This window comes from [Clostridium] symbiosum ATCC 14940, from assembly GCF_000466485.1.
Taxonomy (GTDB): Bacteria; Bacillota; Clostridia; order Lachnospirales; family Lachnospiraceae; genus Otoolea; species Otoolea symbiosa.
In genome coordinates this window covers 49,704-105,003 of the sequence record NZ_KE992859.1, presented here as the reverse complement: position 1 = coordinate 105,003, position 55,300 = coordinate 49,704, and the positions used below count along the sequence as shown (strand labels likewise).

62 protein-coding genes and 3 pseudogenes are annotated in these 55,300 nt (G+C 43.8%); 60 read left to right on the top strand and 5 right to left on the bottom strand.

Annotated elements, in window-relative coordinates:
• Window positions 1–82 precede the first annotated feature (82 nt).
• The 24 genes from CLOSYM_RS07140 to CLOSYM_RS22740 all read left to right on the top strand — a co-directional run bounded on the left by CLOSYM_RS07140 (window position 83) and on the right by CLOSYM_RS22740 (window position 17,930).
• On the top strand, window positions 83–376 hold the full coding sequence (locus tag CLOSYM_RS07140; protein ID WP_002570113.1) for a hypothetical protein: 294 nt from the start codon (window positions 83–85) through the stop codon (window positions 374–376).
• Window positions 373–972, top strand: a complete 600-nt coding sequence (locus CLOSYM_RS07135) for a single-stranded DNA-binding protein (protein ID WP_002570112.1) — start codon at window positions 373–375, stop codon at window positions 970–972. Before CLOSYM_RS07140 ends, CLOSYM_RS07135 begins: the two co-directional genes overlap by 4 nt.
• 78 nt (window positions 973–1,050) lie before the next feature.
• Complete coding sequence (locus CLOSYM_RS22020; RefSeq protein ID WP_049943652.1) at window positions 1,051–1,653, top strand: hypothetical protein; 603 nt, start codon at window positions 1,051–1,053, stop codon at window positions 1,651–1,653.
• Window positions 1,654–1,671: 18 nt separating this feature from the next.
• On the top strand, window positions 1,672–3,924 hold the full coding sequence (gene recD2, locus CLOSYM_RS07125; protein ID WP_049943651.1) for an SF1B family DNA helicase RecD2: 2,253 nt from the start codon (window positions 1,672–1,674) through the stop codon (window positions 3,922–3,924).
• Between the two features lie 24 nt (window positions 3,925–3,948).
• Window positions 3,949–4,092: a hypothetical protein gene (locus CLOSYM_RS22760; RefSeq protein WP_002570109.1), complete on the top strand. Its 144-nt coding sequence runs from the start codon at window positions 3,949–3,951 to the stop codon at window positions 4,090–4,092.
• Window positions 4,083–4,304 (top strand): DUF3560 domain-containing protein, encoded by a 222-nt coding sequence (locus CLOSYM_RS22345; protein WP_080637031.1) that lies wholly within the window; start codon window positions 4,083–4,085, stop codon window positions 4,302–4,304. Before CLOSYM_RS22760 ends, CLOSYM_RS22345 begins: the two co-directional genes overlap by 10 nt.
• Before the next feature lie 83 nt (window positions 4,305–4,387).
• Entirely contained in the window at window positions 4,388–4,741 is a 354-nt protein-coding gene (locus CLOSYM_RS07115; RefSeq protein WP_002570108.1) for a hypothetical protein, read from the top strand.
• Window positions 4,738–6,615, top strand: a complete 1,878-nt coding sequence (locus CLOSYM_RS07110; protein WP_021641574.1) for a P-loop NTPase family protein — start codon at window positions 4,738–4,740, stop codon at window positions 6,613–6,615. The genes CLOSYM_RS07115 and CLOSYM_RS07110 overlap by 4 nt, the downstream gene beginning before the upstream one ends.
• 15 nt (window positions 6,616–6,630) lie before the next feature.
• Entirely contained in the window at window positions 6,631–9,123 is a 2,493-nt protein-coding gene (locus CLOSYM_RS22015) for a vWA domain-containing protein (protein WP_002570106.1), read from the top strand.
• 10 nt (window positions 9,124–9,133) lie between these two features.
• The gene (locus tag CLOSYM_RS07100; protein WP_002570105.1) at window positions 9,134–9,877 is read left to right on the top strand and encodes a hypothetical protein; all 744 of its coding nucleotides are present in this window, start codon (window positions 9,134–9,136) and stop codon (window positions 9,875–9,877) included.
• 84 nt (window positions 9,878–9,961) lie between these two features.
• A complete protein-coding gene (locus tag CLOSYM_RS22755; protein ID WP_002570104.1) occupies window positions 9,962–10,132 on the top strand; it encodes a hypothetical protein in 171 nt (56 codons plus the stop codon).
• A 29-nt stretch (window positions 10,133–10,161) separates the two neighbouring features.
• Window positions 10,162–11,004, top strand: a complete 843-nt coding sequence (locus CLOSYM_RS07095; RefSeq protein WP_002570103.1) for a site-specific integrase — start codon at window positions 10,162–10,164, stop codon at window positions 11,002–11,004.
• Window positions 11,005–11,309: 305 nt separating this feature from the next.
• On the top strand, window positions 11,310–11,441 hold the full coding sequence (locus tag CLOSYM_RS23625; protein ID WP_268744743.1) for a hypothetical protein: 132 nt from the start codon (window positions 11,310–11,312) through the stop codon (window positions 11,439–11,441).
• Window positions 11,434–11,874 (top strand): RNase A-like domain-containing protein, encoded by a 441-nt coding sequence (locus CLOSYM_RS07090; protein ID WP_044902219.1) that lies wholly within the window; start codon window positions 11,434–11,436, stop codon window positions 11,872–11,874. Before CLOSYM_RS23625 ends, CLOSYM_RS07090 begins: the two co-directional genes overlap by 8 nt.
• Window positions 11,875–11,887: 13 nt before the next feature.
• Window positions 11,888–12,295: a hypothetical protein gene (locus CLOSYM_RS22750; protein WP_147296736.1), complete on the top strand. Its 408-nt coding sequence runs from the start codon at window positions 11,888–11,890 to the stop codon at window positions 12,293–12,295.
• Window positions 12,177–13,235 (top strand): class I SAM-dependent methyltransferase, encoded by a 1,059-nt coding sequence (locus tag CLOSYM_RS07085; RefSeq protein ID WP_002570101.1) that lies wholly within the window; start codon window positions 12,177–12,179, stop codon window positions 13,233–13,235. Before CLOSYM_RS22750 ends, CLOSYM_RS07085 begins: the two co-directional genes overlap by 119 nt.
• 11 nt (window positions 13,236–13,246) lie before the next feature.
• Window positions 13,247–13,633, top strand: a complete 387-nt coding sequence (locus CLOSYM_RS07080) for a helix-turn-helix domain-containing protein (protein ID WP_002570100.1) — start codon at window positions 13,247–13,249, stop codon at window positions 13,631–13,633.
• Entirely contained in the window at window positions 13,584–14,147 is a 564-nt protein-coding gene (locus tag CLOSYM_RS22010; RefSeq protein ID WP_002570099.1) for a sigma factor-like helix-turn-helix DNA-binding protein, read from the top strand. Before CLOSYM_RS07080 ends, CLOSYM_RS22010 begins: the two co-directional genes overlap by 50 nt.
• Complete coding sequence (locus CLOSYM_RS07070) at window positions 14,134–14,502, top strand: hypothetical protein (protein WP_002570098.1); 369 nt, start codon at window positions 14,134–14,136, stop codon at window positions 14,500–14,502. Before CLOSYM_RS22010 ends, CLOSYM_RS07070 begins: the two co-directional genes overlap by 14 nt.
• 166 nt (window positions 14,503–14,668) lie before the next feature.
• Window positions 14,669–15,559 carry a phosphoadenosine phosphosulfate reductase family protein gene (locus CLOSYM_RS07065; protein WP_002570097.1) on the top strand — a complete coding sequence of 297 codons (891 nt, stop codon included), beginning with the start codon at window positions 14,669–14,671 and terminating at the stop codon, window positions 15,557–15,559.
• A gap of 43 nt (window positions 15,560–15,602) precedes the next feature.
• Window positions 15,603–15,923 carry a hypothetical protein gene (locus CLOSYM_RS07060; protein ID WP_002570096.1) on the top strand — a complete coding sequence of 107 codons (321 nt, stop codon included), beginning with the start codon at window positions 15,603–15,605 and terminating at the stop codon, window positions 15,921–15,923.
• Window positions 15,924–15,936: 13 nt separating this feature from the next.
• On the top strand, window positions 15,937–16,740 hold the full coding sequence (locus tag CLOSYM_RS07055) for a hypothetical protein (RefSeq protein WP_021641566.1): 804 nt from the start codon (window positions 15,937–15,939) through the stop codon (window positions 16,738–16,740).
• Between the two features lie 22 nt (window positions 16,741–16,762).
• On the top strand, window positions 16,763–16,930 hold the full coding sequence (locus tag CLOSYM_RS22745; RefSeq protein ID WP_002570094.1) for a hypothetical protein: 168 nt from the start codon (window positions 16,763–16,765) through the stop codon (window positions 16,928–16,930).
• Window positions 16,931–17,777: 847 nt separating this feature from the next.
• Window positions 17,778–17,930, top strand: a complete 153-nt coding sequence (locus tag CLOSYM_RS22740; RefSeq protein WP_154662219.1) for a hypothetical protein — start codon at window positions 17,778–17,780, stop codon at window positions 17,928–17,930.
• Between the two features lie 223 nt (window positions 17,931–18,153).
• On the opposite strand, the pseudogene CLOSYM_RS22340 reads toward CLOSYM_RS22740, so the two are convergent.
• Window positions 18,154–18,559, bottom strand: a pseudogene (locus CLOSYM_RS22340) (hypothetical protein); the annotation flags it as partial.
• Window positions 18,560–18,855: 296 nt separating this feature from the next.
• Between CLOSYM_RS22340 and CLOSYM_RS22335 the strand changes: the two are divergent.
• Window positions 18,856–19,311 carry a helix-turn-helix domain-containing protein gene (locus CLOSYM_RS22335; protein WP_002570092.1) on the top strand — a complete coding sequence of 152 codons (456 nt, stop codon included), beginning with the start codon at window positions 18,856–18,858 and terminating at the stop codon, window positions 19,309–19,311.
• 996 nt (window positions 19,312–20,307) lie between these two features.
• On the opposite strand, the pseudogene CLOSYM_RS07040 reads toward CLOSYM_RS22335, so the two are convergent.
• Window positions 20,308–21,549, bottom strand: a pseudogene (locus tag CLOSYM_RS07040) (transposase); the annotation flags it as partial.
• 170 nt (window positions 21,550–21,719) lie between these two features.
• On the opposite strand from CLOSYM_RS07040, the gene CLOSYM_RS07035 reads away from it, so the two are divergent.
• The 34 genes from CLOSYM_RS07035 to CLOSYM_RS06865 all read left to right on the top strand — a co-directional run bounded on the left by CLOSYM_RS07035 (window position 21,720) and on the right by CLOSYM_RS06865 (window position 52,060).
• Entirely contained in the window at window positions 21,720–22,559 is an 840-nt protein-coding gene (locus CLOSYM_RS07035; protein ID WP_002570089.1) for a tyrosine-type recombinase/integrase, read from the top strand.
• A 1,268-nt stretch (window positions 22,560–23,827) separates the two neighbouring features.
• The gene (locus CLOSYM_RS07025) at window positions 23,828–25,531 is read left to right on the top strand and encodes a methyl-accepting chemotaxis protein (protein WP_021641554.1); all 1,704 of its coding nucleotides are present in this window, start codon (window positions 23,828–23,830) and stop codon (window positions 25,529–25,531) included.
• A 175-nt stretch (window positions 25,532–25,706) separates the two neighbouring features.
• Window positions 25,707–26,261, top strand: a complete 555-nt coding sequence (locus CLOSYM_RS07020) for a V4R domain-containing protein (protein WP_002570087.1) — start codon at window positions 25,707–25,709, stop codon at window positions 26,259–26,261.
• Entirely contained in the window at window positions 26,254–27,474 is a 1,221-nt protein-coding gene (locus CLOSYM_RS22000) for a sensor domain-containing diguanylate cyclase (RefSeq protein WP_021641553.1), read from the top strand. Before CLOSYM_RS07020 ends, CLOSYM_RS22000 begins: the two co-directional genes overlap by 8 nt.
• A gap of 88 nt (window positions 27,475–27,562) precedes the next feature.
• The gene (flgB, locus tag CLOSYM_RS07010; protein ID WP_002570085.1) at window positions 27,563–27,955 is read left to right on the top strand and encodes a flagellar basal body rod protein FlgB; all 393 of its coding nucleotides are present in this window, start codon (window positions 27,563–27,565) and stop codon (window positions 27,953–27,955) included.
• A 20-nt stretch (window positions 27,956–27,975) separates the two neighbouring features.
• Window positions 27,976–28,293 carry a flagellar hook-basal body complex protein FliE gene (locus tag CLOSYM_RS07005; RefSeq protein ID WP_002570084.1) on the top strand — a complete coding sequence of 106 codons (318 nt, stop codon included), beginning with the start codon at window positions 27,976–27,978 and terminating at the stop codon, window positions 28,291–28,293.
• A gap of 36 nt (window positions 28,294–28,329) precedes the next feature.
• Entirely contained in the window at window positions 28,330–29,907 is a 1,578-nt protein-coding gene (fliF, locus tag CLOSYM_RS07000) for a flagellar basal-body MS-ring/collar protein FliF (protein ID WP_021641552.1), read from the top strand.
• Window positions 29,907–30,917, top strand: a complete 1,011-nt coding sequence (fliG, locus tag CLOSYM_RS06995) for a flagellar motor switch protein FliG (RefSeq protein WP_002570082.1) — start codon at window positions 29,907–29,909, stop codon at window positions 30,915–30,917. Before fliF ends, fliG begins: the two co-directional genes overlap by 1 nt.
• Window positions 30,910–31,641, top strand: a complete 732-nt coding sequence (locus CLOSYM_RS06990; protein WP_002570081.1) for a FliH/SctL family protein — start codon at window positions 30,910–30,912, stop codon at window positions 31,639–31,641. The genes fliG and CLOSYM_RS06990 overlap by 8 nt, the downstream gene beginning before the upstream one ends.
• 13 nt (window positions 31,642–31,654) lie before the next feature.
• The gene (locus CLOSYM_RS06985; protein WP_002570080.1) at window positions 31,655–32,959 is read left to right on the top strand and encodes a FliI/YscN family ATPase; all 1,305 of its coding nucleotides are present in this window, start codon (window positions 31,655–31,657) and stop codon (window positions 32,957–32,959) included.
• 16 nt (window positions 32,960–32,975) lie between these two features.
• Window positions 32,976–33,425: a flagellar export protein FliJ gene (gene fliJ / locus CLOSYM_RS06980; protein WP_002570079.1), complete on the top strand. Its 450-nt coding sequence runs from the start codon at window positions 32,976–32,978 to the stop codon at window positions 33,423–33,425.
• 20 nt (window positions 33,426–33,445) lie between these two features.
• Complete coding sequence (locus CLOSYM_RS06975) at window positions 33,446–34,570, top strand: flagellar hook-length control protein FliK (protein ID WP_002570078.1); 1,125 nt, start codon at window positions 33,446–33,448, stop codon at window positions 34,568–34,570.
• Window positions 34,571–34,589: 19 nt separating this feature from the next.
• On the top strand, window positions 34,590–35,132 hold the full coding sequence (locus CLOSYM_RS06970) for a flagellar hook assembly protein FlgD (protein ID WP_002570077.1): 543 nt from the start codon (window positions 34,590–34,592) through the stop codon (window positions 35,130–35,132).
• A complete protein-coding gene (locus tag CLOSYM_RS06965) occupies window positions 35,126–36,064 on the top strand; it encodes a flagellar hook-basal body protein (RefSeq protein WP_002570076.1) in 939 nt (312 codons plus the stop codon). Before CLOSYM_RS06970 ends, CLOSYM_RS06965 begins: the two co-directional genes overlap by 7 nt.
• A gap of 58 nt (window positions 36,065–36,122) precedes the next feature.
• Window positions 36,123–36,356, top strand: coding sequence for a flagellar FlbD family protein (locus CLOSYM_RS06960; RefSeq protein ID WP_002570075.1), 234 nt, complete (start codon window positions 36,123–36,125; stop codon window positions 36,354–36,356).
• 1 nt (window position 36,357) lies between these two features.
• A complete protein-coding gene (locus tag CLOSYM_RS06955; protein ID WP_002570074.1) occupies window positions 36,358–37,188 on the top strand; it encodes a motility protein A in 831 nt (276 codons plus the stop codon).
• Between the two features lie 3 nt (window positions 37,189–37,191).
• On the top strand, window positions 37,192–37,953 hold the full coding sequence (locus CLOSYM_RS06950) for an OmpA/MotB family protein (protein WP_002570073.1): 762 nt from the start codon (window positions 37,192–37,194) through the stop codon (window positions 37,951–37,953).
• Window positions 37,954–37,956: 3 nt separating this feature from the next.
• Window positions 37,957–39,078, top strand: coding sequence for a flagellar motor switch protein FliM (locus CLOSYM_RS06945; RefSeq protein WP_002570072.1), 1,122 nt, complete (start codon window positions 37,957–37,959; stop codon window positions 39,076–39,078).
• Window positions 39,053–39,412 (top strand): response regulator, encoded by a 360-nt coding sequence (locus CLOSYM_RS06940; RefSeq protein ID WP_002570071.1) that lies wholly within the window; start codon window positions 39,053–39,055, stop codon window positions 39,410–39,412. The genes CLOSYM_RS06945 and CLOSYM_RS06940 overlap by 26 nt, the downstream gene beginning before the upstream one ends.
• Before the next feature lie 16 nt (window positions 39,413–39,428).
• Window positions 39,429–39,863 (top strand): flagellar basal body rod protein FlgC, encoded by a 435-nt coding sequence (gene flgC, locus CLOSYM_RS06935; protein WP_002570070.1) that lies wholly within the window; start codon window positions 39,429–39,431, stop codon window positions 39,861–39,863.
• A 41-nt stretch (window positions 39,864–39,904) separates the two neighbouring features.
• Window positions 39,905–41,146 carry a flagellar motor switch phosphatase FliY gene (fliY, locus tag CLOSYM_RS06930; protein ID WP_002570069.1) on the top strand — a complete coding sequence of 414 codons (1,242 nt, stop codon included), beginning with the start codon at window positions 39,905–39,907 and terminating at the stop codon, window positions 41,144–41,146.
• A 3-nt stretch (window positions 41,147–41,149) separates the two neighbouring features.
• Window positions 41,150–41,500: a flagellar biosynthetic protein FliO gene (locus tag CLOSYM_RS21995; RefSeq protein WP_002570068.1), complete on the top strand. Its 351-nt coding sequence runs from the start codon at window positions 41,150–41,152 to the stop codon at window positions 41,498–41,500.
• A 28-nt stretch (window positions 41,501–41,528) separates the two neighbouring features.
• The gene (gene fliP, locus CLOSYM_RS06920) at window positions 41,529–42,173 is read left to right on the top strand and encodes a flagellar type III secretion system pore protein FliP (RefSeq protein ID WP_330362879.1); all 645 of its coding nucleotides are present in this window, start codon (window positions 41,529–41,531) and stop codon (window positions 42,171–42,173) included.
• An 18-nt stretch (window positions 42,174–42,191) separates the two neighbouring features.
• Window positions 42,192–42,446, top strand: coding sequence for a flagellar biosynthetic protein FliQ (locus tag CLOSYM_RS06915; protein ID WP_021641547.1), 255 nt, complete (start codon window positions 42,192–42,194; stop codon window positions 42,444–42,446).
• Between the two features lie 17 nt (window positions 42,447–42,463).
• Window positions 42,464–43,240: a flagellar biosynthetic protein FliR gene (locus tag CLOSYM_RS06910; RefSeq protein WP_002570065.1), complete on the top strand. Its 777-nt coding sequence runs from the start codon at window positions 42,464–42,466 to the stop codon at window positions 43,238–43,240.
• Between the two features lie 15 nt (window positions 43,241–43,255).
• Window positions 43,256–44,314 carry a flagellar biosynthesis protein FlhB gene (gene flhB, locus CLOSYM_RS06905; protein WP_002570064.1) on the top strand — a complete coding sequence of 353 codons (1,059 nt, stop codon included), beginning with the start codon at window positions 43,256–43,258 and terminating at the stop codon, window positions 44,312–44,314.
• 6 nt (window positions 44,315–44,320) lie between these two features.
• On the top strand, window positions 44,321–46,393 hold the full coding sequence (gene flhA, locus CLOSYM_RS06900; protein ID WP_002570063.1) for a flagellar biosynthesis protein FlhA: 2,073 nt from the start codon (window positions 44,321–44,323) through the stop codon (window positions 46,391–46,393).
• A gap of 13 nt (window positions 46,394–46,406) precedes the next feature.
• Window positions 46,407–47,180, top strand: a complete 774-nt coding sequence (locus tag CLOSYM_RS06895) for a sigma-70 family RNA polymerase sigma factor (RefSeq protein WP_002570062.1) — start codon at window positions 46,407–46,409, stop codon at window positions 47,178–47,180.
• Between the two features lie 17 nt (window positions 47,181–47,197).
• The gene (locus tag CLOSYM_RS06890) at window positions 47,198–47,950 is read left to right on the top strand and encodes a flagellar hook-basal body protein (protein ID WP_044902218.1); all 753 of its coding nucleotides are present in this window, start codon (window positions 47,198–47,200) and stop codon (window positions 47,948–47,950) included.
• Window positions 47,947–48,702: a flagellar hook-basal body protein gene (locus CLOSYM_RS06885; protein ID WP_002570060.1), complete on the top strand. Its 756-nt coding sequence runs from the start codon at window positions 47,947–47,949 to the stop codon at window positions 48,700–48,702. The genes CLOSYM_RS06890 and CLOSYM_RS06885 overlap by 4 nt, the downstream gene beginning before the upstream one ends.
• A gap of 36 nt (window positions 48,703–48,738) precedes the next feature.
• Complete coding sequence (locus CLOSYM_RS06880; protein WP_002570059.1) at window positions 48,739–49,362, top strand: chemotaxis protein CheC; 624 nt, start codon at window positions 48,739–48,741, stop codon at window positions 49,360–49,362.
• A 28-nt stretch (window positions 49,363–49,390) separates the two neighbouring features.
• Window positions 49,391–49,840 (top strand): chemotaxis protein CheD, encoded by a 450-nt coding sequence (locus CLOSYM_RS06875; RefSeq protein ID WP_002570058.1) that lies wholly within the window; start codon window positions 49,391–49,393, stop codon window positions 49,838–49,840.
• A gap of 25 nt (window positions 49,841–49,865) precedes the next feature.
• Window positions 49,866–50,780, top strand: a complete 915-nt coding sequence (locus CLOSYM_RS06870; protein ID WP_002570057.1) for a chemotaxis protein CheV — start codon at window positions 49,866–49,868, stop codon at window positions 50,778–50,780.
• 2 nt (window positions 50,781–50,782) lie between these two features.
• Complete coding sequence (locus tag CLOSYM_RS06865) at window positions 50,783–52,060, top strand: EAL and HDOD domain-containing protein (protein WP_002570056.1); 1,278 nt, start codon at window positions 50,783–50,785, stop codon at window positions 52,058–52,060.
• 633 nt (window positions 52,061–52,693) lie between these two features.
• On the opposite strand, the pseudogene CLOSYM_RS06860 reads toward CLOSYM_RS06865, so the two are convergent.
• From CLOSYM_RS06860 to CLOSYM_RS06850, 3 genes and pseudogenes are all read right to left on the bottom strand, one after another.
• Window positions 52,694–52,921: pseudogene (locus tag CLOSYM_RS06860) on the bottom strand (helix-turn-helix domain-containing protein); the annotation flags it as partial.
• A gap of 50 nt (window positions 52,922–52,971) precedes the next feature.
• Window positions 52,972–53,328 carry a hypothetical protein gene (locus CLOSYM_RS21990; protein ID WP_235623325.1) on the bottom strand — a complete coding sequence of 119 codons (357 nt, stop codon included), beginning with the start codon at window positions 53,326–53,328 and terminating at the stop codon, window positions 52,972–52,974.
• A 415-nt stretch (window positions 53,329–53,743) separates the two neighbouring features.
• Window positions 53,744–54,769 carry a hypothetical protein gene (locus CLOSYM_RS06850; protein WP_002570054.1) on the bottom strand — a complete coding sequence of 342 codons (1,026 nt, stop codon included), beginning with the start codon at window positions 54,767–54,769 and terminating at the stop codon, window positions 53,744–53,746.
• A 314-nt stretch (window positions 54,770–55,083) separates the two neighbouring features.
• On the opposite strand from CLOSYM_RS06850, the gene CLOSYM_RS06845 reads away from it, so the two are divergent.
• Window positions 55,084–55,300, top strand: a 217-nt coding sequence (locus CLOSYM_RS06845) for a cysteine-rich VLP domain-containing protein (protein ID WP_044902225.1), incomplete at its 3' end; no start/stop codon positions are given.

Here is a 55,300-nt window from a genome sequence, read left to right as displayed (position 1 = left end):
ACTGAAACCCTACACTTATATATTAGGAGGAGGTTAGGACGTTTATTAATCTAAGTTGAAAGGAAGGGGGATAGGAACATTAATGGAAGAATTATCACTGACTGTAGCCGAGGCATATGACTGTCTTCTGGTAAGCGAGGAAGGAATGGTTCACAGCTTTGTAAAAGGTTTACCAGGACACTTTTATGGGGCAGATCTTACCAATGAAGGGGTAAGAGAACTTTTAAGCGAGGCGAATGACAAGAACCGCCTGTTTCTGGTTGAGGAAGGTATCCTGGATCATAACATCAAAGTCTGGGATGAAAAGACCGAAGAGTGGATTTATTTAATGTGCAGAGAAGGGAAATCAATAATTGCTAAAGGAGAGAGTGTATGAACAAGTGCATTTTTTTAGGCAGAATGACCAATGACCCGGAAATTACTTATACACAGGGAGAAAGTGCAATGGCGATTGCACGGTTTGACTTTGCGGTAGACCGGAGAGGATCGCGGGAAGGAGAGCCTAACGCGGATTTCTTCCGATGCACGGCATTCGACCGCAAGGCAGAGCTGCTGGAGCGTTTTGGAAGAAAAGGACTGAAGCTGTTGTTAACTGGGAAAATGCAGAACAATAACTATACCAACAAAGAAGGGGTAAAAGTTTATTCGATGCAGTACCTTGTTGATGATGTGGAATTTGCAGAAAGCAAGAAAAATAGCAGTGAGGATGGCGGAAATCAGGGGACGCCGCCGGTAAATCAGCAAAGCCAGCCAGCGCAGAGAACCCAACCGGCGCAGAGCAGTCAGCCGGCACAGAGGAGCCTGCCGTCGCAATCGAACCAGGCACCGTCAAGGCAGCCAGCCAGGCAGCCGGCGAGACAGGCAGCAAGATCAACAGCCAGGAACTCCCAGCGGAATGCACCTGCCGCTAACAAGGGTGACTTTATGAATATTGATGACGGCATGGAAGATGGGAGTCTGCCATTTAACTAAATGAACGAAAACCAGAGGGAATAAGAGTCTTTTGATTCAGGATTTCAGTTCCCTCTTTTTATGAAGGAGGTAAAAAATTTGGAACAGAAAAATATCAGAAAGATCATGCAGCTTGTGCTCTTAGGAATCGGGTGCAGTATTTTACTTCCGTTTCTGCTCCCGTTTGCGCTAGGAATTGCAGTCAATGTCATTTCACTTGGAATCCCATTTTTTGTTGTTCTGTGTGCTTTGAAAAATCCATGGGCGCTGGGTGTATTAAAAAACATGAGGAAACATCTGGTGACCATGCTAGGCGGAACCATTCCAGAGGCGTTCCAGGAAGAGGATACAAAGGCTGCAAAAACAGAGTCTGCACCGTTAGACACAGAGGCAGTCTCAGAAGCGATGGAGGACAGCGTAGAAGATGCAGACACCCAAACGATAATCGCCTGGTATGGAAGGATTGGCAAAGAGCGCTTAAACCAGATTGTTACCAATCTTAATGCAAAAGGCATATATGAATGCTGGCTGCGGAGGGATGGAATCTGTAATATCAGGACCCCAAAGGGGTATCGGCGTGTTGGCTGCCTGCCGGAATATCCGGGTGAAAAGGCAGAGGATATTTGCCGCTTTTTAACCCGGGAGGGGGGATTACAGGCTTCTGTGAAGGGAAGGTATGTTTATTTATCGTGGAATGGCTAATAAGTGGAGGTATCAAGTTTGATTCAGTGTATACCGCATCGCAAGATATATTATAACGATGAAAATGGATATACCATAGCCGCTTATAAGACCTATCAGACAATTCCGGAATCGGCCGTAAACCAGTCTTTCAAAAGCGGAGAGAGTGTTTTTACGGCCATTGGAACTGCAATCCCCTTTATAGAAGGGATTGATACGGGACTGGAAGGTAAGTGGATTAAAACAAGCTATGGATTACAGTTGTCAGTGACGGAAAGTCAGATATTTATGCCGACAACCAAAGAGGGGATTACATGTTATCTGGCATCGGGACTGATTAAAGGAATCGGGCCGGTAACTGCCGGCCGGATTGTAAAACGGTTTGGAGAAGATACCCTGAAGATTTTTGATACACAGCCAGAGAAGCTGCTGGAAGTAAAAGGAATTACGAAAAGCAAGCTGGAGACAATCCTTGGCTCATACTCGGAAAGCCGTTCTTTGCGGGAGCTGATGCAATACCTGGCTCCCTTAAAGGTAGGGCCGAAACGGGTGTCCGAAATCTGTGATTACTTTGGCTCAAAGGCTTTACAAATTGTGAAGGAAAAACCATTCAGGCTTTGTGAATTAAGTGGTTTCGGGTTTGAGAGTGCGGATATCATCGCAAGAAGAAACAAAAATTTCCGGCCAGATGACACACTGCGGATTAAAGCAGCGATTCTTCAGGTCTTAAAAAATTCAGAGGGCGATGGTCATCTGTATTTAGAAGGCAGGGATATTGTTAGACAGGCGGCGGAACTTCTAAATTATGGGATATACCGACAGGCTGTAAATACACGTTTAATTAAGGATATTGGAAATGAAATGGTCTTTTCAGATGAGCTTTTAGCGGCGGAGGGACATTACCTTTATTCCATGAAGAATTATATGGCGGAGAAGATGGCAGCGGTGCATATCCTTCGGGTCATGAACAACAAGCAGCCGGTCTACGACATTGAGCGGGAGCTGGACGAGGTTCAGGGGACTACACACATGGTTCTGGCTAAGCAGCAGAAAGAAGCGGTAAGGCGTGTATTTGCGAATAGTTTATCTATCATAACAGGGGGACCTGGAACCGGAAAAACTACAGTCGAGAGGATTATCTTAAAAGTGTTTGAGAAGAAGGAGCGGAAGAAAACCGCCCTTTTGTGCGCTCCGACCGGACGTGCCAGCCGCAATATGGTAATCAGCACAGGATACCCGGCCATGACCATCCATAAGGCGCTCTACATCACCGGGGAAGAAGAGGAAGTTAATTTGGACCTTACGGAAGAACTGGAGGAAGACCTGATTATTGTTGATGAGATGTCCATGGTGGATATGTGGCTTTTCTTCGTGTTGATTTCTAAAGTGAAGAATGGCGCCAGAGTTGTTTTTATCGGTGATCCGGATCAGATACCATCAGTGGGGCCGGGAAATGTATTTAAAGAAATGATTGATTCAGGAGTTATTCCGGTTACGGTTCTTGACGTACAGTTCCGCCAGGCAGAAGGCTCCCGGATTATTATCAATGCTTTAAAAATGAACAACGGAGATACAGACCTGTTATTTGGAGACGATTTTCAGTTTATATCAGTTGACAGCGACGAGGTGGCGGCTGAAGTGATTGCCGACCTGTACCAGAAAAAGCTGGAAGCAAATCATGGTGATACCGATATGGTGCAGGTACTAACACCCTTCCGGCAGGATACAGCGGTGGGAGCTAACGCCCTCAACAAAAAACTAAGGGAGTTGGTAAACCCGCAGGTTCAGGGTTGTTTAGAAATGAAGCTTGGCAGCTCTGTATTCCGCCTACAGGATAAGGTTATGCAGTTAAAGAACAAGGAAGAGGTATCCAATGGTGATATGGGGATAGTCACTGACATTTATCAAAATGAGGACGGAACTCCTACATTAGTGGTCCGGTTTGAGGACGGAAGAATTGGTGAATATGCTTCAGAAGACTATGGGTTACTGATGCTTGCCTATGCGGCTACCATACATAAAAGTCAAGGGAGCGCGTATCCCTCTGTCATCATTCCGGTACTCCCCTGCTTCAAAAGAATGCTGAAACGAAACATCTATTATACAGCGGTGACGCGGGCAAGATGTGAAGTGACTTTAGTGGGAGACTGGGCTGCTTTTTGTGAGGCTGTGATGACGGATGATAGAGAGAAGAGAAATACAAAACTGGCGTATCGGATTCAGCAGGAGGCTTTGAGGATTGAGAAAATAAAATCCCAGGAGACCGGTGCAGATAAGCGAATAGCAAGCTAGTTACGAAATTTAAGGAGGAATACCATGAATCGTTATGAAGAGAAAAAACAGGCTAGGATTAACCGGTATCGGGAACATGCGGAACATGCAGAGCGCGAGTCGGTTGCCCGTTATCAGCGGTCAAATGAGATTGCAAAAGCAATTGAGGGTGGCAGCCAATCCTCGTAGGTCATCACAGTGAGGCACGGGCCCGCCGGGATCAGAAGAAAATCTGGGATAGCATGGAAAAGTCGGTCGAAGCCGGAAAAAAGGCTGAGTATTATGAAGCAAAGGCAGAAGCCGCGGAACATAATCAGGCTATCTCTTCCGATGATCCGGAGGCAATTCAAAAGCTGATGGATAAGCTGGAACGGTTAATCGAGGAACAGAGCTATAAGTAACGTGTGAACGCCTATTACAGAAAGCATAAGACATGTAAAGGCTGTGACGGTGTTACCGATGAGCGTGCAGAGATGCTGGCAGTATGGTAAGAAATGGGAGTTCTTATGAGAAAATCCCGTTCCGATGGTTTGAGCTTACTAATCTGAATGCAAACATTAACCGGATTAGGAAAAGGATTGAGGTGCTGAAGGCAAGAAGGGAGACTCCGCCGGAAGGCTGGGATTTCGAAGGAGGGCGTGTTTACATGAATCTGGAAGAAAAACGTGTCCAGATTTATTTTGATGACATTCCATCGGAAGAGTTCCGGCAGTTTTTGCACAGGAACTTAAGTTTTCGCTGGTCAACATACCATGGGGCATGGCAGCGTCAGATTTCAGATACCGCCATATGGGCAGCCCATAGGGCCACAAACCGTTTTTTAGCGGAGGGAGCATGATGTCAATAGCAATGGAAACGTTAAAAAAGACGAATAGAAAGAGGGATAACATGGCATCTTCAAAGTTATTTGAAAGCTGGACATTCAGCTTACCCGTACCGGAGCCGTTTTTACAGACGCTCATCGACAAGGGGTTAAACAAAGCATCATCACAAGAGGAGCATATCTCGATCTACAATCTGATGCAGCAGGGAAAGCAGTCTACACTTCATGGCCCTGTTTTGCGGGCGATTTTTACACTGGTGGAGTTAATGGAGACAGATACGGAGGGAGCGTTAGGTGTTCAAAAGAATGAGACAGGTGAGACTCAATTCTACTGCGGCGAATTTAAGAAAAGAGACGAGGAAGAAAGAATTGTTGCCGTATATAATTTCAAAAATGGGAAGTTCAAAGTTTGTGAGAGTGGAATCGGTCTGCATCGGCATATGCCGGCTCTGCGGTCAGGACAGAGTGATGGAAAGTATTTATTGTGTATGCTTGAATACGCCAGCTTAAATATGGACGGTCCGCTTTTTAATCAGGAATTTTATGACAACTTTACGATTTTAAGAGAGCAGTATAAGTACAACTGGACCGATATGGATCTGGCGCTCAAAGCCGCATTTGTCTGCTGCGATAATATCTACCGACGGGTGGAGAAAGCCAATGAGTTGGGAACGGATGGTCTGCCGGTAGACAGGAACTCTCTTGCCTCCGGAAACGCTCCGATTTTAACGCCCCAGGCCATCTCCGGCGGAGAATATGCGCCGACGGAAGTTACGTCTGGACGATTTGAAATTATGAGCGTTAACCGGATTACGGCAAATTCCAGGCCAATCGGGACTCTGGGCAGTAAATACTGTATGAATGTAGAACTGACAGAGGAGGAGAAAGCCCGTGTACCGCGGATTTCCCCCAATTATCATGTGTCAGAGGAGGTACAGGATATCCTTGAGATGATTCAGAATTCTCCTATGCGCACGTTTATGATGCGAGGAGATTCCGGTACCGGAAAGACCATTGATGTTGCCATTCTTGCCAAGGCGTTGGGGCTTCCCTATTATTTTTTGACCTGCTCTGAGGGTACGGATGAGATGGATCTGGTTTCAACTATGATTCCAAATACAAACGATAAGGTAAAGACAGAACCGCCGGTAATGCCCGATTATGAGGATTTCATGATGGATCCGTCCACGGTTCTGAGTGAGTATACAGGGATCTATGAGGAGGATGTGGATATCAGCCAGGCATTCGAGAAGCTGATGGGTCAGATCTATAAAATCGGTTATCAAAACTGCAAAGACCAGAAAGATTTTGTATTGGTGGAATCGGACTTAATCAAAGCATGCCGTCGGCCATCCGTTTTTGAGCTGCAGGAGCCAGCGGTGGTTGGAAAGCCGGGGACCCTGGTAAAGCTGAATGGCCTGTTAGATGATTGTGCATCCATTACCCTGGCGGATGGCGAAATTGTCCGCAGGAACCCGGATACCATAATTGTCTTGACCACCAACACAGATTATAAGGGCTGTAAAGATATGAACGAATCAATCCTGTCCCGTATGTGTATGGTTTTTGATAAAAAGGAGCTGATGCCTGAGCAGATGAAGAAACGGGTCATGGTAAAGACTGGCTGTAAAGATGAGGTCATACTTTTAAAAATGGCGGAAACCGTGGAAAAAATCAGGCAGTATTGCAGGAATGAACGGATACGCGGCGGTGTGTGCGGGTATCGGGAGTATGAGTCCTGGGTTTGGGCATACATGGTGACCGGTGATGTGCTAAAAGCGGCAAAATCAACGATTTTAAGTAAAGCAGCCTCTGACAGAGAATATCGGGAGGAGATTTATGAAAACTGCATTAAGGTAAGCTATTCCGAATTTTCGGCAGCGGCATAAGTGGAAGGAGGTTTTATGAGGGAAAAAGGTTATGACCGTTTAAGAATCCGGGAAATCAAAAATAAGATTAGTAATAAGCAGGTTTTTACGTCCAAGCCGTTTATCTATAACATGGAGAAGCTTGCAAATTCATTAGTCCGAAAGCAGGGAAAAAGACTAAAGGTTTCCATAGGATGGAATACCAGCCCATCGGCAACGGTTGCCGTAACAGGAAGAAATAATGTGTATATCAATGCTGCGAATCCTATTACAAGGAGCTTTCCGACAAAGGAATTAAAGACAGACAGCCTGGTGGGATTTCTGGGGCATGAATGCGGCCATCAGAAATATACTGCTTTATATTTACGAAAAGTATATGGAAAGGGGTTTGAAGAAGGGAAAATATATCCCCGGCCACCAGTACCGGGGAATGAAAAAGAGAGTGAGGCACTGGAGGAAATAAAACAGTTCCTCCAGGCCGGAGATAAGGCGGCGGTATCTGTGATTGCAGAAACCGCTTTGCGTATCAATAACATTCTGGAGGACATTTACATCGAAATGCGTATGTGTGATGAATATCCAGGCAGTATCCGGAGAGGCATTTTAATGAATGCGAACCGGCATATAGAGAAGCTGCCGACTGTCACCCAGGAGATACAGCAGCAGGATCATGGGCTGGCAATCATCTTAAATCTGATTTTGGGATATGCCAGAGCCGGAGAAATCAACAACTGGGAAGGCTATACCGGTGAGTATCTGGACTGTTTGTACGACTGTGCGGAGATTATTGATGACGCGGTGGTGAACGTGGATAAAATGGAGCGTTTCCGTGCTGCCAATCAGGTGATACTAAAAATCTGGGACTATATGAAGGATTTGATTGAGCTGCTTCATGAACAGGAGACTAAAAAAAAATCTTCCAATGAAGCGCAGAACGGTGAAACATCTGACTGCGAAGCGGAATCTGGCAGTAAAGAAAGCTCAGATAGTGATGAAGATACTGGCGGGGAGAATGGTTCTTTCAGCCAGGAGGACGATTGCAAGGATAATTCCTCCGGTCAGGAAAACTCCGATTGTGATGCTGATTCTGAATGCGACAGTGACCCTGGCAGTGAATCAGAGACAGATAATCAGGATGATGAAGAGGAAGAAGATATTTTACAACATGTATTCTGCAATGTTGCAATTCCGGCGCCAGATTTGGAGGAGGAATGTGAGGAAATTGAGGATCCCCCAGAAGGCTGGGACGGTATATGGGAAGAAGAGGAGGAACATACAGATGAAGAGAAGAAAGAAAATGTCCAGAAGTTGGAAGAGAAAGAGGAATCAGATTTGGAAGGAGGCGGAACGGAACAGGAACCTTCAGAGATGGTGGAAAGAGCCGCAGAGGAAGATACTGACCCACAGGACGAGGATGATAAAGAGAATCTGTTAAAAGCACTTTTGCAGACATTTCGCAACAACTCAAAACCGGAAGTCACAGATCAGGAAGGCGGCCGGTTTGAAGGAGAGAGTGTCTGCGAAGAGACAAATGGAGAACGGCTCATCAGATGGGAGCATGCTTATGATGGAAACGGATACTTTGATGCTGCGGAGGACATGAACCGGGTGTTATATGATTTGGCTGAGGAGAAGTATGAAAAGGAACAGGAAAAGAAACTTATCAAAGTCATAAGCAGCCAAGCAGAAAATATGGATTTTGGGTATGCACATGAAGACTGCAACATAGTGGTCCATCGGCTTGAAAATGTTTCGGTTCAGTGCAGACGGATGTACGATAGCCTGTCACCGGATATTTTGAAAACTGCGAAGCGGCTGAAGGAGGAGATGGGGGAGATTATCCATCCTGAAGAAGATGGAATGAAAAAGAACCTTCCTATGGGGAAAAAGATAGACAGCTCCAGGCTTTACCGTCAGGATAGAAAAATATTTATGAGCCGCAGTGCGCTTGGAGAGGCACGGCAGGCAGCAATCGCGGTACTGATTGATGAGTCTATATCTATGGGATATGGAGACAGGATTACCTACGGACGGCTGACTGCGCTGATTCTCTATGATGTCTGTGTGAATTTGGGAATCCCGGTTATTGTCTATGGGCATTCCACCAGCTATGACAAATTCTACACAGAGGAAACGGTAGACTTGTATGCTTATGCTGAATTTGACTCTGTAGATGGGAAGGACCGGTACCGGATTATGGATATGTCTCCGAGAGGCTGTAACAGGGATGGTGCGGCAATCCGCTTTGTTGCGGAGCGTCTGAAAACCAGGACGGAAGAATTGAAAATGCTGTTTCTCGTATCGGACGGTCAACCGTCCGGGCTTGGCTACAGCGGGGATTTAGCCAAAGAGGACTTAAAAACTTTAAAAGGTAATCTAAAACGGCAGGGAATTTTACTTTTTGCTGCAGCAATCGGAGATGACCGGGAAGTGATTGAAGAGATATATCAGGACGGTTTTTTAAATATTTCGGATATCTCCAAACTTCCTGTCCGCATTGCGAAGAAGATTCTAAGTTATCAAAGATAGGAGAAAATCAATGGCACAAAATGTGCAGCGGGACTGGAAGAACGAAGTATCGAAGCAGATCGTGGTTTATAAGACAGATAAGAAGCTTCTGGAGCTGAATGACAAATTAAAGCCGGCCTCCAAACTATTCCCGGCCCATATTCATGCAATGGGAGAGGAAGCGGAGAAGGGCGCCCGCTCTTTAATTCAGATTATCATGCTGGATTACAGTAAAGGGACAGGAGAGAATACAATCAGAGTCAGCGCTCATATCAATCCGGAGGAAGCCAAGTTCCTTTATTCCAGAAATTTTTGTGGGGTATCGTTTGTTGACTTTACTCAGGAAAAGATTTTTGGCGATCCGGATGAGGCTGGACTCAGCAAAGTAACCAAGTTGTCCATTAAACGGTTTGACACGGATGCCAAGGGAGAGAAACGACGGTATCCGTGGATTGCGGATATTGAGAACGGAAGAGGCTTTGCGGCCCATAATTCTAATGGCGGAACCTACTGTAAAAAGGATTCCTATATCTGTGACGCCCGGGTATCCGTCAACATTAATGATGTGGATATGTTCAAGCTGTTTGCAAAAGCAGAAGCTTGGATTCGCGTTTTTGAGCAGAACCAGGCATTCAAATCCTGTTTAATCCGCTTTTTCAACAAGCTGTATCTGTTGATAAAAAAAGAAATACTGGGACAGACCGATGTGATTATCCGTCACATAGATGAGTCAGATGAGTGGGAAGAGGATTCGGAAACCAGAAAAGCAAGCTGAGTGAAGGAAATGGTAGATGAAATGCGTCAGTTTTACAAAAAGAGCGGAGTGCCGGATATGTAATTGATAAAGGAGGGCATAGCCATGACAAACAAGGAAATCCGGGAAGAAATGATGCTGCAGATTGAGCAGCTGAAAACCATCAATATCCTGAACCGCTTAGGAATGCACAATAAGGACGAAGAGCAGACAAAGGCAGGAATAAAGAGCCGGATAGAAGAACTGTATCAGCAGTTACTGGAGGAAGCTGTGTAACGTACATACAACAGTAGGAGGTAAACAGAATGTCGATAGTGGGTAAAATTATAAAACAGAATGACAGATATGTGTTTTTTTATGGAGTAAGTTTTGAAGAAGGGAGATTTATGCTTCAAAGTAAAATTTTGGACAAGATAACCGCAGAGCATAAACGGCTGCGGCGAATAGAACATTCTGCAAATCGATTATATGGCTATTACGGACAAGGATATTACAAAGGGCGGTTTGCAATTCTAAAACCGGTTTTAGAAGACATCTTTCTTAGGTTGGATGATGTTTTTTATGCTTGGAATCTAATTGATGACTGGCTCTGGAATCTGTATGATGAAGCAACAGACGTGGATCATTTTATATTCGGTTTAATTCAATTTTTTAACGGACGTACTGATGTGAAACAAATATCTCGTCTTTCATGTAGAACCGTAAAAGGCCAGGAGCGGAAGCTGAAATTTCTTGAGGCGTCCCTGGAAGAAATGGGGAAGACAGAAGATCTCTGCATAATCCGGCTGATGAAGGAAACAGGAATCCGGTTTGGAGATGTAAAAGATATTACGTGGGACAATATTCAGTTTCCTTATGTTTCGGGTGTTATGACAAAGAAAACAGGATCACTTTATCCGGTTTACGAGATTAGTGAAAGAACCTATGAGCTATTAAAACAGCTAAAAAGGAAAGATGAGAAAATCTTTCATAGAAATTTGCCGGCATTTCAGGCTACAGTCAAGAGAGCAGCCGCAGGTGAATTTGAGTTTGCTATTCACGGGATTCGCTGGTACTGGCTCAAGGCGGTAGCAAAAGTTCAGATTCCGAAATCCAACCATAACCATGCAGATATGAATCCCACAGATGGGTGGGAACACTATATATAGAAAAGGAGTATTGACACACACTATATATGGTGTTAAACTGTACTTGGATTTGATTTTTGCAGTGTTCAATCATTGTAAATAACCTTTGTTCCGGCAGTGTGCCGGGAGTAAAAACATTAGGCTTAGGCCTTATTTATCTGGAAGAAAGACGTCAAAAGTGGAATATATTTTGGCGTCTTTTTTTATTTTAAGGAAGCGCAGGAAGATACCATACGGGAAACCTGCGGTTTACTGAAAGAAGAGAGGAGGGCAGTCACAAATTTAGCTGTATCAAGCGGTAAGGCAGAACAGAAGAAAGAAATTCTATGAAGGATAAAGATGGACCATTGGCAAATGCCGGTGGTTTTTTTGGTGGAAAATCAGCCACCAGCACAGAAACCCGTCTGGGATATCTGTGCATTTTATCCGCAAAGAAGAAAGGAGTTACGGATGATTAATTTGTTTCAGGATATCCCGGCGGAAACCATAGAAACAACTCTGGACATGATTCAGAGAAATTTAGATCAGATTGGTCTTTATGGCGGCCACACACTCAGAAAGCATACGGACGTGCAGGTATTGGCCTTAAAAACACGCCTGAATGCAGAGGACATTATTTATGCCACATCTTTCTGGGATATGGAAGTTGCGGCGGCAGTGGTGAAAAGCCTGATGAAGCGGTATTACAATCCGAAAATTAGGGAATGGCTCCTGGATACTACCAGGGACGTGATTTCCCTGCATGGAACCTTTCCCAAGCCGGTGGGGTACGGATTTAAAAGAGGGATTAATGTGCTGAATGAAAACCTGAAAAAGGCCTGTGTGGTCTTATTAAAAGACAGTGATGCGGATTGGGGGTTTCGGATATTGACATGTTATCCACAATTTTAACGGAGGAAAACGAGTGAAACGAACATCAATCAGCCTTCAGGTCATCATGGCAGGCAAATATGACTTTGAAGTAGGAAAGAAAGTAAATTTCCGTCTTGATCCGGAAACCAGTCTTTATATGGTATCCAGCGAGCAGCTGGAATTCGGACTTGCCAAATCGCTGGTTCGTGGGAAACGGGAGGAACTTCAATCGCTGGGAAGTGATTTTTCCGGTATTGTCGTCCAGTCTTCACCGGAAACTATGCGTATGATGGTAAAAGTATTCACGGAAGACGGCCATGACGGGCGGAAGGAGGAAACACATGATACAGGACGAGCTTTACTTGGCAGAAAGGCTGCTAAAAAAAGAGTTTGGAGAGAACTGGAAGGAGATTGTGCGGCATTTGGGCACCCGGGAACTGACAAGCTGTGTTGGGCGTGATTTAACATCATTTATGGCTTTTCCCGAACGGAAACAGGGTGGCAGCAACCGCTGGAGAGGGAACTGTTCTCCCGAGGTGGTACGGGCCGTATTAAAGCATGTTCTGCAGTGCAGGACGTATGAAGGAAAACAAAATCAGGATTTTGTGCTGCTGGATCCAATGTCAGGCTCCGGTACCAGCGGAGATGTGGCAGCCAGTGAGGGAGTGCAATCCATTCTTTATGACTTAAATCCAGAACCGGCAAAGGGGAAGGGAAACTGGGACGCATTAAAAGATGAGGTAGAGGAAAGCTCATCCATGATTTTTCTGCACCCGCCTTACCATTCGATAATTCAGTATTCAGGCAGTGTATGGGGAAAGCCCCACCCAGATGATTTAAGCCATTGCAGCAGTTACAGAGACTATATTGACAAGTTGAATTTCATTATAAAGAAGCTTTTTATCAGTCTGAGACATGGCGGATACTTAGCGGTTCTTGTGGGGGATATTCGGACACAGGGAACCTTTCATTCCATTGCAGCGGATATGATGACGATAGGAACACTGGTATCCTGGATAGTCAAGGGGCAGTATAACTGCCGTTCCAGCAGCCGGACATATAGCGGTAAACCGTTTATTCCCATTGTAACAGAACATTTGCTGCTGTTTAAGAAAGAAGAATGGCTGATGATTCCGTTCAGCTACCGGGTAAACGGTATCTGCGATTTGGAAAAGAATGACTCTTTGGCTCTGTCCTGGTTTCATCTAATCCGGGGAATTATGGAAAAAAACGGCGGAACCATGTCTTTAAAAAATCTTTACGAACATCTCGAAAAACATCCAAAAGCAAAGAAAAATCAATATTACAAGGAACGCATCCGTGCCTGTATTTATGAGCACCGCTCTCACTTTCAAACCGACGGAAAAGGTACTTACCGTCTGGCATATGCGGTGGAGTAAAAGGAGGCGTTATGGGTTATGAGGGAGAGAAAATAGAGGGATATTACTGTCTTTTAATAGCCATTCTGGGGAACTTTGATGCGAGCGAGGCCCGGTATCTGTATGAATATGGACCGGACCATCCCGTTTGCCAGAAGATACTGAAAAAGAGACCGCCACCGGTTAATTACGCCAAAATGAGCAAAGAGGAGATTAACCAGTGTATGTACCGGTTATTTGAAGAGGGATACAGCAAACGAAGTATCGCTGATTTATTCAGCTGCTATCCTTCCACGGTTAATCGAAGACTTGCTATTGGAAAGAAACAGGACGCTGAAAAGAAGATGGAAGAACGGAGGAATCAAAATAATGCACAAACTGACAGACGCTCAGAGGAACTTTGCAGAGGAAAATCATAACATGATTCAGGACTTTTTATTCTACAATCATCTGGACCGGGCTGATTACTATGATGTGGTCGCATTAGGCTATTTGGAAGCTGTACAGGACTATGATGAAGACAGCAGAACCAGGCAGTACAAGTTTGAGACAATCGCTTCGAGAAAGATGTGTGACTGTTTATTTAAGCATTGGCGTTACAATGGCCGGTTAAAACGCAAGGCCTACTTGGTGAGTTTAGATGGGACTGTGTATGAAGATTCCGGGCTGACGCTTTCAGAAACGATTGTGGCAAAAAGTGTAAAGTGTGAGGATTTGGTTTTCCAAAGACTGATGATTGAAGAGGCAATGGTACATATGACAGAAAAGGAAAAAAAGGTTGTCCAGATGAAGGCGGCAGGATTTACCGGGCCTGAGATTGGAACGGCGTGCGGCGTTACTACATCGGGAGTTTATGGCAGGCTATACCGAATGAGGAAGCGGTTGAACCGGGTGTTTTCGGCACAGGAGAGTGAAGTATATGCATATACATAAATTTTCAGATCTTGTGACATTTGATGCGGTTGCCATCGGCGGTACCCTTCCGGCTACGAACGAGTATCGGAGCTTTTTCAAAAATCTGCACCCCAGACAGCTGCTTACTTCCAGAATTACAGTTCCTATATACGAGGTGACATACGGTTATGATACCTGCCGGAATAACCGGAGAGAAGGCAAAAAATATGTGATTTTACGGTCCACCCATGGTGAGGAAGAGCTTGAGATAGATATGCTCTTTCGTGACTGGGTAGAAGTAGAAAATCGGCGCAGGCCATATCGGAAGATATCCAATGTTCAAATTCTGGAAATCAGGCCGAAAGCATATGCCACTCTTTCTCTTACAACGTAAACACGTTTCATTTCTTCATTCCCTGTATAAAAATACAGGTTGCTGTTAGGAATCAGGCGATTGCGGGCTGAAGTTCCGGACTGTATTCGGTTAGCAGCGTAAAAAGACACACCGTTAAGAATGGCTTTTCCGTCCAAAGCAAAATTTATGTGAGGGACGGGAAGGAATGGAACAGTTATATCTGTTTGAAATAGAGAAAAAGATCAAAGGAGCAGTAGAACTGCTGAAAATGTGTGAATCGGCTGCTTTGACAATGAACCCGGCTGGCTACTACCTGGCTTTCAGCGGGGGAAAAGACAGCCTGGTGATTTACCATCTGGCAAAAATGGCTGGCGTCCGGTTCGAGGCACATTACCACTTAACAACAGTAGAACCGCCGGAACTGGTGCATTTTATCCGGCGGAACTATCCTGACGTGATGATTGACTATCCGCCGATTACCATGTGGAATCTGATTATCAAAAAGCAGCTTCCACCCTACAGGAATGCGCGCTATTGCTGTAGTGTGCTGAAAGAGACGGGAGGGGAAGGGCGCTTTGTAATCACTGGAGTAAGATGGCAGGAGAGCCGCAAGCGGGAAAGCCGTGGAGCAGTTGAGGTTTTAGGAAGCAGGAAACCGGATTTAATACTCAATAATGATAATGAAGAAAGCCGCAGGATCATTGAAAACTGCCAGCTTAAAGGGAAACGGTTAGTCAATCCCATCGTCAGCTGGACAGAAAATGAAGTGTGGCTTTTTATCTATTCTCAAAAAATCGCGTACTGTGAGTTATATGACTGCGGGTTCCGAAGGCTCGGCTGTATCGGCTGCCCATTGGCATCGGTAAAAAACAGGGAATGGGAATTTAAACGGTATCCGAAGTTCCGGGAAGCATATATAAGAACTTTTGACCGAATGGTAGAGGCTAGGAGAGACGCCGGAAAATCAGATGGGAATTGGAACAGCGGGGAAGCGGTATTCAACTGGTGGATGTATGGAAATCCCAAACAGGAAAAACAGATAGAAGGGCAGATGGAATTTAACTGTAATGAAGAATTATATGACAAAGCTGTTTAATAACGGGACAAAGTAATCAGTTTCAACAAGGAGGGACAATTATATGGTTATTATTGATGGAAAAATTGCTGTAAGCGTTTGCAGACTGGGCGAAAATAATGTGTATTCGTATGCCCTTGTGGTAAGGCCCGACACAATCCCCACATGGGGACAGGACTGCTACTATTACGATATACACGGACATGCAGTGCTGTTTGATGAGCCGGAGGAGGGATGCAGCTATGCTCGGAATGAAACCCTGGTGTTATTACCGTATACGATGCTAGAGGCATTGTATGAGGACGTGGAGGGAACCGATTGGGTTGAGGCAGAAGATTCCCCGTTTACGGAGGTTTATAGTGAGATGGAGGCAAAGATTGCCTAAGAGGAGAGGTTACATGATTGGAAAGGCGTGCTGTAATACCTGTGCGTCATTGAAACGGGAACAGAAGGTAACAAAAACGGGAGAGAACCGATATTACTATGGCTGCCGTGTACATGGTCTGATCCGCAAAGCCATTGTATCTGACTCTGGGCTGGAACATCTGTCCTGTGATGAGTGGGTAGCAGCGGACGAACAGAAAATAGAGAACCGGGCGATTGCGGAAACGCTGGGGAAGGAACTTCAATCGCTGCATGATATATGGAATCAGGTATATGCGTGCGGGGGAGCGGATTTCAACTGCCCGGACGGAGTGGAACTGAATCTTCTCAGAAGCCGCATGATGTCCCAGCGACGCCGGATTAGAAGCTGTCTGTTGGAAGCAGACTATCCCGCCAGTTATAAGTTGGAGATACCGGACATGATTACTAGCCAGTACATGGCGCGGAGAGAGGAGATTGAGGCGGCGGCAAAAAAGGCGCTGCAAATCTACAGGGAAAATAAGGACTATCAGTGGCTTGTTGAAAAAAATCTGGAATTATGTGAGGAAGAGCGAAATGTGTCCGGTATTTACTATGCGCTTGGCTATATAGAACAGTTAGAAAGAGCCATAGAACAGGATGATTATGTTCTGATGCGGTCCCATGAGGTTCCAGAGCATTACATTGAGATATTGAGGATCTGCCGTGATAAAGTGGCTTGCATCATGAAAGAAGGAAAGTTGGTCAGCATACAATCGGATAAGGAAAAAGAGAGGCATACCGGGGGACAGCCGCAGATACCGGGGCAAATGGATATTTTTAGTTTCCTTGCTTCTTGATTGATACTTTATGGAGGGAATGATGGATAGTCTGATGGAGAAAGAGAACTGCCAGATAGAAGGAATGATGTTACAGATAGCAGGGGGAAAGAGAGTGGAAAGAGAGTGGATAGAAACAGACGATGATTGTGCGCCATTTTGCGGATGTCTTGGAACTGGCGAAATTGAATTTGTACAGATTAACCGCTAACTGTCGGAATATGTATTCTATATCAGTTCCCATGTAATGGTTTGCCTTCAGAATTTTTTAATGAACAGATTGATTCCATACTGAAAAACTATGGGTATCAGCACCCGAAATATGGTAGTCATGAAATAAACGCTGAAGCGGAACCCAGCAGTCAGCAGATAGCGGAAATGTGATTTACAGTATGGTAAAGATAAGGAACGATAAGGAACGATAAGGAAGCCGGCTATGATTTGAATGACCATGGCAGGGTGTGATTGTGTGAGAAAGGATATTTTTTATGAATCAGAAGGTAAGCTGGAAACAGTGTGTGGAAATTTTTGAACAGTATCTATTTTCGCTTTCAGGCATGGATTATAACAACGGATGTTATAGATTTACTGTGAAGACAACGGTCAAACGAAAAGACGCACTAAGCCATGATGAATTGGCAGAGTTGTGTACCAGATTATGCGCTGTTTGTATTGATGTATGCTTAGAGGGTGAAAAAGATTACTGTTGGACTGTATTTTACACCACAGTAACCTGATAAAGATTGTTTTATAAAAGGCTGCGGCTGATGGATTGGGGACATAATACTTTAAGGAATAATTGGATTCAGGGCAGAAAAGAACGAGCTGTCGTATATTAGTCCCCAAATGTAATACGATTATCCCCATATAGAGGACAATCTTGACCGAGGAAATTCCATATACAGTTTTCCTGGCACCTTTTCCAAATGCGGGGCTTCAACCAGAGTCCATACACGCAAAGGGGACAAGGGCCGCAACATTGAGACGCTGCATTGTGATAATCCGGACTGTGAAACAGAGTGGCTCCGGCAGTTAATCCACTTCACCGGGAAAAGGCCATGGATAACAAAGCTCTGTCAACGGCCACACTATCAAAGTTTTTGGAATATGGTTGGCTGGATTCATTCCAGGATTTTTACCACCTGGATATGTACCGGGAAGAGATTATCCTCTTAAAGGGATTTGAGGTTAAATCCTATGAGAGCCTCTGATCCTCCATTGAAGCAAGCGGGCACACAATCTTTGAGTGTTATCTGGCAGCTATGGATATCCAGTTCGTTGGCCGGACCATAAGCCGGAGCCTGTGACAGCAGTTTCACGGAAGTCTGAATGACTTTGAATCGGTCGTAACCGGCACACATGATCTCACACAGATGGAGGATATCGGAGCCAATATCAATAACAACATCCATAGCTGGTTTTCAGATATGGGCAGTCGCTGTCTTTTTCAGCGATTGTCTTAGTTCCCCATGTACGAGTAGCTTGGCAGGAAGATTGTCAATTAAAGTGTCCGTTACTTTTCGTGTATCAGATACTTTCAAGGTCGCTGTTTTTCCAGCTTCAGCCGGTTAGGAATACACCGTTGTATCAACTTGATATCCCAATGTTGCAGACAGTTCCTTTATATAAACTACGCTAGCCGTTACTTCTACAACGCCAGTATTTCCGCTTTCATCAGTCGTAAGGGGGCAAGCAGTTTCGTGCAGTCCTTATCAGAAAAGACACCACAGGTTGCACCGGCGATAGAGTAATTCCAGTTACCGCCTGTTATGCTGGTATTACTGGAAGTCTTTTGAAGTGTTGCATTTTCGATATTCAGTTTCGTCCAGAATAGATTCAGAAACGGGTGAGTTCCTGGAATGGCAAGAAACACCGGCAGAGGAATACGAGGAAAAAGAAATATTTGAAATACTTGATGAAGAAAGGACTGAAGCAGATGCTTCATCTGCTCTGTATCAGATAGCATTGCGAACGTTCATACAGGCGAAACGGAAATTATAATTAAATTCTTACGGTGATAAAAATAGCATCTTGCGCGAATGATATGATACCTCTTAAGTAGACAGGATAAATACCCAAATCTACTTAGGAGGTATTTTTATGGCTAAATCACCACATACGCCAGAGGTCTGAGCGATGGTTTCTCAAGAGTATCTCGACGGATTAGCTTCCTATGATCTTCTGGAAAATAAATATCAAATTGGTAGTAAAACGTTAAAACAATGGGTTGCTAAATACAGGCTGTATAGTTTGCTTGCTTTCAATAATAAAAAAGGAAATACCTCCTATTCATTCGATTTTAGAACAACGTACGTTGGAGCCGTTTTATCTGGAGAAGGAAGTGTTGATGACATTGTTGCAGAATGTCATATTTCAAGTCGACAGGTTTTGCGAAACTGGATTTCAATGTATAATGCCAATAGAGAACTTAAGAATTATGATCCCAAACGGGAGGTCTATATGGCAGAAGCACGCAGGAAAACAACAATTGATGAATGCATGGAAATCGTTAAATATTGTAGTGGGCATAATCGTAATTACAAGGATACAGCCAGCTTATTTGATGTTACATACAGCCAGGTCTATTACTGAAAGAAATATGATGCTGACGGAGAAGAACGCTTGTCAGATAAACGTGGGCATCACAAAACAAACAGTGAAGTCGATGAATTAGAGCGTTTACGGCACGAAAATATACGTCCGAGACGCCAGCTTGAAGAAAAAGATATGGTCATTGAATTAAAAAATGGAGTGTAAACTGGATGTGTAAGCAGCTTGGAATTTCCAGAGCCGGATACTACAAATGGTTACACCGTGACATTCCAGTGCAGGAGCAGGAAAATCAAAAGCTGGCTGAGTTGATTAAGGAGACAGAGGGGGCTGGGGGATTACCAAATCCGAGATGTATCAAATGTATGACATAACAGATGAAGCCTCTAACTGTGTGGCCATTCATTAGCACCTGATTTTAGATATTTTACTTGTCTACTTGACAAGGGATATATCATGGCAAGGTGCTATTTTTTGGTTCTGGTTTCACTTATCTGGAAATCAATACCATCATTTCCATAAACCAACTATTTCTTCCAATTTATAGAAAGAGTAAAATAAAGCCAATCGTGAATGACTAACAAAGCCTGATATACCGATTGCTCCATTATTATAACAGTTAAGCAACATGATGGATAATTCCTTACTGGCTGTAGGGGATATTAACCATAAATATATTGTTAGGTAATTGCGAAACGTGGTGAACCATCCATTCCGCCAGAGCAGCACGAATGGCACGCATAAACTTTATGCAATGGCAGGATTTTGCGTACAACAATGAGACAGCTGGAAATACCCGTCAATCAGCGAATATAAAATTGGTACACTCAGGCAATCAGTGGTCTCAGACTACGAAGGTACTCATGTTTACGAATTTTGTCTGCTACCATTACCGTTACAAGCTGTGCAATACCTGAAAGCAGCAAATCTGCATGAAGCGTTTTCACATTTTGTATTTTACGTCCCGCAACACAAAACTGTCTTAGAAATAGTTGATAGATTTTTAACATACGCCCTGATCTTGTAAGTGCTGTCTCATTCTGCGGTATCTCTGACGGTTCCGGGATAGGCGCGGAGGTTTTTCTCGGGATACACATAGATTATGCGGCCGTAGGAAGAAGAGGTGCAGGGATTACCACAGTGGCAGCCCCGGCGTTTGGTTTTGGTTTCTTTGTTGTATTCCCATTTCATTTTGGGACATACGTACTTTATCGTAGGCAATCCACAGCGCAAATGCGTTTTGCTGCCTTCCCTGCGCATCAGCGGGGAAGAGTTGTTTGGACAGAAAGGGATCCCTTCTTCATTTACGGAGTAATCAATCCCTTCGATTTTGAGCTTGTTTTTCAAGGGAATATATGCCTGATTAAAAGGCGCTACCTGCAAAAGGTATTTATAGATTTCAATGGAATCAAAAGCGGCATCGCCTAGAAAGGCTTTTGGGTGAATGATGGGATGCTTTTCAAAGAAATCTTTCAGTACAGGAATTAAAGCTTTTGAACCTGCAAGGCTTTTATCCTCATCCGGATAATCCAACTTTTTCGCTATCACGATATCCGGGTGTGCGGTGAGCAAGTCTTTACTGTAAAAGCTGATATCACGTACAATGCCAAGCCCGTTGGTTACGATACCAAACTTATAGGCATAATAGAAATGTCCATTGATGTACATCTATTGAATCGCAGGATTCGCAGCAGCATGGGAAGGCACAGAACCGTAGGCGGCTTTATAAGGGTCATAAGAATTATCCAGACCTTTTGCTTTTTTAAAAGCTTTGAGCTGTTTGATAAACCGGTGAGCGGACTTGGGATTATTTTCCTTGACCCGGGCTTCGATTCCGGAGGTTCAAAGAGGAGCATAGAAGCTTTGGAGGTATCTATGTTTTGGCGGATTGGTTCGGTCCGATCAACGAGATGATTGGCATCAATTGTAAGTCCAATAAAAAATCCTGCTTGAAGCGGTTGAATTTAGAAGCATCAGGGACTACATCAAAGCCACAGAACTCACGGGGTTCCTGAGAGTATTTAAGAAATATAATCAAAAGAGAAACGGTGGGAAATGAAAAGATGCGCTGTTATAACAGAGCACAGAGCATGGGATAGAGCTAATGCTTGCGTGGTCTGCCGGTGAAAGCGTGGAAATGAGAAATAAAGGACACCGGGACAATTTCATCAAAGTTAATGGTCTGTGAGAGAAACTCAAGAAACCCATATTTATCGTTGTCGAATTTATTTTGCAATCGTTAAAAATATCTGCCAAAGAAAGCTGTTTGTATGATATCATTAATGTAGCAACTCCTTTCAGGTGGATGGTTGATTGTTTCTGGACAATTCAATTTTACCATAAACCAGTGAGGAGTTGTTTTATTATTGCAAAAAAACACCGCAATTATGCGGGTTTTGACGTTTCGCAAACGCCTAATAAATATATTGTAGTAGAAAGGAGTCATGACTATGCGGCACATTAATATAGTAGACTTACAACGATACCGACAAGAACTGATTGAGGCTGAAAAGAGCCTTGCCACTATCGAAAAATATATCCGGGACATCAAAACTTTCATGCACTGGCTGGGAGATGACAAAGATATCACCAAGGACCGGGTGATTCAATATAAAGAATACTTAAAGACGAAATACAAAGTCTCCAGTATCAACAGCATGCTGGTTGCGATTAATCGCTTCTTCCAATACTTGGGCTGGAACGAATGCTGCGTGAAAGGCCTAAAATCCCAGCAGCAGATGTTCTCGTCCGAATCTCGCGAGCTAAAGCAGCATGAATATGAAAAACTGATTGAAACTGCCCGGCGGAAAAAGAAAGAGCAGCTGGCCCTAATCATAGAAACCATCACCGGAACTGGCATAAGGATCAGTGAACTGGTGTATATCACCGCGGAGGCCGTCACTCAGGGAAGAGCAGAAGTCTCCTGTAAGGGAAAATGGCGCCAGATCTATCTGACCAAGGAACTGCGGAAACGCCTGATGAAATACTGCAGACAGAAAGAAATCAAAGCTGGGCCGGTATTTTGTTCCAGGCATAAAAATCCGTTAGACCGCAGCAATATCTGGAGCATGATGAAGAAGCTCAGCAAAGAAGCCGGAGTAGATCCGGGCAAGGTGTTTCCGCACAATCTACGCCACCTGTTTGCGCGCACTTATTATAAGAAGCATAAGGATATCTTTTACCTGGCAGATATCCTGGGACACGCCAGTGTGAATACCACCAGAATCTACACCAGAACAGCCGGCGCGAACCATATCCGGATGCTGGAAGGATTGAAACTGGTAATCTAAACTGCAAAGAAGGAAAATGCAAACCTGGAAACAGCAACACAGAGACAGATATACTGATACAGAGAAACACAAGAAAAGCAGAATATAAAAAAACCACATAATATTGATTATGTTACATAAGCCTTCTTATTTTGTGATTATATCATTGCATTCGATAAATTACAACTATAACTGGCAAAAAATGGCGAGAAACGCCACCTAGGCCGGTAAATAACAAGACTTACCGGCCTTTTTCTGTTACTTTTGAGATGGTTTAGAGGTAGCATCTATTACAACGTTATTGTTTAATACTCCATATAAGGAAATTATATAACTATAAAACACGACAGAAATCACAAAGTTATAACATAATCAATATTATGTTGTTTAGATTGAGAGGGGGCTAAGTGTTTGAGCAATTGCAACTTGGGGGGCATTTTCAAAATTTATCAATATTGGTATAAAGACCTCTTATTCGAGGTTAAATTCCATATCGTCAGTCAGTATCATCCAGATGACTCCGGCAAGCTGCCATCATGGTATCACAATAGGCCTTGAAAGCAGTGTTGTTTTTTACAATATTATGAAGTTGCATTCATAAGTGCATAATGCAGTACTTTGGATCTGCGTTTAGACATGTAGGTGCGTGTAGTCTGATGGTACACAGGCGGAGCTAAGCCAACAAATACAAGCAGCTTACCAGAGTGTCAGGTCACTCAATCTGGACAATGGAGTGAGTTATCAGAATAGATAGAGTACTATCGTTAACACCGAAAGACTTCTGTGCGAGAACTTTTAATTCTTTCGTCTGCTTTTTGGTAAAGTACCTATGAGAGTTCACCTTGAGTAGATGAGTCATGTGCATGGAAGAAATTCCTTTCAGTGTAAGCGCTTCTTTTAGAAGTACATAGACAGATTTCTGATGCAGAGCGGACTTGAAAAAGTACCGCAGTTCAGGGGAAAATTTGGTCAAGGTAAGAAGGCAGTTGTATTTTTAAACAGGTACGCTGCTTCACGGTTTTCTGGCAAAATACCCAAGATGTTTGAGAACAAACGGTTCAAGGTTATAAAACGTGACAAACCTGAAGGAATTCTGCATTATGAAAGTTTTAATAATAATGTATGTGCCGACTTGCCGGTCTTAGTCTTGCAGATGTTGTTTTTACATTGCAAATGTCTTAATAGAATTAGACACACACATGGTAGTAATTGGCAACAAGGTATCGAACAAATTATCGCCATAGTGTAACAAATGCCTAAATATCTAAATATAAAAGGAGACAAAAGATATGTTTGAAAGAATGAAGTTGAAGCCATATTTGATTACTGTGTTTTCTGTGATTATTGTTTTAGCTGCAATTATTACATTGGTGGGTACTGTTGGACTCCTAAAAACAAAGGATAGTATGCAAGTATTCATGGATAAAACATTAGATACAGAATTGGCTGTTAAAACCTGCAGAATAGAATCCAATATTGCAGCACGCGATTTGCGCGAAATGGTTATTACTGATAATCCAAAGGATTATGAAGGATTAAAAGAACGTATTGAGGAAAGTATTGAGACAATACACGAGCAGATTTCTATATTAAAGGAAGCACATGGGGAAACAGACGGTTTGGCAAAAAAATACGAAGATGCTTTCCAGAATTGGTTTAATGTTGCGGTGAAGGTTATTGATGAAGTGGAAAAAAGGGATAAAGAGGCTGCCAAAGATGTTATTCTAAATGAATGCTCACCGGCTTTAAGCGGTTTGGCTGAAATAGCTAAGGAGATTGAGGTGCAAATAGGTAAGGAACGGGCAGCATCAGAAAATTATGTACAAAAACTAATCATGAGCTTTATTGCGAGTTGTGTCGTTTTACTTATTTTACTGCTCTTTATTGGCTTATATTGTCAAATGAAGGTGACTAAAAATATAACTGGAGTAACTAATAAAGTTAAGGAAGCTGTGCTTGGACTGTCTAAAGGTGACTTGAAGGCCAGAATTGAATATGCAGCAAGGAACGAGTTTGGTGAATTAGCTGAACGCATGAACTTTTCTTTTCAAGAACTAGCAAAATATGTTGATGCCATAGACTATGGCATGAGCGAGTTCTCCAAGGGGAATTTTACTTGTGAATGCCCGATGGATTTTCTTGGAGATTTTGCCAATATCCAAAAATCAATCGGACATTTTCAGGCTAAAATGAATAACACATTATTGGAATTGAATACCGCTTCTGCTCAAGTGAGTGTAGGGGCTAGCCAGGTGGCTGATGGCGCTCAGGCCCTGGCTCAAGGTGCAACAGAGCAGGCAAGCAGTGTTGAGGAACTATCTGCAACAATTGCAGATATATCTCATCAGATTTCTCAGACCGCTGAATATTCAGAAAAAGCCAATGTGTTAGGAAAACAGGCGGGAACGGTTGTTCAGAAAAGCCAAGTGGAAATGAAGCAGATGATGACAGCAATCAAAGATATCGCTTCAGCTTCTGAAAGTATACAAAAAATCATTAAGGCAATTGATGATATTGCTTTTCAAACAAATATTCTTGCATTAAATGCAGCGGTAGAAGCTGCCCGCGCGGGAAATGCTGGCAAGGGGTTTGCGGTAGTGGCAGACGAAGTGCGGAATCTCGCGCAAAAATCTGCGGAAGCTGCTAAAGATACCACGGAACTAATTGAAAACTCCTTGCAGTATGTATCATATGGAGAGCAGTTGGCATCGAGTACAAATGCAGCTTTTGAAGAAGTGGCAAAGCATGCAGAGGATATTTTGGGAATGGTTTCCAAAATTGCGCAGGCATCAAGTGAACAGTCATTATCCATTTCTCAAATTTCTCAAGGCGTGGATCAGATATCTTCAGTGGTGCAGATGAATTCTGCAACATCGGAGGAAAGTGCTGCGGCTAGTGAAGAACTTAGCGGGCAGGCCAGTGTGATGAAATCGTTGATTGAGCAGTTTAAATTATCCCGTGTCACAAAACCTATTTCTGGTTCTGATATATGAATGGGAAATTAATAGTAAAATCATTTTGTATTATATGCTCGAGAAATATATCATGAAATAATGATTTTGTTGTGATACCACTATATCTGGAAAAAAAATTAGATGTCAAAAATCAGGGTATTCTGGCGGCATTTGGCCTAGGAATCCCTGATTGTCAGTAATAAAAGGAGAAAAAATGTTCAGATTGTTTGATGCAGAAGATGAAAATAAATTCACGTGGGAATCCATAGGTGATGTTATTGATGGCAGAAAAAATCTAGGAGAAGAAATGCCTGTATATGTATACCGACTATTTCAATTTACGATTAAAGATGAACTGGTCAAACGCTTTGGGAAAGAGGTTACCATTGACATTTTCAGAAATGCAGGTGAACTGGCGGGAAGAGAATTTGCAAACCATCTTCTTAACTTAGAGTTGTCGTTTAATGAATTTATTGCCCACTTGCAAGGGGTTCTGGAAGAAAGTAAAATTGGCATTTTGCGTATTGAGAAATTTGATATGGATACTGGTGAAGCCGTTCTGACTGTTGGAGAGGATTTGGATTGCTCCGGTTTGCCTATTACAGGGGAGACGGTTTGCAATTATGATGAGGGCTTTTTGGCAGGGATTTTAAAGGTTTATACAAAAAAGGAATATGTGGTTACTGAAGTGGATTGCTGGGCTACGGGGTCTCGCGTGTGCCGCTTTGAAGCGAGTGTAAAGAATCTAGGTGAATTAAGCATTGAATAAAGAAGATATTAATTTGCTTGTGGAACAAGTCAGGCAAATCATATTGAATAAACCGATAAAGGAAGAGTTAAAGAGTGAATCTGAAGAATTGGCTGAATTACAGGAAGCCGTACTTTATCTATCGGGTTTGTTATCTGAATCAAATGAATTTTTAAGACATTTGCAGGCAGGAGAACTTGATGTGAAACCGCCTGGTCGACATAATTTTATGGCTGCTAATCTAAAGGAACTTCATTCTGCGCTCAAACATTTAACGTGGCAGGCGAATCAAATTGCTAATGGCGATTACAGCCAAAAGGTCGATTTTTTAGGAGATTTTTCGGCATCATTTAACTCTATGATACATCAGCTTGCGGAGCGGGAGGCAAAATTAAAGCATCAGTCCGTTGAACTTTCGGATATGGTTGAGTTAATAAAATCTATAATGGATGGACTGAAAGATTGGATTGTTGTGATTGATAGTGAAAGCAAGGAGGTTATTTATACCAACCAATCCGCAAATCAGTTGTTTTATGATATGGAGATAGAAAAATATACTTGTGGAAACAAATGTGAACTGATTGAGCAATTAAGGAAACAAAGTCAAGACTGTAAGGTTTCAATTTTTGAATATACTTGTCCCAGGAGCATGAAAATACTGCGTGTAAAGTCTTTTGGCATTAAATGGAATAACAAAGCGGCTTGTGTACATTATATCCAAGATGTAACTGATGAGTGTAAATATCATGAGCAAGTGGAAGAAATGGCATATACGGATGAGCTTACAGGGCTATATAACAGAAGATATTGCATGAAGCAACTAGAACGACAATTGTCGCAAAAGAATGAATTTTCGTTTTGTATGATAGATTTAGATGGACTTAAATATGCCAATGATAACTATGGGCATGCTTCTGGAGATCGGTATCTTAAAACGGTAGCTAATGAGATGCTGAAAATATCGCGTACAACGGATATTGTTTGCAGAATTGGCGGTGACGAGTTTGCGATACTATTTCTTAATTGTGCATCGGATATAGCCCTGAAAAAAATGAAGCAGGCAAACCTAAGTATAGAAAGCCTATCCGAAGGATTTTCGATGTCAATTAGTTATGGAGTCCTCCACATTGAAGCGGGGATGAATATTTCGCCGGAAACTATTTTGATGTGGGCTGATAAAAAGATGTATGCTTTGAAAAACACCAAAAAGCATTCAAAGAGCCATGGCCGATGATATGGTTTGCGTGCCAGCAGTGGAGTGGGGATAGTTCCGTTAACATTCTGTCTGTCGCAATGAATAGTAGTGTAAATAGGTTGAAGAGATGGGGGACAATAAATTGGACTTTTTTGGGAATTCTATATCGTTGTCTGGCCGCGTGCTGGATTATCTTTGGCAGAAAAATGGAATGATTGCTGCTAATATAGCTAATAACGACACTCCGGGTTATAAAAGCCGCTATATGACATTTGAGGATGTCTTAAAAAGAAATCTCGAGCAGGTGAGAGGCGGTAGATCTTCAGACATAAGGAAGGCAATAGAAAATACGAGAGGGGTCATACATACTACAGAGCAGGAAAGTGTCAGGCTTGATGGCAATAACGTCCAGATTGAAGCTGAGTATCTAGAGCAGGCCCGTGTCCAGCTTCAGTACGAATATCAGCTGAAGCTGCTGAATAGTGAATTGTCCCAGCTTAGGATGGCAATTAAAGGATAACCGGGAAGGATTGAACAGGAATGGAAGGATTAACTAATGGATTTATTCAATGGATGAGGCCGCTGAATCGACTTGAGGATTTTGAACTAGATAAACGGGAACCGAATCAATCGAAGGAAGCGAGATTCATTGATATTTTTCGAAATGCATGGAATAATGCCGGGGAGGCAAGAAGCGATTATGCGGGGGAACAGTACGCCTTATCTGTGGGGGAAACGGATGACCCGCATAACCTTATGATTGCCGCTAATAAGGCAGAACTATCGGTGGAACTATTGGTTCAGCTGCGAAATAAAGCGCTGGAATCGTATGACCAGCTTATAAAGATAGGGTTTTAACATGCTGCCCGTAGAAAGGTCAGAGGATTTGGACAGATGAAGCAACTGGACAGAATGAAAGATTTCTTTAAAAATCTATCAGGAAGAACAAAAAAAATTATTGCTATAACGGTGTCGGGGCTGCTGATTCTTTCGGCGGCCCTGGCAATGGCGCTTAATAATACTGATTATGCGGTACTGTTTTCTGGCGTGAATGAAGAGGAGGCCAAGGAAGTTATGGCTAAACTTCAGGATATGGAAGTGCCTTATCAATATAATCAACAGGGGAGTGTTCTTGTTCCGAAGGATTCGGTGGATAAGACAAGAGGAATGCTGGCAGTTGATGGCTATCCCAAAAGTGGTTTTTCCTATGACGTGTTTACAGAGCATGCGGGCATGATGTCTACAGAATCGGAGAAGGAGACCTACAAGCTTTATCAGCTTCAGGAACGGATTGGCTCTACCATCCGTACGCTTGACGGTGTAAAAAGTGCTGTTGTTACCATAAGTCAGGCCAAGGATAGTAAGTACATATTGAACACGGACAATACAAAGAGAGCATCGGCCTATGTTGTAGTACATATGTATGATGGCGGTTCCCCTTCTCGAGAACAGGCGGAGGCGATACAGAGACTGGTAGCAAAAGCGGTTCCAGATATGGAATTGGGGGATGTCGCAGTCTTGGATGGAAACGGCATGGATGTATCCGCCGTGAAGGATAGTGATTCGGAAACTGTTGATGGGAATAAGAAGTTGGAGTATGAAAGCCGGGAAGAGGCAAAACTCCGGAATAATATACTGAATGTCTTGGAAGGGATTTATGGCCGTGGTAATGTTAATGTTTCTGTTAAGTGCACAGCAGATATGCAGAGGATACTTTCTGAGGAACTGAGTTATAGCGCCCCGGATACACAGAATAATTCAGGTTACATCAGCCGGCAGACCTTAAGCTCCGAGGGGAATGGCCAGCAAGCAGGTGCTGCTGGCATACCTGGTACACAGTCTAATACCAATGTGACCCAATATAATGCTGGACAAGGTACTACTGCCGATATCTATAGCAGTAATTCAGAGACAACATATGAACTGAATCAGAAAAAGGTTCAGGGACAGAATGACAGTGGTGCAATCTCTGATGTTAGCGTCGCAATAAGTATTAATCAGAAAGCAGTTATCGGAGGAGGGCCAGGTACTGCCCAACTGGTAGCGTTGGTGGCCAGAGCGGCAGGAATTGCCCCAGAATTGCAGAACGAGAAAATATCTATTGTTATGGCGGATTTTTATAACAATGCAAATACCCTTGAGGTTGCGGTATCAGTTTCGCCAACGGAGGTTGAGGCGGATAGGATGAGGTATCTGCCGTTTGTTCTGGGAGGAATCCTGCTGTTGTTGCTTCTTCTGATTTTTTTCAGTGTAATGGGCATCAAGAAACGGAATAAAAAGAAGCTTTTAGCAGAGTTAGAGGCAGAAATTCCGCTGGGATCTCCGGCGGAGGAAGAGGCACCGGAAGAGGAAATCTTAACAATAGATAAAGGAAGCCGAATTAAAAGTCAAATTCAAGGTTTTGCAGAGGATAATCCGGAGATATCCGCTGCACTGCTGCGTAGTTGGGTGAGATCGGAGGAGGGTAATTGATGAGTGACGGTAAATTAACTCCTTTGCAAAAAGCTGCTGCAGTTATTGTTTGCCTAGGAGCGGAACGCGCTTCGATGATTTACAAATATCTAGAACAGTCAGATATAGAAAAGTTGACCATAGAGGTGGCGAAGCTGGGGCATATGGAATCTGAGGAGGCGGAGGGGGTACTAGATGAGTTTTACAAGCTGTGCCTGACTCAAAAAGTGGTAACAGACGGTGGGTTAGAATATGCCAGAACGGTTTTGGAAAAGGCATTTGGCGAGGCAACCGCAGCAAGCCTTTTGTCCAAGGTTTCCAAATCTTTGCAAAACCGCGCATTTAGTTTTTTAAGGAAAAATGACATCAAGAGTCTGGTACCTGTACTTTCCAGAGAACGTCCTCAAACAATAGCATTGGTGCTTTCTTATATGGAGCCGGATTTGGCAGCTGCAATCATTGATGTTTTGCCTGAAAAGAAGAAAATGTCAGTTTTTGAGAAGATTGCCAAGATGGATAGCATCTCTCCGGAAGCTGTGAAAATTGTGGAAGAGGAAATAAAAAAGATGTTTTCAAGTCTATATACTGCTGACTTTACTACGATTGGTGGTATTGATTATGCTGCTGAGCTGATGAATAATGTGGAGCGAAGCAGTGAAAAACTTATTTTTGCAGAATTAAATAAGCATGATGCAGAGCTGGCCGATATGATTCGTAGGAAGATGTTTGTATTTGAGGATTTGGCAACTCTGGATAATCGTTCCTTGCAGAAGGTAATCAGAAATTGCGATAACAAGGATCTTGTATACGCGCTTAAGGGAATCAGTGATGAGAATCTATTTAATTTAATCTTGTCTAATATGTCAAAGCGTATGGCGGAAGGAGTGCTTTCCGACTTGGAGATTACTACCAATGTGCGTGTAAGGGATGTGGAAGAGGCCCAACAGCGTGTTGTCAATATAGTCAGAAACTTAGAGGAGCAGGGAGAACTTGTAATCAGCAAGAGTGGAAAGGACGAGATCATTGTCTAAGGTTATTAAATACGGGGAGCGGGAAGCAAGTCCATATATATATCCGAGGGATAAACAGCTTGTTGGGTGGAAGAAGGCAGACAGACTGGAAGAATCGGAAAAGATTGAAGATACATATGCGGAGGAATGTATTGTCCAGGCAGTAGAGCAGTCAGAGAAGATTCTTAATACTGCCAGGAAAGAAGGGCAGCTTTTAAAAGAGGAGTACCAGAGAAAGGGATATGCTCAAGGGTATCTAGAGGGAAAAGAGGATGGATTTGACCAGGCTAAGAAGGAACACTTGGAACTTTTTGAAAAGGACAGGGAAGAAGCAAGAAAACTCCTGGAAAGCTGTATTGAAGGGATGGAGCAGAAAAAAAAAGAATTACTGGAAAAGTATCTGGATGAACTTAAGAATATAGCGGTTGCGATAGCGGAAAAGGTCATTAGGGTCAGCCTGCGCACGAGTGGCGAGACGATGAAACATATGATTGCATCAGCTGCAGGAGAACTTGAGAAGAAGGAATGGGCTAAGGTATATGTATCAAAATATGACATGGATGTGATGATAGAGGGTGATGTGGAATTCTTAAATACACTTTCTGATCTTTCCTCCAATGTGAAAATTATAAAAATGGAAAATGAGGAGCAGGGAACCTGTATCCTGGAACTTCCAGATGAAATAGTCGATTTAAGCGTGAATACTCAGATGGCTAACATCAGGGAGCTTCTTGATAATGCATAGAGGAGATGTGTTTATGCAGTTTAGAGATTTGCCAGGATTGATTCGTAAATCAGAGACTATCAGCAGGATTGGTAAAATAGAGAATGTGGAAGGGATGCTGCTGGAGGCATCAGGCGGAAGGACTAGTATCGGTGAGATATACATGATATATGATGAGAGGGAAAATCGCCATATTCCTGCGGAGGTAATAGGATTTAAACAGAATAAAATCCAGATGATGTCGTATGAAGATACTAATGGTATATCCTCAGGAAGTATTGTGAGGAGCACAAAGAAGCGGTTAAAAATCCCGGTTGGTGATTTCCTGAAAGGCCGTGTCATTGATGCCATGGGGAGACCTATTTTTGGGGAGAGGTTCTCGGATTCCCAATTTTGTTATGTGGAAAATACTTACACGAATCCTTTGAAACGTCCGCCTATTACGGAACGTCTTGACTTTGGGGTGAAGGCTATTGATGGGTTGCTTACCATAGGTAAAGGGCAGCGAATTGGAATATTTGCCGGTAGTGGAGTGGGAAAGAGTACTCTTTTGGGTATGATTGCTAAGAACTCTACGGCGGATATTAATGTCATAGCCTTAGTGGGGGAACGTGGAAGGGAAGTCAGGGAGTTCATAGAGAGGGATTTGGGGGAAGAGGGAAGACAACGCTCAGTTGTTGTAGTTGCTACTTCGGATGAATCCTCCATGATGCGAATGAAATGCCCGATGGTGGCAACAACCATTGCTGAGTACTTTCGGAATCAGGGAAAGGATGTGCTTCTCATGATGGATTCCTTAACACGTTTTGCCATGGCTAAACGTGAAATCGGACTTTCCCTGGGAGAGCCGCCTGTGGCAAGAGGATATACCCCTTCTATATATACAGAATTCCCAAAACTATTGGAACGGAGCGGGCGGTTTAAAGAAGGTTCTATCACTGGTGTATATACTGTTCTGGTGGAAGGTGATGACACAAATGAACCTATTGCTGATACGGTTAGGGGGATTTTGGACGGTCATATTGTCTTAACCAGGAAATTGGCAAATGAGAACCATTTCCCGGCAATTGATATCAATGCCAGTATATCCAGGCTGATGTCCAGTGTGGCTTCTGAACGGCAGAAGGAACTGGCTTCGGGGATCCGGGATATTTTAAGCACATATTCTAAAAATGAGGATTTAATCTCCATAGGGGCATATAAAATGGGGACGAGTCAGAAAGTTGATCAGGCAATAAGCAGGATAGATAGAGTAAACGCGTTCCTGATGCAGGGCGTGAATGAAAGCTTTACACATGATGAGGTTGTGTCAGAGATGGAAAAAATCTTGAGTGACTGATAGGAGAGAAGTGGTTATGCGGAGATTTCATTTTCAATTAGAAAAGGTTTTGGACTATAAGAGCCAGATTCTGGACAACCTGGTGGGGGAAGAAGCGGCCATCATGGCAAAAATCAGGGAAAAAGAAGAGATATTAGCCGGATTAGATAAGGAATACGAGGATTGTTGCAAAATTCTCAATGAGAAGCAGAAGAACGGAATGGATGCCATGAGCATGCATATCTATGAGAATTATTTAGATACATTAGGATTCCGAATCCGAAATGCCAGGCAGGACTTAGAACTGCTTCAGCGACAGGAAGAGATAAAACGGCAACAGCTGCTGGAGGTAAAAAAAGAAAGCACATCCCTGGAAAAATTGAAGGGGCGTAGACTGGAGGAATACCAGATTGGCTTCCAGAAGCAGATGGAAAAGGAAATTGAGGAGTACATCTCTAATAATCGTAAGGCTTTGGTTCGTATATAGCATGGACAGGAGGCAGGAAGATGAATGCGGGAGTGAATGCGGGAGTGAATGCGGCTGTCATGCAGCCGACAAGAAAAATAGCAGTTACTGATAAAAGAAAAAAGGAAGATGAAGGGAGCGTATTCTATGAACTTTTAGAACTAGGGGCTTGTATGAACCCCTTCTTAGTGGATGGACAACAGGATGCGGCAGACATGGGAGGGAGGACAGGTCTTCCCGCTGTCCTTACCAGTATAGACGGAGAAACGTTTGAATATTCAGGAAAAAAAGGGCCTCCTGTTTGGGGAGGAGAAGAATGGATTTCCCGTTCAATCAGGGAGAAAAGTAGCGGAAAGGCTGGATTTTTGGCTCAATCTTCATCGGAAAGGGAAACTGTTATTAGGGAGAGAGGGGGAAATGGTCCGGGCCAAGGAATGGGGGAAGAATTCAGCATCCGTTTCCGGGGAGAGAGTGGAGTAACGATGAATGCTGGATTTGGCCTGGATCCTTCAATCGGTAAGGTGGATGGATGGACGGCACTGGCTCCCGCAGGAAACATTCAGGGACAAGAAACATCCTCCAAAGCAGGACAAAAGTCAGGGGACTATATGAGTGACCATGCGCCGGAAGGAAAAAAGGCAGGAGAGGAGGAAGGCGGGCTGATGCTCTCCTCATCAAGAGAAGCCTATCATATACCGACTTCTAATGAGCCAGTAAAAATCAGGGTAGCCCAGCCATATCATGAATACAAACCAGAGTTTTCGAGAGCGCTGTCGAACCATATTGCGAATGGGCTGTCGAATAGTGGGAGGACTCTGGAGATTCAATTGGAACCGGAGACCTTGGGAAATATCCTTATTAAGTTTCGGACAGGCAAGGAAGGGACCCGCGTTGAATTGTGCTGTGCCAGTGAAAAAACGGCCTTGTTGCTGGAAAAGAATGTATCGGAGATTGGAAGGCTTATCAAATACTACACGGAGACTCCTGTTTCCATAGATATCAGACAGGAGGAGGCATCATTGCTTTCCTGGAACCGAGATCAGGGGCATTCCGGGGGACGGAATCCTGAAAATGGAAATGGGAAAAAGAAGCAGGATGGCGGGGGCAGAAACAATGAAGCAGCTGATTTTATTGAGAAGCTGAGACTTGGCTTGGAGGAACTATAATGAACAGGAGGTAATTGTTATGACAGATATCGGTATGATGGACAGCTCCGCTGCGCGTACTACTGTTTCCTCTTCGGGAAATAGGAATCAATCATCCAGGGTGGCAAAGAATTCCCTGACTCTGGAGGATTTCTATACACTGATGGCGGTCCAACTTCAGAATCAGGATATGACCAGTCCCATGGATAATTCGGAGATGCTTAATCAATTAGTCCAGATGGCGACAATCGAATCCATGTCCCAGATGACACAGATGTCCACGAATCAATACGCATCAGGACTGCTGGGACAGCAAGCTGAGGTTGTCATATTTAAGGATGGGCAACAGAAGACGGTTAAGGGGACAGTGACCGGTGTAAACTTAGCGTTTTCTCCTCCGGTCATCTATCTGGATGGTCAAAGCGAGGAATACCCCATAAGTTCTGTTATGGCAGTCGGACAGCGCAGTACCGTAACGGATGAGGAAGGTAAGGATAATGGGCCTGGGAGAGAAAGCAATCAGTCAGATGTTCCAGTGAAGCCTTATTTTGATGATGACAAAGGAGAAAAAGTAAAATGGTAAGATCAATGTTTGCCGCTATAGCCGGATTAAAAGCACATCAGTCTAAGATGGATGTAATCAGTAATAATATAGCCAATGCCAATACCACAGGGTATAAGAGCCAGTCAGCCACCTTCAAGGATTCCATTTATTCCAGCTTAACGAAGCCATCAGGCGCCTCAGCCGTAGCGGGAGGTACCGGTGGACTCAATGCTTCCCAGCTGGGGTATGGATCGGTATTAGGAGCCGTGAGAACGAATTTTACTCCGAGTTATCCCAGCTATACAGGATACAACTCGGATGTATATTGCGATGGCCCGGGGTTCTTTATGGTAGGCCCTTTTGAACAAAATGCCAGTCCATACAACTCCTATTTGTCTAGAAGTGGTCAGTTTACGGTAAAGAACGGATACCTGATGGACAGCATGGGCAATTACGTCTATGGAGCTACCGCCACCGCTCATAATGCTGACGGAACTGCTACTGCAATTACCGGCATGACCAAGGCAAATGGTTCCTGGGATTTTGATGATGCCACCACCGACCTGGAGCCCATTAAGATTGGGGAGAAATCGATAGGGGGGAAACCCTTTACGGAATACTCCATTGATGGAAACGGCAAGATTACAGCTACTGACTCGGAAGGCAAAAACTATGAAATGGGTTATATCGCCCTTGTTAATGTGAATAACCCAGGGGGCATGATAAAAAAAGATGGTTACTATTTCGAGATGGGCGCCTCCGATAATTCCGGGGCTGCCGGAACAGCCAGCATTATTCGAGCGGGTAAGACAGCCGGTTCTTTGATGTCTGGTTACCTGGAAGGATCGAATGTTGATATTGCCCAGGAATTTTCTGAAATGATCACAACACAGAGAGGTTTCCAGGCCAATACGAAGATTATCACGGTGACCGATGAGATGCTGGAGCAGCTTGTCAATATGAAACGGTAGTTGGAAAATCTGTTGAGAGGGCCGATGGAATCATTGCAGCGGTTAAACGGGAGAAAAAATGATAGAACTTCATAAGTTAAGTGGTGAGCCGTTTTATTTGAATGAGGATCAGATAGAAATGGTAAAGTTTATCCCCGAAACGAAGATTGTCATGATGAATAAGGAATTTTATATTGTTCAGGACAGCGGGGAACAGGTAGTTGAAAAAATTATAGAATTCAAACGGAAAATCATGCGGCCAGTAGGAGAAAAATACCCGGAGGGTAAAGAGGAGCTGCTGCGGAGGGAATAGGATGGATTTATCTACGCTCATAGGGATTGTATTGGGCTTTGTTATCATCGTAGTGAGTATCACAATGGATGACATAAAAGCAATTAATAATTTCATAAATATGCCCAGTTTATTTATTGTTGTGGGTGGTACGATTATGGCGATTGTAGCCAGTTATCCTTTCTCAATACTGAAAAATATTCCATCCCATATGAGGATTCTGTTCCAGGGAAAGCGGTTTCACAATATGTCTTGCATTGAAACGCTGGTGGAATTCGCTATGGAGGCCAGGAAGAACGGTCTGTTGGCGCTTGAACAGAAGGCGGAGGAGCTAAAGGAGCCATTTTTTAAATATGCGATTATGATGATTGTGGATTCTCACGATCCCCAGGATGTAAGAACCTTGTTAAATGATGAACTGGATTATATGACTACCCGCCATGAGACAGAGATAGGTATATATGAAAAGGGAACGGTTCTGGCTCCGGCTTTCGGCATGACAGGTACTCTGATTGGCTTAATTAATATGTTGATGGGGTTAAATTTGGCGGATGGAGCCAGTGATTCTTTAGGGGCCAACATGTCGGTAGCGCTGATTACCACTTTTTATGGCTGTCTCCTGGCAAATCTGTTTTTTGCACCCATTGCCAAAAAGCTGACAATCCGCAATGACGAAGAATATTTGTATAAACAGCTGATTATTGAGGGAGTCTTATCCATCCAGGCCGGAGATAATCCTAAATTTTTAAAAGAGAAGCTGTACTGCTACTTAAAGGAGCGGCTGAATGAAAACCTCAAGGAGGAAGGGGACGGAGGCGGAAAGAAGAAAAAAGGAAAGGGGAAGAAGGAATAAAATATGCGCAAGAGAAAACATCAGGACCATTGTGGCAACTGGATGGATACTTATGGGGATATGGTAACCCTGCTTCTTTGTTTCTTTGTTCTTTTATATGCAATATCCGCTATTGATCAAACGAAATGGGCTAACCTGGTAAGGAGCTTAAACCCGAATTCAGTCACCCAGCTTGAAGCGGCAACGCAAAATCCTCCGGAAGACAGTCAGTCAATTGTCCAGAAGGTACCAGAGGATTTTCAGACGCTTTATGAGAATTTAAAGGCAGAGGTGGAGGAAAAGAACCTAAACACGGAAATAGAAGTTAAGGCAGGCAAGGGCTTTACGTTTATCGCATTCAAGGACAAGATTTTTTTTGATGGTTACAGCTATGTGATAAAGAAGAGTGGGGAAGAAGTTCTGGAGAATTTTTGTAATATCCTGGCCCCATATGCAGATGATATTAAGCTAATTGAAATCCTGGGACATACTGCCAGGGTGGACGGTCAGCAGTATTCTGTTGCAAATGACAGATTCCTTGCATCCAATAGAGCAACAGCCGTTTTAGTCTATATACAGGAGAAACATTTCATAGATCCTTCCAAGCTGACCAGTGTAGGATATGGTGATAATTGGCCTGTGGCCGATAATGATACCACAGAGGGGCGGTCTGCCAATAGAAGGGTTGAGGTATTGATTACTAAAACTGGAGCACAGTATAAGAATCTGGGGGAGTTATATAAGGAAATACAATATGGTACAGATACAGACGAAGGGCAGGAATAGAATATGGCTGAGGTTCTGTCACAGAATCAGATAGACATGCTGCTGGCGGCTATGAACAGTGGGGATGATACGGAGAAAACAAAAAGCAAAGAGAACTCGCCGGAAATGAGATACCGGAAGTATGATTTTTACAGCCCCAAGAAATTTACCAAGGATAAATTAAGGTTGCTTCAGGATGTCTTCGAAAAATATGCAAGGATTGTTGTCTCTCAGGTGAATAGTATGTTTCGGTTTGGCTGTGAAATTCAGGTTTCTACTATAGAGGAGCAGCGTTACTATGAGTTCTCCAATGCCCTTAAGGATACTGACATCCTGGCTTCTCTGGATTTGATGCTCCAGGGAGAAGGGGTGAACAAGCCAGTTCTGATGCATATCACGCTGCCTATCATGCTGGATTTTATGGACCGGATGATGGGAGGAGAGGGGGATGATACGGACGTCAGCAGTGATTACGTTTATACAGAGATTGAACGCGCCCTTTACAGTAATATCATGTCTTACTTGTCAGAGGGATTGGGGGATGCCTGGAATAACTATGTGAATATGGAATTTTGCTATCGGCATATTGAAGACAATCCCACAATGCTTCAGGTAATCGGCGTAGATGAGACTGTAGTCATCGTTATTTTGGAAGTGAAAGGTGAAGATGGCAATGGGGGCAGAATCAGTATTTGTCTCTCGGGTGATTTGCTGACTGATATTTTTGCCATTTATGACAGAAGGACATACAGAGAGAAGAACACGAATTTTGTGGATATGTCTGAACATATTATGGACAGTTTAAACCAGTCCCCGGTGGATATATCTGTAAAACTGGGAAGTGTCGTTATTACGATGAAGGATCTCCGCGAGCTTAGGGAAGGCGATATTATTAATTTGAATAAACCTAAGGATTCGCTAGTTGTCGTAGATGTGGCGAAACGCCCATGGTTTGAGGGGCATATCGGGCAGCATAAGAATAATCTGGCGGTGTTGATAGAAGAAGTGAACCATGTTAAAGGGGTGGATTTCCTTTCTAAGGAGCAGTTAAACCGGATGCAGTCAGATGATTCCAAAGGGGAGAGCAAAGAGAGCAATAATAAAAAAGAGGTGAATAAAAATGGCGAAGATATTAATTGTAGATGATGCGGCATTCATGAGGATGATGGTGAAGGATACTTTGAAGAAGAATGGATATACGGATTTTTGCGAGGCTCCAGACGGAGCGGAAGCGTTAAAGTTATACCAGGAGATTAAGCCGGATTTGGTGCTGATGGATATTACCATGCCTAATATGGATGGCCTTGAGGCATTAAAGGCCATTAAAAGCTATGATTCTGAGGCTAAGGTAGTTATGTGCTCTGCTATGGGGCAGGAGTCTATGGTTATTGATGCAATTAAATCGGGAGCGAAAGATTTTATTGTAAAGCCGTTTAAGCCGGACCGGATTATCAAAACGGTATCCAGCATATTGGGATGATGAGGAGGATGATGCTATGGCATTCTTAAGTTCTATGGATATATGTGCTTCCGGCATGACAGCCCAGCGACTGCGATTGGATATAGCTGCCGAAAATATAACGAACAGAGATACTACCAGGACAGAAGGGGGAGGACCATATCGGAAGAAATCCGTAGTATTCCGTGAAATCCCTTCTACATCCTTTCAAGAAGTCCTGGGAAGGGCAGTAAACGGCAGAAAGGGCGGGGTGGAAGTGGAAGCCATTGTACTGGACCAAAGTCCCATGGACTTGGTTTACAATCCTGATCATCCAGATGCCCGTCCGGATGGCTATGTGGAGCTGCCAAACGTAGACTTATTGGCGGAGACGATTGATGCCATGTCGGCTTCCCGGTCCTATGAAGCGAATCTGACAGCTTTGAATACCATAAAGCAGATGGCTTCTAAAGCGCTGGAAATCGGTAGATAGAATATAAAACCGGAAGGGTAGAGCCGGGAAAGGGATAGGACATGGATTGTAATAATATTTTTACGCCAATAGAGATTGATGCTATTGGAGAAATACTAAACATCAGTTTGGGAGCCTCGGCGACCGCTATATCTACTATGCTAAATACCAGAGTGGATATTACCACTCCCAGGGTAAGGATTGTTACAGACGAAGAGTTTTCGTTCGAAGAGTTAAAACCGGTAATAGGCGTTGAAATTACATATATTTCGGGTCTGGAAGGTAAAAACATCATGCTTTTAAAGCGTGGGGACGTAAAACTGATCGTTGAACTCCTCATGGGCGTAGAGATTGCTGATGATGAATTTGAACTGGATGAGATGAATCTAAGCGCTGTCTGCGAGGTGATGAACCAGATGATGGGGGCTTCTGCTACTGCTTTATCGGAGTTCCTAAATAAAACGGTGAATATCTCCACCCCAGTTTCATTCGAGCTGCATTCGGAAGAAGAATTTAAAAAGAAATATTTTGTTCAGGCTCAGCCGATGGTAGTTGTTAATTTTGTTTTAAGTATTGACAATAAACTGAAAAGTGAGTTCGTCAATGTGATGTCGGTTGATTTAGCCAAGAAACTCTTAAATGTATTCCTTCCTTCAGAGTATAGGGAGGACGTGGATATGAACATAGAGGAGAATTCCCCAAAAGAATCGCCAGCGGTGGAAATGTCCCAGGCAAGTGTAGCTCCGTCACAGGCCATAGACATAACGCCACCCGTGTCCACTCCACAGGCAACTGCTGCAATGCCGCAGGTAACAGATGTACAGCCTTCAATGGGAGGACATTCGGTAGCAAATACGTCCCAAGTTGAGGGAATACCGCCAACAGCCTCCGCGCCTCAGCCTGCTCCTGCAGCTTTGGAGCAACAGATGCAGCAGCTTATGATGATGATGCAGAATATGCAGCAGATCGTCCAGCCACCGGCCAATAAAATAATTAACACGAGACCTGTGAATTATAATCCTTTGGAGGAAGCTGGGACAGGGAAGGAAGCGCAGGAAGAAAATTTGGACCTTTTGATGGGAGTATCTCTGGAAATCTCTGTAGAAATAGGAAGAACACAGGGGATGGTAAAAGATATTCTGGAATATACAAAAGGGACATTGGTAGTGTTGGATAAGCTGGCAGGAGATCCGGTGGATTTATATGTGAATGGGCGGTGTATCGCCCGGGGGGATGTAGTAGTGATTGATGATAATTTTGGAATCCGGATATCGGAAATACTAAGAAATCCGGAAGGAGAATAAGACATGGGAGACATGGAAATAGTCATGGCAATGCTTCAAGGTATGTTCATATTTTTCCTTATTGCTGGTTTGACGTGTTTGCTTAGCAAGAGACTGGGGAGAAGAATGGGCCGGGCCCGGTGCTCACGTTATATGGAATCCCAGGATCGTTTTGTGATTGGCCAGGATAAGTATCTGGAGATTGTTAGGATTGGAGAGAGGATTCTTCTTCTGGGAGTCTCCCAGTCAGGCATCCATTTGCTGGCAATGTTAGAGGATAATGACATGATTGAGTTGGAAAAGCGGCAGCCCGGACACAATTCTTTTGTAACTCTTCTAGAAAAGATGGCTGAAAAGAAGGAAGAATTACCTTAAGAGAGGAGTCGATATGGGAGGACAGGTTATGAACCTTTTAGATGGAAATAATATTCCAACTCTTGATATTATTTTATTGTTGACGATTATTGCCTTGCTGCCGAGTATTGTGGTTATGGTGACTAGTTTCACCAGGATTATTATTATCCTCTCCTTTTTGCGGAATGCGATGGGGATTCAGCAGGTTCCCCCCAACGTGGTATTGGCTGGTTTGTCGCTGTTTCTTACCATCTTTATTATGGGCCCAACCTTAAACCAGATTAATGTTCAGGCGTACTTACCCTACCGGCAGGAACAAATTACCCAGGAGGAAGCCCTGAAGCGTACGACTGTGCCACTTAAGGAGTTTATGTTGCGGCAGACAGAGAAAGGTACATTAAATATGTATTTAGATATGGCAGGTCAGGAGCTTACGGACAAGGTGGAGGACTTATCGTTGACGGTAATCGTGCCATCTTTTATGACTAGCGAACTGAAACATGCGTTTTTGGCGGGATTTTTAATTTATCTTCCCTTTTTGCTGATTGATATGGTGACGGCCAGCATCCTAATGTCCATGGGGATGGTGATGCTTCCACCGGCTATGATATCCCTCCCGTTTAAACTGTTATTGTTTATTGCAGTGGATGGATGGGAACTGCTGTTTTCATCAATTGTAAAAAGTTTTTACTAACAGAAAGGAGTCTCTATCATGACAACAGGGCAATTACTAGACATATTTCGGGAATTTTTTCTTTTGGCAGTCCGCATTGGCGGTCCTATTTTATTGGGAAGTATGCTTCTGGGAGTGATAATCGCCATCTTTCAGGCAGCGACACAAATCCATGAGCAGACGGTGACGTTTGTCCCAAAGCTGGCAGCAATTTCATTGTTCCTGCTGTTTCAGGGGGGGAACATGCTGGAGACCCTTCAGGATTTTACTAAAAAGCTGTTTTCCATGATATAAGAGGAATGGAGGATGCTGTGGCTATTACGGATATGCAGTTGCTCTCTTTTATAATCGTGCGATTCAGCGGTCTTGTATTCCTAAATCCAGCTTTGGGAAGGAAGAATTATCCGGCTATGGCAAAAAGCGCTCTGGTACTGGCTTTGAGTATATTTGCATACCTGTTTCCTGAGATAAGCCATTCTATGGAGCAGGAAGTCCTGATAGTAACCCCGTTAGTTTATGGAGTACTTCTTTTAAAGGAACTGCTGGTGGGAGCTGTACTTGGATTTATCTTTGAGATGTTCTTCGCAGTGGTTCAGTATGCGGGTGCAGTGATGGACTTTGGAATGGGGCTTTCCATGGCAACCGCTTATGATCCGCAGTCGAATGTATCGATGTCTATCAACGCCAACCTATATTATTTATTTATGTTGGCGCTATTTTTTATTACTGACAGTCATCTGGTGTTCCTACGAATTGTTCTGCTGGCAGGAAGAGAGGTTCCCTATGGAAACTTTATTGTTATGCCTGGTCTTATCTGGACCTGCTTAAGGATGTTTCAGGACTGTATGGAGATGGCGTTACGCATGGCTTTCCCTATGATGGCGGTTCAGCTTTTGACAGAGGCTGCCGTGGGAATATTGATGAAGATGGTTCCCCAGATTGATATATTTGTGATTAATATACAGACAAAGATTTGTGTAGGAATGGTTCTGCTGTTGCTTTTGGTTTCTCCCTTGGGGGAGTACATTCAGATACTTCTGGAGAATATGTTGGAAGGAGCGGCTATGGCTCTCTACTATTTTAAATAACAGGAGGTGATCCGATTGGCAGGCGATAAGACTGAAAAAGCGTCACCCAAAAAGCGTCGTGATGAGCGGAAAAAGGGAAATGTATTTAAAAGCCAGGATATTGTGACTGTAGTTTCTCTTTTAGGAAGTTTCTGCAGTCTTAGGTTTTTGTTTCCGGTGATTTACGAGAGTACAGTATCCTACGCAAAGAAATGCATCGTGGGAGTGGGAGAGTTAAAGGATTTCCAGGCTCTGGGAGGAGGCTACTATCTAAGAGATCTGTTGCTTCAATTTATAAAAAGCAGCTTGCCATTACTTCTGGTGGCAGTGTTTATGGCTGCATTAGGAGTCGGGAGTCAGACAAAATTTTTGTTTACTATGAAGAATGCTACGCCTAAGTTCAGTCGGTTAAATCCCATTGGAGGGATAAGGAAAATCATTTCCTTGAAAAGCGTGGTGGAGCTGTCTAAAAGTCTGATTAAGATTATTGTTCTTTTATCGGTTCTGTATCAGTTTTTAAAAAGATGTTTGCCATTTGTTACGGCAAGTTTGAATATTTCGTCTCTGGGAGCAGCATCTTATCTGCTTCAATATATATATTCCATGATACTTAAGGTGATCATGTGGTTTGGTGTTATTGCCGCCTTTGATTTCCTATATCAGTGGTGGGATTATGAGCGTCAGCTTATGATGTCGAAGCAGGAAGTAAAGGAAGAATATAAACAACAAGAGGGAGATCCTCAGATTAAGGGCAGGATTCGCAATCTGCAGAGGATGCGGGCAAAACAGAGGATGATGCAGGCGGTTCCCACTGCAGATGTGGTCATTAGGAACCCAACCCATGTGGCAGTAGCTTTAAAATATGATATCAGCAGTGACAGGGCCCCAATTCTGGTGGCAAAGGGAGTGGATCACACAGCGCTTAAAATTGTGGAAATTGCCATGGACAGCCATGTGGAGATTATAGAGAATGTATCGGTGGCAAGGGCTGTATATTCCTCTACCGAACTCAATCAGGAGATACCACCGGAACTTTATGGCATCGTGGCGGATCTAATGATTTATATTTATCAGTTAAAAGGGAAGAAAGGATAGACGAATATGAAACGAATATTAAACAATGCGATTTCTTTTTTTGTAGTGGCAATCGTATTGCTATTGCTTATCCCGCTTCCTCCTTTTGCTCTGGATATGATGCTCATATTTAATTTATCAATATCCCTGGTAATTTTGTTGATCACGATGAACATACGGAATCCATTGGAATTTGCCATTTTTCCGTCATTGCTTTTGGTGACCACCCTGATTCGTTTGGGTTTGAATATTTCATCTACAAGGAGCATCCTTACTAAAAATGGGGATGCTGGTAAAGTGATTCATGCCTTTGGTAGTTTCGTACTTCAGGGGAATGTTGTTGTAGGCTTCATTATCTTCCTGATTATTGTACTGGTTCAGTTTATCGTTATCACCAAGGGAGCAGAGCGAGTGTCGGAGGTGGCGGCCAGGTTTACCCTGGATGCGATGCCAGGAAAGCAGATGGCTATAGATGCCGACTTAAGTTCCGGACTGATTACGGAAGAGCAGGCTAAAATCCGCAGAAACAATATACAGAGAGAGGCGGATTTCTACGGGGCGATGGATGGTGCCACAAAGATTGTCAAGGGTGATGCCATCATGTCCATTATCATCACCGCTATTAATTTCACAGCGGGGGTAATCATAGGCGTAGTTCAGTCCAACATGTCCTTCGGAGACGTACTTTCCGTCTATTCCTTAGCTACTGTAGGAGACGGTCTTGTATCCCAGATACCGGCATTGCTCATTTCTACTTCAACCGGTCTGATTGTCACCCGGGCTGTGGCGGAAGGAAGTTTAAATCAGGATGTATCACGTCAGTTTTCAGCGCAGCCTAAGGCGATTATGGCAGCTGGTGCCATTATGGTGGTCATATCCTTCATACCGGGTATGCCAAAGATTCAGATGTACCTGCTTGCGGCAATTCTGCTTTTCGGCGGTAATAGCATTTTACAGAGTATTAAAGTGAAGGAATTGAAGGAAATGGAGGCGGCGTCTGAAGATAGCGATATGCTGGAGGAAGCCGAGGTGCAAAAACGCCAGGAAGAGTATTACCGGAATATTGACAACGTATATGACATGCTGGAAGTGGAAGCCATATCCATGGAATTTGGATACAGTTTAATCCCTTTGGCGGATGAAAAAAACGGGGGACGGATGATTAATCGTGTGGTCATCTTTCGCCGACAGTACGCACAGGAAATGGGATTTGTAATTCCCTCCATTAAGCTTCAGGATAATTCCGGTTTGGGAACGAACCAGTATGTGATTAAGATTCGCGGGGAGGAGGCTGCCAGGGGAGAGCTGTTGGTGGATTACTATTTGGCTCTGGAGCCGTCCAATCCTACGGGTGAGATTGAGGGGATAGAAGCAATTGAGCCGGCTTATGGAATCCCAAGCCGATGGATTACTCCGGATCAGAGGGATTTGGCGGAGATATACGGGTATACGGTAATCGACCCATTGTCAGTCATGATAACACATCTGACGGAAACGATAAAGAGAAATACACACCAGTTGCTGGACAGGCGTGAGACAATGAAGCTGATTAACAGGTTCAAAGAAAAAACACCGGATTTGGTGAACGACGTATTCCCCAATATGATTTCCTATGGAAACTTTCAGAAGTTACTGGGAAATCTTTTAAAAGAAGGAATTCCCATACGGGATTTGGAACTCTTGATGGAAACGGTGGCAGAGGATTTTGGCTCAGGCAAGGATTTGGATGGAATCCTGGAAGATATGCGTGTGAATTTAAAAAGGACGATTACCAGGAAATTCTGTGTCGAGGGGCAAATGCGGGTTATTGTTCTGAACGGAGAATTAGAGCGGAAGATTATCTCCAGCATGGCGAAAAACAGCCAGGGGGTATATCTGGCCTTAAGTCCGGAACTTATGCAACGTATGGTTTCCTGTTTGGAAGAGGAAAAGAAAAAATTTGATGATTTTGGCCAGGAACCGATCATACTTACCAGCCAGGTGATAAGAGTTTACATATATCGTTTGTTGGAACCTTTTTATCCGAATATTCACGTTCTTTCCTTCAGCGAGATTACGAACACCATACAAATACAAGCAATAGGAACAATTACGGTCTAGGGGGGTGATGATAATGGAAATCACACAGGATTTTTCTCATATGACAAATGAAGAACTTCTGGATGAATATATGCACAACAGAAGCCGGGAAATAAAAGAGGAGCTGACATTGCGCTATATTCCATTGGTGAGACAGATAGCGAAACAGATGTGGAATGTATATTCAAATTTCTCTCAGATTGATGATATCATTAATGAGGGGGTTTTTGTTATCATGACGGCCTTAGATCGGTACGAAGTTGATAAAAATGTAAAGTTTGAAAGTTATGTAGTGAAAAGACTCCGGGGGATGATAATTGATATAGCCAGGAAACAGGATTGGCTGACACGGGGCGAGCGGAAAATAGCAAAAAATATGGAGAATGTGAGGGACAGGCTGTATGAGTGCCTGGAACGTCCTCCGACAGATGAAGAGGTTGCAGGGGAGCTTGGTATTACTTTAAAACACTATTATGAGCAGCAGCAAAGGATTGCCCTGTTTAATATGATATCCCTGGATTTGATTATGGATGAAACTGCAGATAAAAAGTGGAAGGATTCTGTCCCAGTAGTAGGAGAAGAATCAGATCCGGAGCTTCAGTCTTTGAGGAATGAAAAAAAGGACTGTTTAAGAAGAGGAATTGAAGCACTTGGAGAAAATGAACGTCTAGTAATTTCTCTCTATTATGAACAGGAGCTAAGTATAAAGGAGATTGCCGGGGTTCTGGGGGTGAGTAAACCCAGGATATCCCAAATACATATAAATGCACTTAAGAAACTGAAAACCTATATGGAAGAAAATTGGTGATAAGAAAGGGGAATCTTATGTTTCAGGTATTTTATAATCTAACTTCTGGTATGATGGTGCAAAGTCAGAAACTGAATGTAATCAGCAATAATATGGCAAATGCAAAAACTCCTGGCTATAAAGCGGACACGTATTTGGGGCGGAATTTTAGGGAGGAAATGATTCTCAGAACAGGTAATGTAGATAAGGGCGGGTCCCGGCAGTTAGGCGCTGTGAGCATGGCAAAAGTTGGGGACAGTGCGAATGTCAGTTTTGAGGAAGGGGCACCGGAACAAACAGATGGGAATCTCGATTTTGCCATAAATGGAAATGGCTTTTTTAAAATTGCCGTGCCGGGAGGGGGATTTTGTTATACAAGAAATGGTTCATTTTCCGTGGATCAGGAGGGAATGCTGGCATTAAATGGCGTGGGTCGGGTTCAGGGCCAGGGGGGAGATATCTATTTGGATTCGGATGCGATAGATATGGATGCCGCCGGTATCCTGTATGATCCGTTCGGTGAAGAGATAGATGGTATTGAGATAGTGGATTTTGACGATTATGCTCAGCTTTTGAAGGGAGAGGATTCTACCTTTACCACGAATCAGCAGGAACTTCTGGTGGAGAATCCTAAAGTTATGAAGGGCTACTTGGAGCAATCTAACGTGGATGTCTTAAAAGAAACTACGGACATGATTGCCAGCCAGCGTTCCATTCAGGGGGCGGCCCAAATACTTAAGATGTACGATACTATAATGGGAAAAGCAGTGACGGAGATTGGAAAAGTATGAGAAGTTCATTTTATACTGCGGCTGCCGGTGCAGCCGGCAATATGCTGCGGATTAGTGTGATATCGAATAATATGGCCAATGTTAATACCACCGGCTACAAAAGCAAAAACAGTGTGTTTTCAGACCTTATCTACACAGCACTGGCAGCACAGAATGAAAATATAGAGAAAGGGCATGGAATCCGTATGGATAAGACGGATAGCCTTACGTATCAGCCGGGGGCCTTAAACCAGACTGGACGGGATTATGATTTCGCGATAGAAGGGCCAGGATTTTTCGGTCTGTTGGATCCGGATACGGACAATACGATTTATACAAGAGACGGAAGCTTCGAACCGGTGAATATAGATGGTGAATTTTATCTCTGTGATTCCATGGGACGCCAGGTTCTGGATGCGGATGGGGAACCTGTCCTGCTCTCGGTTAATGGTGAGGATGGAAATGAAGGCGAAGGGATTGATGTGGCTGGGAGCATCGGTATCTTTAAAATCCCAATACAGGATGGGTTGGATGTCCTGGGCTACAATGTTTATGCCGTATCAGACAAAAATGGTGAAGTATATTCACAGGTCAATCTGGATAATGAGGAACCCAGGGGGAAATTACTGCAGGGGATGCTGGAAATGTCAAATGTGGAATTGGCAAAGGAACTGTCCCAGTTGATAGAAAGCCAAAAGGCGTACCAGCTTTCACTTAAGATGCTCCAGACTTCAGATGAGATAGAGCAGTTGGAATGCGAATTGAGACGTTAAGGCGCAGTATTTTAGAGTAGGAAAGGAAGAAACCTGGTGGGACTGAAACATTATGATGATATGAATTTATTGCAGAGGGATGCAGTAAGAGAAGTGGGAAGTATAGGAACAGCTCATGCAGTCACGGCGCTGTCTCAGCTTTTGGGTGAGACCGTTACAATGGGAGTTCCTGATATTCATATATTGGGCTACAATGAAATCATTAGAAGGATGGGGAATCCAGAAGAAACCGTAGCGGGGATTATGGTTCATATGTCAGGTGAACTGAAAGGGATGATGCTATGCATTCAGAGAAAGGCGTTGATTAACGCAGTACTGGAGCGAATGTTCGGTGAAGCGGAGGTAGAAATCCCGCGTCTAGAGGAAATACAGCGTTCAGCCTTACTTGAGATAGGTAACATTATGATATCTTCTTATATTAATGCAATATCAGATTTATCAGGAATTACAATTGAGCTTTCCGTCCCAGTCCTATCGGTTAACATGCTGGGGGGAATCCTATCTGTGCCTATGGTGGAATTAGCCTATCAGACAAACAAGCTGATGACCATAGAAGGGAATTTGATTTATGGAGGCATGAAACTGGAAAGCAACCTTTTTATGGTCCCGGAGGTTGAAGGATTGAGCTGCCTGCTCGACAGGATGGGAGTAGGAAATTAACGGGACAGTCACGGTGGGGATTGCCGATATGAAAATTATAAGAACAGAGGGGGAGCTGATTACCTATGCACTGGGATCATGTATTGGGATTTGTTTTTACGACCCCTCCATTCAACTGGGCGGTCTCCTTCACATTATGCTTCCCAAGGCAGAGCTGGACAGTCCGGTGAGTATCTATAAATATGCGGATACGGGAATCGCTGAGACTTTACGGAAACTTCACGTATTTGGCGGGATGAAGTCCAGGCTTACGGCCAGGATTGCTGGTGGTGCCAGTATGTTTTCAGGGCAGCAGTTTTCGGCGCTGGGGAATATAGGACAGCGCAACATTCAGGCGGTAAAAAGCATCTTGTATCAGAGCGGCGTCCGCATTCTGGGAGAGGACACAGGTTCTGACTATGCCAGAACCATGATGATGGATGTATCAAATGGAATCGTAAAAGTGAAGGCCTATGGCAGGATGGAACTTATACTCTAACGGTGGAAAAGGAGGTTAATGGAGTATGGAAGAAACTTATAATCGCAGTAAAATTCTGCTGGAGACAGGTACAAATGAACTTGAGATCATGGTTTTTACCATTTATGGAGAGTTGTACGGTATCAATGTGGCAAAGGTTAAAGAGATTATGATGTCGAATGAGGTGAAGCCCATACCTCATGCACATCCCTCTATTGAAGGGATATTCAAGCCAAGAGGGACACTTATGACGGTAGTGGATTTGCCGTTATACCTGACTGGGAGGGAGACAGAAAAAAATTCCAGGGATTTATTTATTGTAACCGGGTTCAACAAGATGTATACAGCCTTTCGAGTAAACACCGTGGAGGGAATCAGCCGTATTTCATGGGCGGATATCCAGAAGCCAGATAAAAGCATTAACGGCGGGGAAGATGGAGTAACTACCGGAATCACTCAGTGTGGCGGACGTCTTGTGTCTATACTGGATTTTGAAAAAATAACAGCGGATATATCACCGGCTACCAGTATACAGATGGAAGAGATTGAGAAATTGGGGAAACGGGAGGAGAGGTCATCCAACATTGTGGTAGTGGAGGATTCTATTCTTCTTATTAAGATGATTCAGCAGGCATTAATTAAGGCCGGTTACCATAACCTGGAGCTTTTTAACAATGGACAGGAAGCATGGGATTATTTGCGAATTGAGGGGAGGGAGAATGGAAAAGTGGACCTGATAATTACGGATATTGAGATGCCTAAGATGGATGGACATAGGCTCACAAAACTGGTAAAGGAAGATGAGGAGCTTAAGCATATTCCCATAGTTATTTTTTCTTCCCTCATCGATGAAGAGATGCGGCGGAAGGGGAAGGCGGTGGGGGCTGATGAACAACTTTCTAAGCCGGAAATAGGCCATTTGGTCGAGATATTAGACTATTTACTGGAAAAGAGGGATTAGGCATGAATAATTATGTAGTAAGACAGCCTGTTAAGGATAGGGATGATCAGGTAATCGGCAATGAGGTCATGTTCCAGCTTGGGGATGATGCCCTGTATAATAGTTCTGAGGACCATATGGCGGCCGGTACCATAGCTAATTTCTTCATGCAGAATAATGAAAAGATATACGATGGAAAACTTATCTTTGCCACGTTTACTCCAAGCCTGCTTTTTCGCAATACACCCAAGATATTTGAGAGCAGTAAGCTGATTATACAGATTGAGGATAATGTGTTGGTAAATCCATTATCTTTGATGATTGTACAGAAGTACAGGAATCAGGGATATAGATTTGCCATAAATGACTTTCAATTCTCAGCCCGTTTTTTCAGTATACTGGAATACGTGGATTTCCTCAAAATTAATGTAAAGGGGAGGACGGAACGGTCAGGGGAGAGTTCGATGGAGAACATTGTCAGGATGGCCAGGGGATTCAACAAGCAGTGCATTGCCTATGGAGTTGACAGCAGGGAAGATTATGAGTTTGCAAAGACTCTTGGGGTGGATCATCTGCAGGGGACATACATATCAGAAGCCACATTGATTAAAACGGCAAAATTGGATTTCCTCCAAGGTAATTTCTTCCAACTGGTGGTAGCGGTTACAAAAGATACGCCTGATATGACAGAGATTGAGGAGATTATCAGCAGGGATGCCTATTTGACCTATGCATTATTTAAGCTGATTAATTCCAGGTATTTTGCTTTGAGTAAAAAGATTTCTTCTATACGTCAGGCACTGGTCATTTTAGGAATCCGTCAACTGAAGCACTGGGTTTACCTGCTGAGCATGCAGAGTGATAATAAGGATGATGGCGGTATCACAGAGCAGGTTTTAAAGAGATCCTTCATGCGCGGAACGTTTTGTTCCAGGTTGGCCCGTTATATTGATGGACTACCGGTCTCTCCTGGGGAAGTTTATATGATGGGTATGTTTTCTACCCTGGAATATATGGTGGATAGCCCGCTGGAGGATATTCTAAAGGAACTTCCTATCCGGGAGGAAATCAAGGAGGCCTTGATTAGCAGGGCAGGGATATGTGGGGACCTGTATACCCTAGTTCTGGATTACGAGAGGGCCGACTGGAATAGTATCAACCAGATGGTAAAAAAACTGGGAATCCCTTCTAATATGGTGGCACAGTTCTATTTTGATTGTGTGGAGGAAGTGAATGAAATATGGAAAGGGATAACTTTTTCTGGGGAGGATAAGGACGAGGGAGAGCATAAGGGGATGTAAAATAAGTCCCTAATTAGGAATCGCTAGAACCGGCATTTAACGGTTCTGGCGATTCCTTGTTTTTATCCCTACTTTTTATCCATTTCTTGATTTCACTCGTTAAAAGAGGGTTCACTTAATAAGCCTATGAGGGTAACTCTTAGCTTTTAAGCTGCTATTTCTTTTCGCTGCTTTTTATTATGATATTTAGGTCAGTTTACAAGGAACTACACGCAGACCACGAAACGGGGGCTGCTGACAACAAATAAAGGCTGAGTATCAAGCACCGAAAAGTGCGGGATATGCAGTCTGTTTTGTTGTCCGGGGTTTCCAAAGGGGCTTGCCCCTTGGCACACGACTTTGCTTGCAAAGTGTAGTGTGTTATACGCTCTGTCGGCGTTGCCGTAAAAATGCCGTTGCCGCCGGATCGGGCAAGGGCGTTTTCATCAGCAGACGGGGCGTATATGAAAACCTTTGTCCCTTGTCCCACGCCGGACTATGGGAAAAAGTGTCCCAAACGGATAGCCACATTCACGAAAAGGCAGGTGGATTTTTCTCCCAAAATTGAAATGGGCGGGAAGCCATTTTAAGGCTTTCCCGCCTTGATTACCCATTAGCAAAGACGGGTGAGGCTGTCAACGGCGGCGCTGAAAGCGCGTTTGGGTGGCTTTTTGTTTCTGCCACTCCCAGCAGATAGTCGACGGTCACGCCATAAAACTTCGCCAGCTTGATTAGGGCATAGTGGCTGATGTCCTTGAAGTCCTCCGCTTCGTAACTACCCAGCGCAGATTTGGAGAGGTGGGTCTGTTCCGCAAGCTGCTCCAGCGTCAGCCCTCGCTCCACACGCAGGTCTTTCAATCGTTCATGTATGGATAGTTCCACGCTCTCGCTCCTTGTCTGCTCGATAAACTGGAATGTATCGCTCTATGAAATCAATTCTTGAGCGCAAAAAGACAGGCATAGATGCTTTCTTCACATCCCTGTTTGCATCTTTTCAAACATCTAAAGACAGGCCAGATAACAGTCCCATTACTTAACTTAACGGCAATATTTATTTCTCCTTGTGGGTCGCTATCATCCGTGCTCCATTTTCCACCATATAGTTTAATCGCCGTTTCGCCAATATATGAACCTAAACTAAATAAAATCATACCGCGATTTTTTGAAAGCAAACCTATTTCGGAATTCTGTTCATCAAAAAATCTATCAATTTCTTTTATGCTTTCTAAAGAATAATCCGCTTTATAGCCGGACGAATTGAGTGCTTTTGTCACCCAGTCGGAAGCCAATGGAATATCTTCTTCGAGAGTATCGTTGCTTTTTTCTTGTTACCATTATCTTTCTTCAAGATTTTATTGAGGAATCCCATGTTGACCACTCCAATTCCGAAATATTTTCAAAACATATTTTAAAAAGCTTTTCAGCAAAAGTAATTTCATTTTCCAAGTCATCTATTACTCATTCAGCATCAATTAAATAATCGAATGAATAACTTGAACCGACAGTGAAATCACCATACGGTGGTAGCTTTCTACACTTACACATTAAACGTTTGGCTTCAAAACACATAAAATGTCCCTATTCCTTTCAAATCCCTCGTAAAACCAAAATCAAAGCATGGTCAAGATATTCAAAGATACTACATTCCTTGCAAGCGATACAGTCACCCATGCGCTCCCGCTTCGGGAGCATCCGAAAAGCGCCCTATCTTCTCTTGAATCGCCCTATATGCTTCACATTCTGCAGTTCGTATGGAATACCGTGTTCTCCCGCCATCGTCAGCGCAAAGTCCAGAAAATCTCCCCATCCATCGGACAGTACATCCGAGCGGAGGCTGATCGTTTTCTCCGCTGTCCGCAGGATCATCCGGGCGTTCTTTTTATCCCACAGCAGGAGGATGGAGCGCAGCTGTGTCCACGGGATGTCGTGGGCTATCCCAAAGCTGACCACCCGCAGCAAACGCCGGGAATAAAAGACCTTGCGCCAGGTCGAGTGGAGAAAAGAGCCGATGCACAGCAGGTCAAGCCCAAAGAGGGTCAAGAGCTCCTGGTTCAGCTCACCTCTAGCCCAGAGGGTTTGCAGCGTCTGGGGTTCGTCCATAGCCCACAGGTAGAAAAACAGACCGGCCATCACCGTGATCGCCGCCGGGAGCAGGAGCAGCAGATAGGCGATGGGCGAGCATTTCAGCACCCGGAAATCGGTCTCCCAATCGTCGCGCTGCTGCTTTTGCCGCCAGCGTCGCCGGGAGAGAAAATCCCACAGCTCGACCGCCAAAAGCATGGGGATATTCACCGCCCCCAAAACCAGGGAATAGCGCAGGATCTCGGATATATTGTCCTGCCACCCCATGGGCAGGCAGATGGCAATGTTGATGAGATTGGCGATCAGCAGAAAACTAAGGATCACAGAAAGGACCTCGGCCGTTGTGGAATGCCTGCGCCGCCCTGTTGCAGGAGGTTCCAGAATATCGCCCCTGCGAATCTGCTTCGCCCTGCGTCCGCGGAGTACCAGCCACACAGCCTTGCCGGGCTCGGCGGTGCGAACCTCCAGCTTCGGTGTAACCAGGATGCTCTCCACGCGCAGCTTGATACGCTTGCCATCGGTGCGGTTCAGGCACAGATAATCGTTCACCGATATGCTGCTGCCCTCCACCACGCCCTCTACGGCAGTGCAAAATCCATTCAGCTTTTTGAGGTTATGTACCACCAGACGAAACCTCGTTCCGTCCATATGACTACCACCACCAATCTCGATTTACCGTTCTGTTTCTTCCATTCTACCACAATTCCGAGAGCGTGGAAATAGTGAGTTTTCTGGGCTGATTTCCTACCTTATGGATATATGGGACGGGCGGTCATTTAGGTGTAGACTTGTCTTAGTACATCGATGAGCCGCACCTTGAAAACAGAATGACCGTCCGAAAAGGAATATCTCTCCCGGAGAAGCAGCGCATTTGCGTGCCAAAGGAGAAATACGCCGCAGGAATGGGGGTGGAAAACTTTTCGGGGAGAACGGCAAAAGGAAAGCAAAAACGGAGGGAACACATGAAAGATAACCCATATAAACGACTTCCGCCCTTAGAGCGCAAGCCAGACGGATCCTTTTACCGTATGACCCCGGCACAGAGGAAACAGGCAAACGCCCTGATCCGCCGGGAGTGCTGCTACCATGAGGAGGGGAATTGTATCGCCCTTGACGATGGGGACGCCCACACCTGCCCACAGACCATTTCTTTCTCGGTCTGCTGCAAGTGGTTCCGCT

Bases quoted from the DNA above. Each gene is read 5' to 3' on its own strand.
- CLOSYM_RS07140 (WP_002570113.1), top strand. From the start codon at position 83: ATGGAAGAATTATCACTGACTGTAGCCGAGGCATATGACTGTCTTCTG.
- CLOSYM_RS07135 (WP_002570112.1), top strand. From the start codon at position 373: ATGAACAAGTGCATTTTTTTAGGCAGAATGACCAATGACCCGGAAATT.
- CLOSYM_RS22760 (WP_002570109.1), top strand. From the start codon at position 3,949: ATGAATCGTTATGAAGAGAAAAAACAGGCTAGGATTAACCGGTATCGG.
- CLOSYM_RS07115 (WP_002570108.1), top strand. From the start codon at position 4,388: ATGGTAAGAAATGGGAGTTCTTATGAGAAAATCCCGTTCCGATGGTTT.
- CLOSYM_RS07110 (WP_021641574.1), top strand. From the start codon at position 4,738: ATGATGTCAATAGCAATGGAAACGTTAAAAAAGACGAATAGAAAGAGG.
- CLOSYM_RS22015 (WP_002570106.1), top strand. From the start codon at position 6,631: ATGAGGGAAAAAGGTTATGACCGTTTAAGAATCCGGGAAATCAAAAAT.
- CLOSYM_RS07100 (WP_002570105.1), top strand. From the start codon at position 9,134: ATGGCACAAAATGTGCAGCGGGACTGGAAGAACGAAGTATCGAAGCAG.
- CLOSYM_RS22755 (WP_002570104.1), top strand. From the start codon at position 9,962: ATGACAAACAAGGAAATCCGGGAAGAAATGATGCTGCAGATTGAGCAG.
- CLOSYM_RS07095 (WP_002570103.1), top strand. From the start codon at position 10,162: ATGTCGATAGTGGGTAAAATTATAAAACAGAATGACAGATATGTGTTT.
- CLOSYM_RS23625 (WP_268744743.1), top strand. From the start codon at position 11,310: ATGAAGGATAAAGATGGACCATTGGCAAATGCCGGTGGTTTTTTTGGT.
- CLOSYM_RS07090 (WP_044902219.1), top strand. From the start codon at position 11,434: ATGATTAATTTGTTTCAGGATATCCCGGCGGAAACCATAGAAACAACT.
- CLOSYM_RS07085 (WP_002570101.1), top strand. From the start codon at position 12,177: ATGATACAGGACGAGCTTTACTTGGCAGAAAGGCTGCTAAAAAAAGAG.
- CLOSYM_RS07080 (WP_002570100.1), top strand. From the start codon at position 13,247: ATGGGTTATGAGGGAGAGAAAATAGAGGGATATTACTGTCTTTTAATA.
- CLOSYM_RS22010 (WP_002570099.1), top strand. From the start codon at position 13,584: ATGCACAAACTGACAGACGCTCAGAGGAACTTTGCAGAGGAAAATCAT.
- CLOSYM_RS07070 (WP_002570098.1), top strand. From the start codon at position 14,134: ATGCATATACATAAATTTTCAGATCTTGTGACATTTGATGCGGTTGCC.
- CLOSYM_RS07065 (WP_002570097.1), top strand. From the start codon at position 14,669: ATGGAACAGTTATATCTGTTTGAAATAGAGAAAAAGATCAAAGGAGCA.
- CLOSYM_RS07060 (WP_002570096.1), top strand. From the start codon at position 15,603: ATGGTTATTATTGATGGAAAAATTGCTGTAAGCGTTTGCAGACTGGGC.
- CLOSYM_RS07055 (WP_021641566.1), top strand. From the start codon at position 15,937: ATGATTGGAAAGGCGTGCTGTAATACCTGTGCGTCATTGAAACGGGAA.
- CLOSYM_RS22745 (WP_002570094.1), top strand. From the start codon at position 16,763: ATGGATAGTCTGATGGAGAAAGAGAACTGCCAGATAGAAGGAATGATG.
- CLOSYM_RS22740 (WP_154662219.1), top strand. From the start codon at position 17,778: ATGGATAACAAAGCTCTGTCAACGGCCACACTATCAAAGTTTTTGGAA.
- CLOSYM_RS22335 (WP_002570092.1), top strand. From the start codon at position 18,856: ATGGTTTCTCAAGAGTATCTCGACGGATTAGCTTCCTATGATCTTCTG.
- CLOSYM_RS07035 (WP_002570089.1), top strand. From the start codon at position 21,720: ATGCGGCACATTAATATAGTAGACTTACAACGATACCGACAAGAACTG.
- CLOSYM_RS07025 (WP_021641554.1), top strand. From the start codon at position 23,828: ATGTTTGAAAGAATGAAGTTGAAGCCATATTTGATTACTGTGTTTTCT.
- CLOSYM_RS07020 (WP_002570087.1), top strand. From the start codon at position 25,707: ATGTTCAGATTGTTTGATGCAGAAGATGAAAATAAATTCACGTGGGAA.
- flgB (WP_002570085.1), top strand. From the start codon at position 27,563: ATGGGGGACAATAAATTGGACTTTTTTGGGAATTCTATATCGTTGTCT.
- CLOSYM_RS07005 (WP_002570084.1), top strand. From the start codon at position 27,976: ATGGAAGGATTAACTAATGGATTTATTCAATGGATGAGGCCGCTGAAT.
- fliF (WP_021641552.1), top strand. From the start codon at position 28,330: ATGAAGCAACTGGACAGAATGAAAGATTTCTTTAAAAATCTATCAGGA.
- fliG (WP_002570082.1), top strand. From the start codon at position 29,907: ATGAGTGACGGTAAATTAACTCCTTTGCAAAAAGCTGCTGCAGTTATT.
- CLOSYM_RS06985 (WP_002570080.1), top strand. From the start codon at position 31,655: ATGCAGTTTAGAGATTTGCCAGGATTGATTCGTAAATCAGAGACTATC.
- fliJ (WP_002570079.1), top strand. From the start codon at position 32,976: ATGCGGAGATTTCATTTTCAATTAGAAAAGGTTTTGGACTATAAGAGC.
- CLOSYM_RS06975 (WP_002570078.1), top strand. From the start codon at position 33,446: ATGAATGCGGGAGTGAATGCGGGAGTGAATGCGGCTGTCATGCAGCCG.
- CLOSYM_RS06970 (WP_002570077.1), top strand. From the start codon at position 34,590: ATGACAGATATCGGTATGATGGACAGCTCCGCTGCGCGTACTACTGTT.
- CLOSYM_RS06965 (WP_002570076.1), top strand. From the start codon at position 35,126: ATGGTAAGATCAATGTTTGCCGCTATAGCCGGATTAAAAGCACATCAG.
- CLOSYM_RS06960 (WP_002570075.1), top strand. From the start codon at position 36,123: ATGATAGAACTTCATAAGTTAAGTGGTGAGCCGTTTTATTTGAATGAG.
- CLOSYM_RS06955 (WP_002570074.1), top strand. From the start codon at position 36,358: ATGGATTTATCTACGCTCATAGGGATTGTATTGGGCTTTGTTATCATC.
- CLOSYM_RS06950 (WP_002570073.1), top strand. From the start codon at position 37,192: ATGCGCAAGAGAAAACATCAGGACCATTGTGGCAACTGGATGGATACT.
- CLOSYM_RS06945 (WP_002570072.1), top strand. From the start codon at position 37,957: ATGGCTGAGGTTCTGTCACAGAATCAGATAGACATGCTGCTGGCGGCT.
- CLOSYM_RS06940 (WP_002570071.1), top strand. From the start codon at position 39,053: ATGGCGAAGATATTAATTGTAGATGATGCGGCATTCATGAGGATGATG.
- flgC (WP_002570070.1), top strand. From the start codon at position 39,429: ATGGCATTCTTAAGTTCTATGGATATATGTGCTTCCGGCATGACAGCC.
- fliY (WP_002570069.1), top strand. From the start codon at position 39,905: ATGGATTGTAATAATATTTTTACGCCAATAGAGATTGATGCTATTGGA.
- CLOSYM_RS21995 (WP_002570068.1), top strand. From the start codon at position 41,150: ATGGGAGACATGGAAATAGTCATGGCAATGCTTCAAGGTATGTTCATA.
- fliP (WP_330362879.1), top strand. From the start codon at position 41,529: ATGAACCTTTTAGATGGAAATAATATTCCAACTCTTGATATTATTTTA.
- CLOSYM_RS06915 (WP_021641547.1), top strand. From the start codon at position 42,192: ATGACAACAGGGCAATTACTAGACATATTTCGGGAATTTTTTCTTTTG.
- flhA (WP_002570063.1), top strand. From the start codon at position 44,321: ATGAAACGAATATTAAACAATGCGATTTCTTTTTTTGTAGTGGCAATC.
- CLOSYM_RS06895 (WP_002570062.1), top strand. From the start codon at position 46,407: ATGGAAATCACACAGGATTTTTCTCATATGACAAATGAAGAACTTCTG.
- CLOSYM_RS06890 (WP_044902218.1), top strand. From the start codon at position 47,198: ATGTTTCAGGTATTTTATAATCTAACTTCTGGTATGATGGTGCAAAGT.
- CLOSYM_RS06885 (WP_002570060.1), top strand. From the start codon at position 47,947: ATGAGAAGTTCATTTTATACTGCGGCTGCCGGTGCAGCCGGCAATATG.
- CLOSYM_RS06875 (WP_002570058.1), top strand. From the start codon at position 49,391: ATGAAAATTATAAGAACAGAGGGGGAGCTGATTACCTATGCACTGGGA.
- CLOSYM_RS06870 (WP_002570057.1), top strand. From the start codon at position 49,866: ATGGAAGAAACTTATAATCGCAGTAAAATTCTGCTGGAGACAGGTACA.
- CLOSYM_RS06865 (WP_002570056.1), top strand. From the start codon at position 50,783: ATGAATAATTATGTAGTAAGACAGCCTGTTAAGGATAGGGATGATCAG.
- CLOSYM_RS06850 (WP_002570054.1), bottom strand. From the start codon at position 54,769: ATGGACGGAACGAGGTTTCGTCTGGTGGTACATAACCTCAAAAAGCTG.